Annotated in this window: 50 protein-coding genes (2 of these 50 cut by a window edge); 17 read left to right on the forward strand and 33 right to left on the reverse strand. The window is 61.6% G+C overall.

The window, feature by feature from the left end:
- Positions 1 to 946, reverse strand: the 5' portion of a protein-coding gene (gene rimO, locus EK23_RS06370; protein ID WP_045224663.1) for a 30S ribosomal protein S12 methylthiotransferase RimO. Its footprint begins 365 nt before the window's first position; the window shows 946 of its 1,311 coding nt (coding positions 1-946); it begins with the start codon at positions 944 to 946; the stop codon falls past the left edge of the window.
- A gap of 573 nt (positions 947 to 1,519) precedes the next feature.
- Here rimO and EK23_RS21560 point away from each other — a divergent pair.
- From EK23_RS21560 to EK23_RS06390, 4 genes are all read left to right on the forward strand, one after another.
- Positions 1,520 to 2,758 (forward strand): glycosyltransferase family 2 protein, encoded by a 1,239-nt coding sequence (locus tag EK23_RS21560; RefSeq protein WP_052807980.1) that lies wholly within the window; start codon positions 1,520 to 1,522, stop codon positions 2,756 to 2,758.
- Positions 2,759 to 3,021: 263 nt separating this feature from the next.
- Positions 3,022 to 3,624, forward strand: a complete 603-nt coding sequence (locus EK23_RS06380; RefSeq protein WP_045224508.1) for a cohesin domain-containing protein — start codon at positions 3,022 to 3,024, stop codon at positions 3,622 to 3,624.
- A 123-nt stretch (positions 3,625 to 3,747) separates the two neighbouring features.
- The gene (locus EK23_RS06385; RefSeq protein WP_052807981.1) at positions 3,748 to 5,862 is read left to right on the forward strand and encodes a DUF6531 domain-containing protein; all 2,115 of its coding nucleotides are present in this window, start codon (positions 3,748 to 3,750) and stop codon (positions 5,860 to 5,862) included.
- A gap of 22 nt (positions 5,863 to 5,884) precedes the next feature.
- Entirely contained in the window at positions 5,885 to 8,353 is a 2,469-nt protein-coding gene (locus tag EK23_RS06390; RefSeq protein ID WP_045224509.1) for an RHS repeat-associated core domain-containing protein, read from the forward strand.
- Between the two features lie 303 nt (positions 8,354 to 8,656).
- Here the strand turns inward: EK23_RS06390 and EK23_RS06395 are convergent, their stop codons facing one another.
- The 16 genes from EK23_RS06395 to EK23_RS06470 all read right to left on the reverse strand — a co-directional run bounded on the left by EK23_RS06395 (position 8,657) and on the right by EK23_RS06470 (position 20,006).
- On the reverse strand, positions 8,657 to 9,346 hold the full coding sequence (locus tag EK23_RS06395) for a 4'-phosphopantetheinyl transferase family protein (RefSeq protein WP_052807982.1): 690 nt from the start codon (positions 9,344 to 9,346) through the stop codon (positions 8,657 to 8,659).
- Between the two features lie 3 nt (positions 9,347 to 9,349).
- Positions 9,350 to 9,919: a hypothetical protein gene (locus tag EK23_RS06400; RefSeq protein ID WP_045224510.1), complete on the reverse strand. Its 570-nt coding sequence runs from the start codon at positions 9,917 to 9,919 to the stop codon at positions 9,350 to 9,352.
- Positions 9,920 to 10,011: 92 nt separating this feature from the next.
- Positions 10,012 to 10,449, reverse strand: a complete 438-nt coding sequence (locus tag EK23_RS06405; protein WP_268748166.1) for an acyl-CoA thioesterase — start codon at positions 10,447 to 10,449, stop codon at positions 10,012 to 10,014.
- Positions 10,446 to 11,408: a lysophospholipid acyltransferase family protein gene (locus tag EK23_RS06410; protein WP_045224512.1), complete on the reverse strand. Its 963-nt coding sequence runs from the start codon at positions 11,406 to 11,408 to the stop codon at positions 10,446 to 10,448. The genes EK23_RS06405 and EK23_RS06410 overlap by 4 nt, the downstream gene beginning before the upstream one ends.
- A complete protein-coding gene (locus EK23_RS06415) occupies positions 11,405 to 12,139 on the reverse strand; it encodes a glycosyltransferase family 2 protein (RefSeq protein ID WP_045224513.1) in 735 nt (244 codons plus the stop codon). The genes EK23_RS06410 and EK23_RS06415 overlap by 4 nt, the downstream gene beginning before the upstream one ends.
- A complete protein-coding gene (locus tag EK23_RS06420; RefSeq protein ID WP_045224514.1) occupies positions 12,132 to 12,512 on the reverse strand; it encodes an ApeI family dehydratase in 381 nt (126 codons plus the stop codon). Before EK23_RS06420 ends, EK23_RS06415 begins: the two co-directional genes overlap by 8 nt.
- Positions 12,509 to 13,054 carry a COG4648 family protein gene (locus EK23_RS06425; RefSeq protein WP_045224515.1) on the reverse strand — a complete coding sequence of 182 codons (546 nt, stop codon included), beginning with the start codon at positions 13,052 to 13,054 and terminating at the stop codon, positions 12,509 to 12,511. Before EK23_RS06425 ends, EK23_RS06420 begins: the two co-directional genes overlap by 4 nt.
- A 43-nt stretch (positions 13,055 to 13,097) precedes the next feature.
- Complete coding sequence (locus EK23_RS06430) at positions 13,098 to 13,346, reverse strand: acyl carrier protein (protein WP_045224516.1); 249 nt, start codon at positions 13,344 to 13,346, stop codon at positions 13,098 to 13,100.
- Positions 13,343 to 13,612 (reverse strand): phosphopantetheine-binding protein, encoded by a 270-nt coding sequence (locus tag EK23_RS06435; RefSeq protein WP_045224517.1) that lies wholly within the window; start codon positions 13,610 to 13,612, stop codon positions 13,343 to 13,345. The genes EK23_RS06430 and EK23_RS06435 overlap by 4 nt, the downstream gene beginning before the upstream one ends.
- Complete coding sequence (locus EK23_RS06440) at positions 13,599 to 14,375, reverse strand: lysophospholipid acyltransferase family protein (RefSeq protein ID WP_045224518.1); 777 nt, start codon at positions 14,373 to 14,375, stop codon at positions 13,599 to 13,601. The genes EK23_RS06435 and EK23_RS06440 overlap by 14 nt, the downstream gene beginning before the upstream one ends.
- Positions 14,368 to 15,141 carry a beta-ketoacyl synthase chain length factor gene (locus EK23_RS06445; protein ID WP_052807983.1) on the reverse strand — a complete coding sequence of 258 codons (774 nt, stop codon included), beginning with the start codon at positions 15,139 to 15,141 and terminating at the stop codon, positions 14,368 to 14,370. The genes EK23_RS06440 and EK23_RS06445 overlap by 8 nt, the downstream gene beginning before the upstream one ends.
- 12 nt (positions 15,142 to 15,153) lie before the next feature.
- Positions 15,154 to 16,392, reverse strand: coding sequence for a beta-ketoacyl-ACP synthase (locus EK23_RS06450; protein WP_082053994.1), 1,239 nt, complete (start codon positions 16,390 to 16,392; stop codon positions 15,154 to 15,156).
- Positions 16,386 to 17,114, reverse strand: a complete 729-nt coding sequence (locus EK23_RS06455; RefSeq protein ID WP_045224520.1) for a 3-ketoacyl-ACP reductase FabG2 — start codon at positions 17,112 to 17,114, stop codon at positions 16,386 to 16,388. The genes EK23_RS06450 and EK23_RS06455 overlap by 7 nt, the downstream gene beginning before the upstream one ends.
- Positions 17,111 to 17,608, reverse strand: coding sequence for a hotdog family protein (locus tag EK23_RS06460; protein WP_052807984.1), 498 nt, complete (start codon positions 17,606 to 17,608; stop codon positions 17,111 to 17,113). The genes EK23_RS06455 and EK23_RS06460 overlap by 4 nt, the downstream gene beginning before the upstream one ends.
- Entirely contained in the window at positions 17,580 to 18,743 is a 1,164-nt protein-coding gene (locus EK23_RS06465) for a beta-ketoacyl-ACP synthase (RefSeq protein WP_045224521.1), read from the reverse strand. Before EK23_RS06465 ends, EK23_RS06460 begins: the two co-directional genes overlap by 29 nt.
- Positions 18,744 to 18,773: 30 nt before the next feature.
- The gene (locus EK23_RS06470) at positions 18,774 to 20,006 is read right to left on the reverse strand and encodes an NAD(P)/FAD-dependent oxidoreductase (RefSeq protein ID WP_045224522.1); all 1,233 of its coding nucleotides are present in this window, start codon (positions 20,004 to 20,006) and stop codon (positions 18,774 to 18,776) included.
- A gap of 105 nt (positions 20,007 to 20,111) precedes the next feature.
- On the opposite strand from EK23_RS06470, the gene EK23_RS06475 reads away from it, so the two are divergent.
- Positions 20,112 to 21,428 (forward strand): AMP-binding protein, encoded by a 1,317-nt coding sequence (locus tag EK23_RS06475; RefSeq protein ID WP_235281936.1) that lies wholly within the window; start codon positions 20,112 to 20,114, stop codon positions 21,426 to 21,428.
- Positions 21,429 to 21,565: 137 nt separating this feature from the next.
- On the opposite strand, the gene EK23_RS06480 is transcribed toward EK23_RS06475, so the two are convergent.
- From EK23_RS06480 to EK23_RS06490, 3 genes are all read right to left on the reverse strand, one after another.
- On the reverse strand, positions 21,566 to 22,567 hold the full coding sequence (locus EK23_RS06480) for a VPLPA-CTERM sorting domain-containing protein (RefSeq protein WP_158002458.1): 1,002 nt from the start codon (positions 22,565 to 22,567) through the stop codon (positions 21,566 to 21,568).
- 408 nt (positions 22,568 to 22,975) lie between these two features.
- The gene (locus tag EK23_RS06485) at positions 22,976 to 24,532 is read right to left on the reverse strand and encodes a phytoene desaturase family protein (RefSeq protein ID WP_045224524.1); all 1,557 of its coding nucleotides are present in this window, start codon (positions 24,530 to 24,532) and stop codon (positions 22,976 to 22,978) included.
- 55 nt (positions 24,533 to 24,587) lie between these two features.
- Positions 24,588 to 25,418 (reverse strand): inositol monophosphatase family protein, encoded by an 831-nt coding sequence (locus EK23_RS06490; RefSeq protein ID WP_045224525.1) that lies wholly within the window; start codon positions 25,416 to 25,418, stop codon positions 24,588 to 24,590.
- Between the two features lie 92 nt (positions 25,419 to 25,510).
- On the opposite strand from EK23_RS06490, the gene EK23_RS06495 reads away from it, so the two are divergent.
- Both EK23_RS06495 and cysE read left to right on the forward strand, forming a co-directional pair.
- Positions 25,511 to 26,242: an RNA methyltransferase gene (locus tag EK23_RS06495; RefSeq protein ID WP_045224526.1), complete on the forward strand. Its 732-nt coding sequence runs from the start codon at positions 25,511 to 25,513 to the stop codon at positions 26,240 to 26,242.
- Positions 26,236 to 27,003, forward strand: coding sequence for a serine O-acetyltransferase (gene cysE, locus EK23_RS06500; RefSeq protein WP_045224527.1), 768 nt, complete (start codon positions 26,236 to 26,238; stop codon positions 27,001 to 27,003). Before EK23_RS06495 ends, cysE begins: the two co-directional genes overlap by 7 nt.
- A 16-nt stretch (positions 27,004 to 27,019) precedes the next feature.
- Here the strand turns inward: cysE and EK23_RS21565 are convergent, their stop codons facing one another.
- A complete protein-coding gene (locus EK23_RS21565) occupies positions 27,020 to 28,495 on the reverse strand; it encodes a diguanylate cyclase domain-containing protein (RefSeq protein ID WP_052807986.1) in 1,476 nt (491 codons plus the stop codon).
- A gap of 156 nt (positions 28,496 to 28,651) precedes the next feature.
- Between EK23_RS21565 and EK23_RS06510 the strand changes: the two genes are divergently transcribed.
- Entirely contained in the window at positions 28,652 to 29,386 is a 735-nt protein-coding gene (locus tag EK23_RS06510) for a rhomboid family intramembrane serine protease (RefSeq protein WP_045224528.1), read from the forward strand.
- Positions 29,387 to 29,511: 125 nt separating this feature from the next.
- The gene (locus EK23_RS06515; RefSeq protein WP_045224529.1) at positions 29,512 to 30,336 is read left to right on the forward strand and encodes an undecaprenyl-diphosphate phosphatase; all 825 of its coding nucleotides are present in this window, start codon (positions 29,512 to 29,514) and stop codon (positions 30,334 to 30,336) included.
- Positions 30,337 to 30,528: 192 nt separating this feature from the next.
- Here the strand turns inward: EK23_RS06515 and EK23_RS21570 are convergent, their stop codons facing one another.
- The 9 genes from EK23_RS21570 to EK23_RS21580 all read right to left on the reverse strand — a co-directional run bounded on the left by EK23_RS21570 (position 30,529) and on the right by EK23_RS21580 (position 43,774).
- Complete coding sequence (locus EK23_RS21570; RefSeq protein WP_052807987.1) at positions 30,529 to 31,419, reverse strand: META domain-containing protein; 891 nt, start codon at positions 31,417 to 31,419, stop codon at positions 30,529 to 30,531.
- Between the two features lie 69 nt (positions 31,420 to 31,488).
- The gene (locus tag EK23_RS06525) at positions 31,489 to 32,574 is read right to left on the reverse strand and encodes an AI-2E family transporter (RefSeq protein ID WP_045224530.1); all 1,086 of its coding nucleotides are present in this window, start codon (positions 32,572 to 32,574) and stop codon (positions 31,489 to 31,491) included.
- 67 nt (positions 32,575 to 32,641) lie between these two features.
- The gene (locus EK23_RS06530) at positions 32,642 to 33,130 is read right to left on the reverse strand and encodes an SCO family protein (protein WP_200892104.1); all 489 of its coding nucleotides are present in this window, start codon (positions 33,128 to 33,130) and stop codon (positions 32,642 to 32,644) included.
- 223 nt (positions 33,131 to 33,353) lie between these two features.
- Positions 33,354 to 34,046 (reverse strand): FKBP-type peptidyl-prolyl cis-trans isomerase, encoded by a 693-nt coding sequence (locus EK23_RS06535; RefSeq protein ID WP_052807989.1) that lies wholly within the window; start codon positions 34,044 to 34,046, stop codon positions 33,354 to 33,356.
- A 288-nt stretch (positions 34,047 to 34,334) separates the two neighbouring features.
- Positions 34,335 to 34,994: an FKBP-type peptidyl-prolyl cis-trans isomerase gene (locus tag EK23_RS21575; RefSeq protein ID WP_052807990.1), complete on the reverse strand. Its 660-nt coding sequence runs from the start codon at positions 34,992 to 34,994 to the stop codon at positions 34,335 to 34,337.
- A gap of 60 nt (positions 34,995 to 35,054) precedes the next feature.
- On the reverse strand, positions 35,055 to 36,977 hold the full coding sequence (locus EK23_RS06545; RefSeq protein WP_145998577.1) for a cytochrome c/ABC transporter substrate-binding protein: 1,923 nt from the start codon (positions 36,975 to 36,977) through the stop codon (positions 35,055 to 35,057).
- 10 nt (positions 36,978 to 36,987) lie between these two features.
- On the reverse strand, positions 36,988 to 37,716 hold the full coding sequence (locus EK23_RS06550) for an FKBP-type peptidyl-prolyl cis-trans isomerase (protein WP_052807991.1): 729 nt from the start codon (positions 37,714 to 37,716) through the stop codon (positions 36,988 to 36,990).
- 70 nt (positions 37,717 to 37,786) lie between these two features.
- Positions 37,787 to 37,981 carry a hypothetical protein gene (locus tag EK23_RS06555; RefSeq protein WP_045224532.1) on the reverse strand — a complete coding sequence of 65 codons (195 nt, stop codon included), beginning with the start codon at positions 37,979 to 37,981 and terminating at the stop codon, positions 37,787 to 37,789.
- A gap of 252 nt (positions 37,982 to 38,233) precedes the next feature.
- Positions 38,234 to 43,774, reverse strand: coding sequence for a multicopper oxidase domain-containing protein (locus EK23_RS21580; RefSeq protein WP_052807992.1), 5,541 nt, complete (start codon positions 43,772 to 43,774; stop codon positions 38,234 to 38,236).
- A 640-nt stretch (positions 43,775 to 44,414) separates the two neighbouring features.
- On the opposite strand from EK23_RS21580, the gene aroK reads away from it, so the two are divergent.
- The 6 genes from aroK (at position 44,415) to EK23_RS06590 (ending at position 50,392) form a co-directional block, all read left to right on the forward strand.
- Positions 44,415 to 44,954 (forward strand): shikimate kinase AroK, encoded by a 540-nt coding sequence (gene aroK, locus EK23_RS06565; protein ID WP_045224533.1) that lies wholly within the window; start codon positions 44,415 to 44,417, stop codon positions 44,952 to 44,954.
- Complete coding sequence (gene aroB, locus EK23_RS06570) at positions 44,951 to 46,033, forward strand: 3-dehydroquinate synthase (RefSeq protein WP_045224534.1); 1,083 nt, start codon at positions 44,951 to 44,953, stop codon at positions 46,031 to 46,033. The genes aroK and aroB overlap by 4 nt, the downstream gene beginning before the upstream one ends.
- 28 nt (positions 46,034 to 46,061) lie before the next feature.
- Positions 46,062 to 47,777, forward strand: coding sequence for an AAA family ATPase (locus tag EK23_RS06575; protein ID WP_045224535.1), 1,716 nt, complete (start codon positions 46,062 to 46,064; stop codon positions 47,775 to 47,777).
- A 68-nt stretch (positions 47,778 to 47,845) separates the two neighbouring features.
- A complete protein-coding gene (gene hemE, locus EK23_RS06580; RefSeq protein ID WP_045224536.1) occupies positions 47,846 to 48,913 on the forward strand; it encodes a uroporphyrinogen decarboxylase in 1,068 nt (355 codons plus the stop codon).
- A gap of 4 nt (positions 48,914 to 48,917) precedes the next feature.
- On the forward strand, positions 48,918 to 49,490 hold the full coding sequence (locus tag EK23_RS06585; protein WP_045224537.1) for an NUDIX domain-containing protein: 573 nt from the start codon (positions 48,918 to 48,920) through the stop codon (positions 49,488 to 49,490).
- A gap of 59 nt (positions 49,491 to 49,549) precedes the next feature.
- The gene (locus tag EK23_RS06590) at positions 49,550 to 50,392 is read left to right on the forward strand and encodes an MOSC domain-containing protein (RefSeq protein ID WP_045224538.1); all 843 of its coding nucleotides are present in this window, start codon (positions 49,550 to 49,552) and stop codon (positions 50,390 to 50,392) included.
- Positions 50,393 to 50,467: 75 nt separating this feature from the next.
- Here EK23_RS06590 and EK23_RS06595 read toward each other — a convergent pair whose 3' ends face one another.
- Both EK23_RS06595 and EK23_RS24130 read right to left on the reverse strand, forming a co-directional pair.
- Complete coding sequence (locus tag EK23_RS06595) at positions 50,468 to 51,628, reverse strand: phosphoserine transaminase (RefSeq protein WP_045224539.1); 1,161 nt, start codon at positions 51,626 to 51,628, stop codon at positions 50,468 to 50,470.
- Between the two features lie 29 nt (positions 51,629 to 51,657).
- Positions 51,658 to 53,994, reverse strand: coding sequence for an ATP-grasp domain-containing protein (locus EK23_RS24130; RefSeq protein WP_235281938.1), 2,337 nt, complete (start codon positions 53,992 to 53,994; stop codon positions 51,658 to 51,660).
- A gap of 139 nt (positions 53,995 to 54,133) precedes the next feature.
- Here EK23_RS24130 and EK23_RS06605 point away from each other — a divergent pair, with 139 nt between their 5' ends.
- On the forward strand, positions 54,134 to 55,522 hold the full coding sequence (locus EK23_RS06605; RefSeq protein ID WP_052807993.1) for a hypothetical protein: 1,389 nt from the start codon (positions 54,134 to 54,136) through the stop codon (positions 55,520 to 55,522).
- Between the two features lie 41 nt (positions 55,523 to 55,563).
- On the opposite strand, the gene EK23_RS06610 is transcribed toward EK23_RS06605, so the two are convergent.
- Positions 55,564 to 57,435 (reverse strand): TonB-dependent receptor plug domain-containing protein, encoded by a 1,872-nt coding sequence (locus EK23_RS06610; RefSeq protein WP_045224540.1) that lies wholly within the window; start codon positions 57,433 to 57,435, stop codon positions 55,564 to 55,566.
- Between the two features lie 207 nt (positions 57,436 to 57,642).
- Between EK23_RS06610 and EK23_RS06615 the strand changes: the two genes are divergently transcribed.
- Positions 57,643 to 57,671, forward strand: the 5' end (the start) of a protein-coding gene (locus tag EK23_RS06615) for an ATP-binding protein (protein ID WP_158002459.1). The gene runs 3,166 nt beyond the window's last position; 29 of the gene's 3,195 nt are visible here — the first part of the coding sequence; its start codon is at positions 57,643 to 57,645; its stop codon lies beyond the right edge, outside the window.

Below are 57,671 nucleotides of genomic sequence, written 5' to 3' on the forward strand. Positions count from 1 at the left end.
CGAGCAGATCTTCGAAATCTTCATCGGTTTCGCCTGGAAAGCCCACAATGAACGTACTGCGGATGGTCAGTTCCGGGCAGATGGACCGCCAAGTTTGTATACGCTCCAGGTTGTTCTCAGCGGAGGCGGGACGCTTCATCGACCTGAGGATACGAGGGCTGGCATGCTGGAAAGGAATGTCGAGATATGGCAGGATTTTGCCTTCGGCCATCAGTGGAATCACCTCGTCCACATGCGGGTAAGGGTAAACATAATGGAGACGGACCCAAGCCCCCATCTCACCCAAGGCCTTTGCCAGATCCAGGAATCGGGTCTTGAGCGGACGACCACCCCAAAAACTGGTGCGATATCCCATGTCCACCCCATAGGCACTGGTATCCTGCGATACGACAAGCAATTCCCTCACGCCCGCGCCAACCAGTCTCTCCGCTTCGCCCATGACTTCGCCAATGGGGCGACTGACCAGATCACCCCGCATCGAAGGTATGATGCAAAACGTGCAGCGGTGGTTACAACCTTCCGAGATTTTCAGATACGCATAATGCTTGGGCGTCAGTTTGATCCCCTGTGGGGGCAACAGATCGGTGAATGGATCATGCGCGGGAGGGAGGTGCTCATGCACCGCCGCCATGACATCCTCGAAAGCGTGGGCGCCCGTAACCTTGAGGACGCTGGGATGGCGGGCCCGGATCTCGCCTTCTCTTGCGCCTAGACAGCCGGTCACGATGACTTTGCCGTTTTCAGCCAAGGCCTCGCCAATGGCGTCCAGGGATTCCTCAACTGCCGCATCGATAAAGCCGCAGGTATTCACCACCACCAGATCGGAATCCCGGTAACTCGGCGACACTTCGTAACCTTCCGAGCGCAGGCGCGTCAGGATCACTTCGCTGTCCACCAGCGCCTTGGGACAGCCGAGGCTGATAAATCCAATTCTTGGGTTTGCCACAGTCTGACGCACACTCGGGTTATGTTTGTAAAATTCGCTACCGCACCGCAAAGGCCTCATGGGCGCCCAGTCACGGGTAAAAATTTCCACCATTGAGCCGCTAACATCCTTGCTCGGTATTTTATCGAAAGTGTGGGGCACAAACGACTACGATACATTGTGTGCAAGGATGGTTCCTACCCTGCTCGCGGCGCGAGCCGGTTCATGTTCAGCAAACATCAGGGCCTGACGGATTTCGTCCCTGGTGCTTTTGACAAGGTGATGGGTGTTTTTCAACAGCGATTCTGACTTACCTGCAGTCGAAAGCTTGAAAATCACGGAAAGAACGTCGGTTTGCTTTACAGTCCACCGGGAAAAAACGGGCAAAAGACCATTGAACGTACCTAAATCATTGAATATGTTGCGGCCATATTTCAGGCAAGATTATTGCTTATTTCTACTGGAATTTCCCTTTTGAGCCATGACGCCATATAGTAAAAATATTTAAACATGTGATTGCGCCTGGCAACGAAAGCATCTGGGCATGTGGCCCCGACGCCAGCCATAAGCAACAACACGATCAGGATCAATGACATGCCGCGCATAAGCATTATCATACCGACCTACAATCGGGCCGCGTACCTGGACGAAGCGATACAGAGTGTCCTTGCCCAGACCTGTGAAGACTGGGAGTTAATCGTGGTGGACGACGGATCAACCGACGCCACCGCCGACGTAGTGGCAAAATACACCGGCAGGATCACGTACAAGCGTCAGGCCAATGCGGGCGCCTGCGCCGCGCGCAACCTGGGCCTCGCCTGTGCCAGCGGCGAGTATGTTTCCTTTCTGGACAGTGACGACCGCATGCTGCCCAACAATCTGGCGGACCTGCTCGCCGTGCTGGAACAGCAACCTAGCGTGGACGTTGCCTACGGCTGGTATTACTGGATGGAGGCCGACGGAAGCCCCAGCTACCGGGCAGGACCCCATATCCGGGGTGTAACCAGGCCGTCGCCTTGGCCAGGTGCCAATGTCAGGCCATCCGGAACCACTATGGAGGGCCAGGTCCTGCCGAAGCTGCTGCAGGAGGAAACCATGTTGCTCGGCACGGCCTTGGTCCGGCGTAGCTGCGTCGAGGCGGTTGGCGGATTTGATACCTCCGTCGATTTCAACGAGCATTGGGACTTTTTTCTAAGCCTGGCAAGAGAAGGCTACAGATTCGCTTGCTGCCGCGAGGTGGTTACGCTGTTGCGTTTGCACAAGGGAAATCGCGGACAAATCTTCGACAAAATGTTGGCTGGACGCATCGATATCCTGGACCGATATTTCAATGTACCCAGTTTGAAAGCTGATCTCGCGCGGGTCCGAGGTTCGGCCTACTATCTGGCGTACATGGAATACGCAAGAGTTTACTTCGCATCCGACAACATCGTGGCCGGCACGAAGTGCCTGAATAAAGCAATAGAATACAACGCACTGCGCAACTTCGAATTAAAGCTGTTGCCTTCCTTGATTTGTGAACGTGCGCTGCATTCATCATCTCCTGTTGATTACATTAAGCAGGTAATTGAAAGCTTGGCGCCGGGTGCCGACTCTTACCTGTTACGACGACAACTGCTCGGCAAGCTTCACGCCTGCATTGCAAAGAAAATCCTGACAACGTCAGGTTTGCTTCCCAAGGCCTTGTGGCACTGCGTGCGCGCCCTTTGGCACGACCCCACAAAACACCGAGCAAAAGAGTTAGCACGATTGCTTCTAAATGGCTTGCGACGGCAACTTGGACGGCGAGCCAAGTCCCCCCACGCGATAGCACCATCCCATATGCATCTGTAGGCCTGTTCTGACGAAATTGCACTGAGAGGGATTGATCCGCGTGCAAGCAACTCTGCGGATCAAAAGATACGGGCTAAAATTCAACTCGCTGTCAGGTAGCATCCGCGCGGCACTGTAAGCATCAATTTACAGTTCCCGACTCCCAAGCATTACCCAGCAATTTCCCCATAGAATTCAAGTCAATTTTCAGCATAATTTCCCTCGCATCGATTTAACGCCGTCGAGGTGTCTGAGCCAAGTCAACGGCTCACGGGGGATGGAACATGCTGCATCGATCCATACTTGTCCTCGCTGCACTCGCCAGTCTGTCGCCCTCCGCGTGGGCAGACATCACGCTCTATCTGTCACCGCCGGAGCCCAGTCTCGAGGTCGGCACCACCTTCCAGATCGAGTTCGGAGCTTCAGGACTCGAAGGCCAGGCTGCTTTATCAGGGTACGATGTCACTGTCGGCTACGATTACCGCAGGGTGAGCTTCGACGAAGTTCGCTTTGGCGATGACCAATTTGGCGATCAACTTCACCTTGATTCAGCGGCGCCGGCGCCTCAATCAGCCAGCCACTTGGACACAGGGCTGATTCAACTGCTGGAAGTCTCGCAAGACGCGGCCACCGTACTGGAACTCGCCCAGCCCGATTTCTTCCGCCTGGCAACCCTGCGTTTCCACGCCCAGAATTCAGGTACCGCTGAATTCACCCTAACTCTCAACGAATTGAGCGATGCCTCCGCGCAACCCATGCCTGCATCGGCGATTGGAACGCGCGTCGAAATCGTGCCGCTGCCAGCGACATTTCTTCCAACGGCCAGCGCAATGCTGGTTCTGCTGCTGATCTCGAAAACCGGGCACCGCCAGCGCGAGCGGCTCTAGCAGTTGGCCGTCATAGGGAGCATCTTGGCACGATGCTCCAGGGAGAGTTGCATCATGAACTACTTTCCTCTTCCTTTCAGGTACAGGAAAACTAGAACTGAAGACCGAGTCTGCCGCCGGCTGATGGCTACTCTATTCGGCCTGATTCTGGTGCCCGGACTGGCTCGGCCCTGTTCACTCAGTTTCACCTCGCCAGAACGGGGCAGCACCGTAACCACACAAACCGTCGGCGTCAGCAGAACCGGATCAGGTACCGCCAAGCCCAGTGATGTCGGGCAGGTCACGGCGACGGTCAATGGCCGAGTGTTCTTCCAGCAGTCCGGCGTGTTCACGACCCTGATCAACTTTTTGGGTTCGGGTGCCGCCAGCGTCGGCCTGGATGCCGGCGAAAACGTGCTGTCCGTGGAGGGCAGCGTCAGCGGCTGCAGTGCCAGCGACAGCATGACCATCCACTACCTGCCGCCACCAGGCCAGGATCAGAAAGCCGCCGGTGTTCCCGGCGACTGCAATGGAACTAATCCGATCAACGGTGCGAATGGCAACAAGTTCCAGGAGGAAATCGACTACCTCGGAGGAGGCCCCCACCCACTGGAATTCTCCCGCCACTACAATTCGCGATTTGGCGAACGCCGCATGCTCGGCCCGCGCTGGCGACACAGCTATGACCGACAGCTGGCCTTCTCCGGCACATCCGTGGCCTATGCCATCCGGGGCGACGGGCGCGCCTTCCGCTTCGTGCTGTCCGGAGCCGAGTGGAAGCCCGACGGTGACGTCATCGTGCGACTTGGGCAAATCTTAGGCGGCAACGGTACTCTCCTGGGCTGGCGTCTCACCCTCGAAGATGACAGCACCGAACTTTATGACCGCAATGGACGGCTGACTTCCATCATCAGCCGTTCCAGCTGGGCGCACGCCCTGGAGTACGACTCAGCGGGCCGCACTACCACAGTGATCGATCGGGTTTCTGGGCGACGTCTCACACTGGCTTACCAAGGCGACGGCAGGCTTTCTGCCCTGATTGATCCGGCAGGAAACTCGATCCGATATGCGTATGACACCCTTGGACGCCTCAGCGCTGTCAGCTATCCCGACCCGACACGCGCCGATACGGCTGACGACCCGACCCGGACCTACCAGTACGAGGATTCCAGATTTCCGTTGGCCTTGACCGGAATTACCGACGAAAGCGGCGTGCGCCATGCCCGCTTCGCCTATGATCCGCAAGGGCGTGGCGTATTGTCGGAGCATGCGGGAGGCGTCGACCGCCATGAGTTGATCTACAACCCTAACGGCAGCACAACCGTCTTGGACGCACTAGGCAGTGCCCGCACCTATTCCTACCAAACCGTGCAAGGCGTGCCCGTCAGCAATCGGCAAAGCCAACACGCGGGATCGGGCTGTCCGGCGTCGGCTCGTCAGACAGAGTTCGATGGGAATGGAAACGTAATCAGCCGGACCGATTTCAATGGAAACCTCACCCGCTTCGCGTTTGATCAGGTCCGCAACCTGGAAATACGTCGCACCGAGGCCGATGGCACGCCAGAAACCAGAACCATCTCGACCGGTTGGCACTCTGCCTTTCGCCTGCCTCTGCGGATCGATGAGACGGGCAGGCAGACCCTCTTCAGCTACGACGCCGTCGGCAACATGCTGCGGCAGGAACTGGTCGACACGGTTACAGGAAGCCTCCGAACTTGGCAATTCACCTATGACAGTCACGGCCAAATCCTGACTGCGGACGGCCCGCGCACCGATGTGGCCGACATCACCCGCTACCGGTATTACGATGACATCGACGCGGCTCACGCGCCTGGTGATCTGGCACAGATCACCGATGCCTTGGGGCACAGCACCACGTTTGCCGCCTTCGATGCCCACGGCCGTCCTGTCTCCATCATCGACGCCAACAGGCGGGTCTTGGCGCTTCGATATGACGAGCGCGGTCGCCTGATCGAGAGCAATGACGCGGGCGAGTTCACGGGTTATGGGTACGATAAAGCAGGCTTGCTCGTGCGCATCACCGAGCCAGACGCGAACTTCCTGTCACAAGCCTATGATGCGGCCCATCGCCTGACCGACGTCGCAGACAGCCTGGGAAATCGAATCCACTTCAGCCTGGATGCCGCGGGCTATCGCCTGCGGGAGGACATTACCGATCCGCAGTCGAATCTTGCGCGGACCTGGGCTCGTGTCTTTGATCCTTTAAACCGTCTGCAGCGACTCATCGGCGCGCGCTAGCCGCTGAGGGTGGGAGTGGACCATGAAAACCAAACCTCTTGTCAGACTGACCGGACTGCTGTTTCTGCTGAGCCTGTGCCTTTTGTCACTTGGCGTCCACGCGGCCGGCGAAACGGAAGTCTATGAATACTTCTACGATGCCAACGGCAACCTGACACGGACCCTCGACCCGCTATTGAACGAGACTGTCCAACGCTTTGACGCTCTGGACCGCCCGTTTGAAGCCATCGATGCACTGGGTGCCCAAACCCGATTCGTCCACGACAGCCTCGACCACCTCATCCGAGTCACGGACCCCGTCGGTGCCGCAACAGAATTCGGATTCGACGGCCTGGACAATCCGACGCAGGTAGACAGTGCAGACACCGGCAGCGTGACCCGGGAATTCGATGCGGCCGGCAATCTGGTTGCGGCCACCGACGCCCGCGGCGTAACCCTGCACTACCGTTACGACGCCCTGAACCGCCTGACGGCGATCGAAGGCGCGGCAACGGAAGCCATTCGGTTCAGCTACGACCAGGGCCCGAATGGCCTGGGACGGCTGACCGGCATGATCGATGAAGCCGGCCAGACCACCTGGCAATACGACGCCCGCGGCCGGATTACCAGCCGCACCAGCCTTTGGGCCGAAGCCACCCTTACGCTGCATTACACATACGATGGCAACGGTCGGCGGCGGCAGATCCTCTACCCCTCCGGGCAAGCGGTGGATCTGACATGGGACAACGGGCAGGTGGTGGACATCGGCCTCAATGGAGCGCCCCTGCTTAGCCAGATCCGCCACCAGCCCTTCGGGCCGCCAGCCGCGTGGATCTGGAACAATGGGGTTGAATACCGCAGGACCTACGATCTTGATGGCCGTCTGGTCCAAGTGCCGCTGGCTCAACGGCAGCGGAACATCACCTACGACGCCGCCAGCCGCGTATTCGAATTCACCGACAGCGACCCGCTCTTCAACTGGGCCTACACCTATGACCCGCTGCACCGCCTGCTCAGCGCCGAAAGCCCAAGGCGGCGCCAGACTTTCGAATACGACCCCAACGGTAATCGGCTCAGTCAGGACGGTTTGACCTATGTCTACCCGGCCTCAGGCAACCGCCTGCTGCAGCGCGAAGGGATACGCTATGAGACCGATGCGGCCGGCAATATCACCAGCGATGGCAGGCGCCACTTCGATTACGACCTCCACAATCGGCTGACACGGGCCGAAACCGACGGCGCCAGCTTCACGTACCGCTACGATGGATTCGGAACCCGCGCCGTCAAATGGTCGGGCCACGCCCCCGACATGGCCGGCGATTTGGACCGCGACGGGCGCTTTGGCATCACGGACGCGCGCCGACTGGCGTTGATGGCCCGAGGCGCAATCCTGCCAAGCCATAACGCAGATTGCGATCACGACGGTGCGATCAGTAGTTCCGACGTTTCCTGTGTCCTACTGAAAATCTTCGACCAGCGAAACCATCCAGAAAACTACAGCCAGCGGGGCACACTATTCGTTTACGACGAGGGCGGGCATCTGCTCGGCGAATACCAGCGCGACGGGCAGCCTATCCAGGAAATTGTCTGGCTCGGCGACCAACCAGTGGCGGTTCTCAAGCCCGATCCGAACAGCCTCCTCAACGGCCAGATCCACTTCATCTACGCGGACCACCTCAACACGCCGCGCGCCATAGTCGAGGGTTCAGGGCAATTGGTCTGGCGTTGGGAGAGCGACCCCTTCGGCACCGGTCCCGCTGACGAAGACCCCGACCAGAATGGCGAAGACTTTGAATTCAACCTGCGCTTTCCCGGACAGTACCACGACAAGGAGAGCGGTCTGCACTACAACATGGCGCGCTACTACGACCCGGAGACGGGACGCTATTTGCAGCCGGACCCGGTGGGGCTTGAGAAAACAACAAATCGGTTTACGTATGCAGCGAACGACCCTCAGAATCTGATCGACCCACTCGGATTGGAGGTTGCTTCGCCGGAGTTAATGGCAACCTACCTGAAAACCCCGCAACTGGGACCTCTAGAGTCCGAACTGGTGCTTTCAGTTTACGGCGGAACTATTACAGGGGAACTATTCAACGTCGCGCGAGCATGCTACCTTGCAAAACAAGCGGATGCATATCGGTACTACTTGACTAGGGCTAAGGCCGCGGATGTTTCAACCCCAAGAAACGGGGCTGTGTTTTATTCCGGACCAGGAAATAGAGCCCTTGCCGAAGCATTTGCAAAATCAAACGGTCGCTTTACTCTGGAGATGACAAAAGGCGGAAAACAACTTCTCAAATCTGACTTATTTGGTCCTCAAAGTCCGCTTACACCGGCAGAAGCCAAAGAAGTAGTGTCTATCTTGTCGAGACGAATGGCGGAAGGTGCTTCAGGAACGGCCGTAGGCTTCACCGAGGGCTCGATCGCTTCAGGCTACTTCAATACAATTGAGTATACGAGCCTGCTAAGCAACAAAAATATCGTTAACGTCATCACTTTTGGCCACTAATATGTTTCACACAATTTACCCCCAAAAAGTACAACATAGAGATGGCTACATCGTACAAGTGGCTGATAGAGAGACCGTACAGTATCTATCTGAAAGCCGCAATGCTTCGATATTTGTAGATTTTGGAACTGATACCTGCATATATTGTTATACCCTTAAAGAATTCTCTAATGAACCGCCTATTGAATCACTCGAACGAGAAAAACTTCTTGCGGATATAGTTGCCGGTTTACAATTTATGGGATGCCGGGTGAGAAAAATAGAAGACTCATAAAAGCATGACGAAAGCGATTTCGAAACGGGTCATTTCAGAACTTGTATAGTTTGCTTCGGTCCCGAATGAACCACAGCGCATCGCTGCCCCTCATCCCCCCACTCATGAAGGCTCCAGTTGTCCGCCGGCCCCCAACCCTCCGGAAGACGCAAGAATCCCCTGAAGTCCTCGCGCACTTCCACCTGTTTCAGGCCCAGGGCAATTCCACGGCCGGTGGCTTTGACGAAGGCTTCCTTGCAAACCCAATAGCGGATGAATGCCTCCAGGCGCCCAGCATCCGGAATCATGAGCCATGACTCCAACTCTGCGTCGTTGAGGCAGTGACTTGCGAGATCGTCCAGTCCGCGCCGGGTGCGCAGCCGCTCGGTGTCTACGCCCAGGGCAAGGTCGCGAGCGAATGCCAACAACGCGACAGTTCCCGAATGGGAAACACTGAAGACGAGCCCCTGATTCTCTTCGGTTCCTGACAATCGGGGCTTGCCATGATCGTTGAACTCAAAGCGGATGGAATGCGGATCGGCATCGAGATAGCCCCCCAAGCGCTGGCGCAAGGCGGCCCGTGTCAGGACGAAAGCCACACGGGCATCACGGCTGCCAATGCGTGCAGCACGTTCCTGCTCGTCCTGGGTCAGTAGTCTTTCGGCCTTGGCGGCATCGCCATGAATCAAGTCAAGCCGCCAGACTTCGACACAACCTGCCAGAACGTTCGCGGCGAGCACGCGTCAGTTCACGATTTCCGCAACCCTGTTGCCCTTGAAGCGCACGATGAAGCGGTCGTAGCGGTTGGACCAGTAGGTCCAGTCGTCGCCCTTGAGGTCGGGCGTCATGTGGGCCGGGGGATAGCCGATGGCGGCCAGAACGGCCTCGCGGCTCATGCCCTTGTCCACTTTGCCTCCTAGGATCAACTTTTGCTCCGAGGCGGTGAACTGAGCCAAGTTCACCTTACGCTTACCAAACAGCTTGCGAAACGCGGTGAGTACTTCGTCGTTGGTGTGCTTGGGCACATTCTCGACAATCAAGGTCTCACCGCCGTCATTCATCTTGACCTCGATGCGCTTGCTATCGATGGAAACCAGGGTTACCGGCGTATTGATGGGGACGAGGTATCCGCGTCGGTAGTTGGTGGTGCGGTAGTGGCCCTTCTCCTGGAACAGGCTGAACTGCGTGTAGTAGAGCGTGCCGGTCTGGACATCCGGGCCCAACTGGCCCGGCGCATACTTTTTGGCGCAGGCGCTGAGCCCGAGTACGGCGAAGACGACAAAAACGATGAGAACCCGATTGTTTAGAGGCATGTCTTTCTCCTGATGGTTCCGGCGGCCAGTGCGGCCATTCCCAGCCCCCGAGCAAGCCGCGTCAAATGATACCGCCGCAGGACGCGGTGCGCCTATTGCGTAGGTTCCTCGAAGTTGACACCCAGCTTGTCGAGGAACACCGCCGGCGAGGCATAGCACATCTCGCCCGAGCGGGCGTCGACGGCCACTTGCAGGGTATGCCCTTTGACCAGCACGGCACCGGTTTCAGAATCGCACACCCGGTATTTGATCTTCATCCGATACTCGTACTCGGTCAATTCCGCAAGCACACGGATGCGCTGCCCGAATCGCGCCGGCTTCACGAAGCGCTGGTGCAACTCGATGATCGGCCAGACGTACCCGGTTCGGCGCATGGTCATATAGCCATAGTCGATCTTATCCAACAGCGCGCAGCGGGCGATTTCGAAATAGCGGCTGAAATGGCCGTGCCAGGCAATTTCCAGCATGTCCACGTCATGGAACGGAACGGTCAGTTCCACCTCCGCGGCGACCAGGGGCTTCTCGCTCACTGAGGCTCGCCTCCGCCAGCATGCCGGTCCCAGAACGGAAAGAAATTGAACCATTGCAGCGGCGCACGGCGACAGTGGTATTCCAAGTGTGCGGCAAAGCGCTGCGCCAATTCCTCGAGCATCGCAGTGCGCTGCGGCTGGCGGTGCGGGACCTGAATCAATGCGGCGAAGGGCTCCAGATAGATGTGATACCGCCCTTCCAGGGGATAGCTGAGCAGCGTGTAGACCGGACACTGCAGCAGGGAAGCCAGCAAATAGGGGCCTTGCGGGAAGTCCGCCTCCGCGCCGAGAAACTGCGCGGACACCGTGCGTCCGCCACTCACGGGCGTCCTGTCCCCCACCATCACCAGAAACTCACCGTTCTGGAGCTTGTCCTGCAAGCGGATGGCCACCGCCGGGTTCAAGTCGGTCACCTGAATCAGCTCGATGTTGGCGCCCCGCCGTTCGACGCTGCCGAGCAGGCGGTTGAACTTCTCGGCGTGCTTGGTGTGCACCAGGATGTTGAGATGGATGTAGCCGCGCAGGTCCGCGAGGGCCCGGCACAGCTCCAGATTGCCGATGTGCGCGGCCAGCAGCATCGCGCCCTTGCGCTGCTCCAGCAAGTCCACCAGCAGGTGGCGGTTGTGGAACTGGATGCGCTGCGGATCCAGTTTCCCCAGCCAGACCACGATCTTCTCCAGCAGGTTTTCGCCGAATGCGATGAAGTGGCGATAACTGTCCCACCAACCGCCGCGCAGGCCCAATTCGGGAAAGGCTTCACCTACCCGCCGCAGGTAATCGCGCGAGGCATCCCGCCCCGCCCGGCTCATGAGGAAGTAGTAGCTGACCACCGGATGCAGCACCAGCCGAAATGCCGACCGCCCGAACAAGCGGTAGATCAGCAGCATGGCGCGCATGCCCCAGAGGATTCCGGTTTCCTCCAGATTCGCCCAATGGGTGCGATGCGGCGACGCTTTCATCGGAAACGGCGAGCCAGCAGCGCGGGCAAGCGAATCGGCAGGCTGAGGAAGAAGCGGGCCTGCATCAGGCTCAGGCGCAGGTTGTCCTCCCAAAGCCTGAAGTAGGAAATCCCATCTTTCGGATATCCCACTCGGGTCGGCAAGGGAACGAATTCCAGTCCCTGGCTGTAGAGCCGGATCAGGATCTCCACATCGAAGGCCATGCGCTCGTCCAACTGTCGGCGTTGGATCAGATCGGCGCAGGGCCCAACGGGATAGACGCGGAATCCGCACATGGCATCCGGAATGGCGAAGGACAGGGTATTGATCCAGACCCAGACATGGGTCAGGTAACGGGCATAGTAGCGCCCCTTGGGCACGCTGGCGTCGAACTTCGGGCTGCCGATGACCACCGCCTGCGGGTGAGCCCTGGCTGTTTCGAGGAATTTCGCGACATCGTTCAGATCATGCTGCCCATCCGCATCCAGTTGCAAGGCATGGCTGTAGCCCCTGGCCTGGGCGGCCAGCAGCGCGGTCTTCACGGCCCCGCCTTTGCCGCGGTTGTATTGATGGCGTATCGCCTCAATCCAAGGCCGCCCGGATGCGAGATCGTCTATCGCTTTCGCGCAAGCTGCATCGCTGCCATCGTCCACTAATATGCAAGGAAGCCCATGGTCCGCCAGACGCGCCAGGATCTCGGCGAGCGGCTTTTCGTGGTTGTAGACCGGAATGATGATGCAAGGATTAATCATCGGATGGTAGGAAATACAGTCGGCCGGAACTGAACTCGCGCTCTCCGTCGCGGAAGCTGAACTGCAGTTTGAGGGCTCCGGGCTGGTACTTGATCCGAAGGCTGAGACGCTCCCCGGGCTGCATCAGTTCCTTGAACTTGATGACCTCCATGTGACCGAAAGGCAGGTCCAGCCCAAGGCGCGTCCGGGCGAAATGCATCGCCCACTGGATCTGCACCACACCTGGCACGATGGGGGTATCGGGGAAGTGACCCGGGAAGAAGGCGAGGGTTTCCGGCACCCGCAATTCCACGGTCACACCGCCCTCTTCCAGGCGCTCCTCAAGCACCTCGGGCAGCACCTGAGGCCGTTCGGTACACGCCAGATCGGTCATAAAGATCGCCTGACCCGGCGGCGAACCAGCCATTCGCTTCCCATCAACACAGCCATCAGCACATAGGAGATAAAGCCGTTGTACAAGCTCCAGAGCCAGCGGTCACCGGAGAGGGCCGTTGCCGCGGCCGCCATGCCGTTGGCGAGGAAAAACCCGCACCAGACCTGCGTGACCCTCCGCGTGTAGCGCACCCCTCGAGGCGACAGGTCCGGCTCGCTCAGGCGCGCGATCCTTTCCGCGACGCTGGGCGGATACAGCAGGCTGTGGCAGAAAACCGCGAAGAACAGGGCGCTGACCAGGACCGGATAAGCCAGCAGCAAGCCGCCCTGGTTGCTCAAGACCACCGCCACGAGCAGCAATAGCGCCAAGGGCGCCAGCCAGTATGCACCCAACAGCCTGGCGGTACCGCCCTGTTGCAGCCATCGCAGGGCAAAGACGCCCGCCAGCAGCAGGGCGAGGTAGCGCGGCTGCACGCTGTCCAGGGCCACATAAACCAGGAAGGGATAGACCACAGTCACCAGGCCGACGAGCAACTTGAGCATCGGGGCAATTGGACCTGGGCGGACGTTCCGGTTGCGCCGGCATTCAGCCGTTGTACATCTTGAACAGGGTTTCCACCACGTCCTGGACTGTGCGCGCGCTCTTGAAATCCTCCGGATTGATGCGCCGGCCGGTCAATTCGCGCAACCGCACCATGAGGTCGACGGCATCGATACTATCGATGTCGAGATCCTGGTTCAGGTTCGCGGTCAGGGTTATCTTTTCGGGCGCGACCTCGAACATGTCGGTGATCATCTGCTGCAGGCTTTCGAAAATGTCTTCGCGGCTCTTCATGAGGGTGGAAGTTCCTGTTGCAATGCGATGAACCCGGCCAGGCTTCGCACCGAGGCGAAGTGACGGACCAGGTCCGATGAATCGGTGTCGATCTGGATGTGGAACTGCTTGCGCAAGGCCACCCCCAACTCCAGCGCGTCGATGGAATCCAGGCCGAGGCCGCCGCCGAAAAGCGGCGCTTCCGCATCGATATCCGCCGGCGTCATGCCCTCCAGATCAAAGGTCCGGATCAGCAGCTCCTTCAGATGCAGCTCAAGCGCTTGCATGGACCGCGGCTTGTTCCTGCAGATAGCGATGCAGATGTCGGGTCAGGTTGCGGGACGCGATGGAACGCTCGGCAGTATCTGCATATGCGGCGGCATCGATCTCATCCCCCACGAAGAAGCGGAAATGCACCCTTCGGGCGGGAATCTGGTGCCATTTTTCGTGCTTGGTCAAGGTCGTCGGGTGGCAGTGGATATACACGGGGAGGATCTTGGCCCGCGCTTTGAGCGCTATATTGGCAGCACCGCGCTGAAATGTCATGGGTTGGTCGGGCGTGGTGCGGGTGCCCTCGGGAAACACGACCAGCGAGCAGCCTTCCCGCAACTCCTCGGCGCAGCGCTCCAGCAGCGTTTCACCATCGTCCGCGAAGATGTAATCCATGGCCCGGATCGGTGGCCGCATGAAAGGGTTGCGCGCCAGCGCGGGCTTAACGATGCAGGTGGCATTGCGCACGAAAGAGACCAGGAAAACGATGTCGATGAGCGAGGGATGATTGGCCACGATCAGCCGCCCCGGCCGGTTCAGGCGCTCCGCGCCTTGCACTTCGTAGCTCAGGATACGGAGGCTGCGCATCATCCCCACATAGGCGCGGAACACCCAGTACATGAGATAACGCGCGCGGCGCTTCTTTTCCGGTCCGCGCCCCAGAAAGGGCTCGATCAGCGGAAACAGGACCACCCACAGAACGATCCCCGCCGCCCCGAACACGAAAAAGCTGAAGCCTGTGGCGCACAGACGCCACAGGTAATCGAAGCGCTCAGCCATCGGCAAGCTCCCACTGCCAGGCCGCATCCGCCGCGGAACGGCGCTCGCCCCGCAGTACGGCTTCACACAGGCGCTCGATCTGACAGGCCGGCTCAGGTACCTCGGGCCGCTTCCGCAGCAACCGCAAGCGCGGACCGTCTCCCGGCGTGCCCAGAACCAGGGCCAGGGCCACGACACGGCCCGGTCCCGTCGCGAAAGCCCGGTACACCTCGGGCAGCGGTTGTTCGTAAAACACCAGCAGCACCCGCGCACAACCGGACTCGGCTAGCAGGCCGGCGGCTTCAAGAAATGCAGCGAAAAGGTCGTCCGCGCTGCCCGCCAGGCTGACGCAGGCGGCCTCGCTCCCGCTGCACAGGCTATACAGACCGGCAATGGCGTTATGCACCGACAGGCTGAAACGGCTGGGCGACAGTTCCTGCCGGTCCGCCAGGTCCTGCAGCATCTCGAGATAATTGCCGCTCTCCCCGTGCCGGGAATAGAAAACCGCGGGCATCGCCGGCAGATCCCCTCGGCAGCGCCAGGCCACGGCCATGGCCGCCCGCGCCAGGGGCGAGAGCCTGCGCCGCTGCATCATGGGCAAAAAATCCAAGCCGTCCTTCTCGTTCCCGCCCGGCACGACGGCCCCGCCCGGCCAGGCTGTGGCTGGCGTTACAACGCCCGGCTGCCACAGGCACCAGCGCTCCAGGGTGAAGTTCAAGGCGGCTTCTCCCGCCCCGGCCCATTCGCTCAGGGGCCTCGCGGGGCCGGGACCGCTGCGATCACGCACGGGCCGCTGCCCTCAGAATGCATTCCAGCGGCGGAAGATGAGCGAGGTGTTCACGCCGCCAAAGGCGAAATTGTTGCTCATCACGTATTCCGTGTCGATCCGGCGCATGCCCCCCCGGACGTAGTCTAGCTCGGCACAGCGGGGATCGAGGTTGTCGAGGTTCAGGGTCGGATGAAAGGCGCTCTCCTGCATCATGCGGATCGCCACCATGGCCTCCAGCGAGCCGCAGGCGCCCAGGGTATGCCCGGTGTAGCTCTTCAGGCTGCTGATGGGCACCGTCTGGCCGAAGACCGCCTGGGTCGCGCGGCTTTCGGCGATATCGCCCTGCTCGGTGGCGGTGCCGTGGGCGCTGACATAGCCGATGTCGCCCGGTCCGATGCCGGCATCGCTCAGCGCCAGCTGCATGGCGACCTGCATGGTGTCTGCATTGGGCTGGGTGATGTGGTTGCCGTCGGCGTTGGTGCCGAACCCCACCACCTCGGCGTGAATCCGCGCCCCACGGGCGAGTGCGCGCTCCAAATCCTCCAGCACCAGGGTGCAGGCGCCCTCGCCGATGATCAGGCCGTCGCGGTCGCGGTCGAAGGGCCTGGGCGTCAGTTGCGGCTCCTCATTGCGGGTGCTGGCGGCATACAGCGCATCGAACATGGCCGCCTCGGTGGGACACAGTTCGTCCGCGCCGCCGGCCAGCATCACGTCCTGCTGACCGAACTTGATGGCCTCGTAGGCGAAGCCGACACCCTGGCTGCCCGAGGTGCAGGCGCTGACCGAAGGGATCAGCCGTCCCCGCACCTTGAAGAAAAGTGCCACGTTGACCGTGGTGGTATGCCCCATCATCTTGATGTAGGTGTTGGCGTTCAGATTGCCGATGTCATGGTTCAGCAGCATGAATCCGAAGTCGGCGACCGCTGGCGTGGAGCCGATGGACGAACCGTAGGACACCCCGGTCCGCCCCCCGCTCAGTACCGGATCGCCCAACAGCCCGGCATCTTCCAGAGCCTGCTCGGTGGCCCGGCAGGCCAGCAGCGATACGCGCCCCATGCTGCGAGTGGTCTTGCGGTCGTAATGGGGCGGCAGGACGAATTTCTCCACCGGAGCGCCCAGGCGGGTGATCAGCCCCTCGTACTTGTCCCAATCCGCCATGTAGCGGATGGCCGAGCGGCGCTCCTGAAGGCTGGCGCGAATCTCCTCCCACGAGCTGCCGATCGGGGAAATGGCCGCCATCCCTGTAACCACCACACGCCGATTCAACACAGGCCTCCATTGACGGAAATGACCTGACGGGTGATGTAGCCGGCATCCTCCGACATGAGAAAGGCCACCAGGGCGGCCACTTCCTCCGCGGTGCCCAGGCGCCGGGCCGGTATGGTTTCGATGACTTGCTCCAGGGGCAGGTTTTCCAGCATGTCGGTTTCGATCAGGCCCGGGGCCACACAGTTGACGGTAATCTTGCGCTTGGCCAATTCCAGCGCCAGGGCTTTGCTGGCGCCGATGATGCCAGCCTTGGCGGCGCTGTAGTTGACCTGTCCGCGATTGCCCATGAGGCCGGCGACGGATGACAGGGTCACGATGCGGCCCGGCTTGCGGCGCTGGATCATGGGCATGACCAGGGGATAAAGGACATTGTAGAAACCGTCCAGGTTGCTGTGAACAACCTGGTCCCAATCATCCTCGGACAGCGCGGGAAATGCGTTGTCGCGCGCCAGGCCGGCGTTACACACCACGCCATAGTAGGCGCCGTGGTCGCGAATATCGGCCTCCAGCGCATCCCGGCAGGCCTGCCGGTCGGCCAGGTCGAACTGCAACACCCGCGCATCAGCACCCAGGGCCGCGGCTTCGGCGCCCACCTGCTCGGCTTCGTCCCGCCGCGCGCGGCAATGCACCACCACGTCGTAGCCGTCACGCGCCAGGCGCAGCGCGATAGCCTTGCCGATGCCCCGGCTCGATCCGGTCACCAGAACCGTCTGCCGACTCACGCGCTCCTGCCCGCCAGAAATGCCCTGGAATCACTGGGCAGATAGACATTCAGCGTGCATTCCGCATGCAGGCTCCCGCCCTGAACCCGGCAGTTGAAAACCGACATGTCGTTCACGCCGTCCATCACCTTGTCGGCGCGGACCCGTAGGCGCGTCCCACAAGGAAAACTGCCGGCGTTGCAGGTGAAATGCCGGGTGCCCAGCAGGAAGCCCAGGTCCACGCCCAGGCCGCGCTGCCGGCGCCAGTAGCCGGAAAACGCCGCCACGGTCTGGGCCATGTACTCCAGCCCGACCCAGGCCGGCACGCTGCCGTCCGGCTGCGAGAACAGCCCATCGTCGCGCACGGTCAGTTCCGCCACCGCATGACTTGGGCCGACATCCAGCAACGCGTCGAGCAGGACCACATTGCCCGCATGGGGCAGCAGATCGCCGACGGGGATGGGAATGGGCGGGCTTGCGGGAGATTCAGGTTCGGCCGATGGCCAAGCAGACATTGTTGCCACCGAAGGCGAAGGAATTACTCGCACAATATTGTAGTGGTTTTGCGGGCCGGTTTTCCAGACCAGCCAGGTTCAGGGCCGGCAGGGCCGGATCAGGCACGCCGTCCCAACGCTGGGGCGGCAGGCGGCCATCGCGGTTCAGATCCGAAAGCAGCAGCCAGCAGATGCCGGCTTCGATGGCGCCCGCCGCGCCCAGACAATGCCCGGTCACCGCCTTGGTGGAACTGGCCGCGGGAGGCTTTGGAAACAGCCCCGCCACCGCCCGCGCCTCCATCTGGTCATTCTGCGGCGTGCCGGTGCCATGCAGGTTGAGGTAATCGATCTGACCGGGTTCAAGGCCCGCATCGGCCAGCGCTGCGGCCATGGCGGCCCGGGCGCCAAGGCCATCGGGACGCGGGGCGGAAATGTGATAGGCCTCCGAAGCGGCACCGACGCCAAGCATGGCAAGCAGCGCGGGCTCGCGGCTCATGACGAAGAGTGCCGCCCCCTCCCCGAGGGTGATGCCGTCCCGGTTGCGGCTGAAGGGGTTGCAGCGGCCCCGGCTGATCAGTCCCAGCGCGGAAAACCCCTGCAGCGTGGTGCGGCACAGCGCGTCGGCGCCACCGGCAACCACCAGATCGCAGACTCCCAGGCGCAAGAGGCGGCGGGCGCTGGCCAGGGCATTGGCCGATGAAGAGCAACTGGTGGAGACGGTCAACACCGGCCCGGCCGCGCCCAGGCAGCCGGCGAGAAAATCCGCCGCACCGCCCAATTCCTGCTGCCGGTAGTGGTAGCGCTCCGGCAGGCCCGCGCCGCGCTGCAGCGAATCGATGGCCTGTTCACCCTCGTCGATGCCCGAGGTGCTGGTTCCCACCACCACGCCCACGCGACCTGGCTCCACCCGCGCCAGCAGCGGCTCCAGAGTCGGCTGAAGCTGCTGCAGGGCCGCCAGCAGCAGTCGGTTGTTGCGGCAGTCAAATCGCTGCAGGCCCTCTGGCACCACCGGCAATTCGGCGTCCACCGCGAAAGCCGGAATGCCCAGGTCCCGCCAGGGACTTGGCTGCGGCCAGGCGTCCTGCAGCAGCCCGGCCAGCACGCTGGGCTTGCCTGCCCCCAGGGAACAGACGATGCCGAGGTCATGCAGGAACACGGGCGCTCCGGAGCTGTCCCGCCATGGCTGTCAAAGGCCGGGACACAGTTGCGCCAATGCCTCCAGGCGCTTGTCGCAGCGCTGGGTGAACGGGTTGCTTTCATCCCAGGCGAAACCAGCCAGGATGGAGCAGATCATGGACTTGACGCTGGCCAACTGGTGCTCCTCGAAGATGATGCGCTGGAAGCCCCCCTCGTACCAGGCGGTCACATAGGACTTAAACACGTCGATACCCTGCCTCAGGGGCCGCTCATAGTCCTCCAGCCAGTCCACCGGCTCGCCGCTCAGCGTGCGCGCCACCAGCGGAACCGCCAAAGATGCCGACTTCATGGCGATAGTCACTCCGGATGAAAACACCGGGTCCAGGAACTCCCCGGCGTTGCCCAGCAATGCGTAGCCCTGGCCAAAGAGTTGGCGGCAATTGGCGGAATAACCGCCCAGGGTGCCCGCCGGCGTGTCGAAGCGCGCTTCGGGCAGCAATTCGCGCAGACGCGGCTCCTCCATGGCAAGCTCCCGCAGCACGGCCAGCGGCTCCCCGGGCCGCCCGTCCAGAAAGCCCTGCGGCACCACCACGCCAAGGGAGCTGCGGCCGTTGCTGAAAGGAATCAACCAGTACCAGATTTCATGGTGGTGGGGATGGATGGCGATGAGGATCTTGTTGCGGTCATAATCGCCGCAGGTTATGCGATCCTCGATGTGGGTGAACAGCGCCTGCCGCGGCGGCAGGCTGGACGGCGTCTCCAGATCCAGAAGACGCGGCAGCACCCGCCCGAAGCCGCTGGCGTCCAGCACGAAAGGCGCGCGCCAGTCGCGCTGGCTTCCGCTGGCATCGCCCGTGGTCAGCCGCGCCGCGCCCGGAATGGAAAAATCCGCAGCAAGAATCGTGTGCCGGTAATGGATGGGAACGCCGCGCGCCTCGGCGGCGTCGGCCAGTACCTTGTCGAAATGCGCGCGCGGCACCTGGTAGGTCGTGCCCCAGCCGGGCGTGAACTTCTGCGAGAAATCGAATTCCGTCAGGCGGCCGTCCAGTGAAAAGGCCGCGCCGTCCTTGGGCTGGAATCCCTCGGCAGCCACCACATCCAGCACCCCGGCCTGCTCCATGAAAGCCATGCACTGGGGCAGCAGGCTCTCGCCTATGGAAAACCTCGGAAACTGCTCCCGCTCCAGCATGACCGCACGGCAGCCCAGATCCGCCAGCATGCAGGCGGCCAGGCTGCCGGAAGGGCCCGCGCCGATGATCAAAACGTCCGCATCCATTACCATGTGCGCTCCGCGAGCGATTCAGAAATTCAACCCGATGGGCCATTCTAAAGACTCCGCCGGCGCCGCAACAACTGCAAACACGCTTTCGGCAAGGACAGATTCCACGTGACAGAACGACCGGAGAGCACGGTTCTGGCGAATCCTGCGGCGCCCATAGCCCAGCTAGGCGAGGTGATCAGTCGTGGGCAGATGTGGGCCGAGGCACGCGCACTGGCGGCTCAGTTGCCGCCAAAGCCGCATGTATTCAACCTGTGCGAAGACCGCTATGCGTTCCTGCTCACGCTTCTGGCAGCGTTGATGCGCCGGCAGGTTTGCCTGTTGCCGCCCTCCGGACAGGCGGGCGTGCTCACGGAAATCCTTGCGGCGTACCCAGACGCCTACGCGGCCAGCGACAGCCCAATGTCCGAGGCTGGCTGCACCCTCTTCAGGGTGGAACGGCCTGAACCGGCGGCTCATGCCCCGGAACCCGCCCTCGAACCTTCGCAAACCGCGGCCATCGCCTTCACTTCGGGCTCGACCGGGGGTCCCAGCCCCTGCCCGCATACCCTGGACACGTTCATCACGTCCGCGGCCATGGCACTGACCAGCCTGGAACTGATCGAGCGAAACGTGATGGTGATCGCCACGACGCCAGCCCAGCACATGTACGGACTGGAGACCTCCATCTTCTGGCCTTTGTGCTCGCGCCTGATCATGCACCGGGGCCGTCCCTTCTTCCCGGAGGACATCCGCCGCGCCGTGGCGGAGGCGCCGCTGCCGGCGCTGTTGGTGTCCACACCGGTTCACCTGCGAGCCCTGGCGGCAGCCGCCGGTCCCTGGCACAACCTGGCCGGCATCGTCTCCTCCACCGCGCCCCTCTCCGTGGAACTGGCGCGGGAACTGGAGCGCGTGACCGGCGTCGAGGTGAGGGAAATCTTCGGCAGTACCGAAACCCTGTCCTTCGCCAGCCGGCGCCCGGCGCGCGAATCGCTGTGGCGCCCATACAGGGGCGCAAACCTGGTACTGGATGAAGCGGGCGCGGCCTGGCTGCGCGCGGAGCATCTGCCCTCGCGCGTGGCGCTTAGCGACCGGCTGGCCATTCAGGCAGATGGACGCTTCCAGGTGCTGGGCCGCAGCGCCGACATGGTGAAGATCGCCGGCAAGCGCCTGTCCCTGTCGGAGCTGAACCGGCGTCTGGCCGAGATACCGGGCGTGGAAGACGGACTTTGCTACATCCGTGAAAGTGGCGGCTGTGAGCCGAGAGTCCATGCCGTGGTGGTGAGCCCGCTCGACCCCGGCGAAATCAGGAATGCCCTGCGGCCCGTGCTCGATCCGGTCTTTCTGCCCAAGCGCATTCACTATGTGGAGACACTGCCGCGCCAGCACACCGGAAAGATTCTGAAGGCGGAACTGGATGCCTTGCTGGAGCGACTCGAAGGCTGAGCGAACCCAGCGCTAATGGCTTTGGGGGCGCGAACTCCCGGGTGGCCGACGCCGGAAAATCGCGGCGCCGATGTCTGACTGAATCAAGGAAAGGATGGCGGGACGGCCATGTTCAACCCGTCCCGCCAGGTTGCGCCTTAGGCGGCTTTCGCAACCCTGCTCTTGCCGAAAACACCCATGCCGGCAAGCCCGGTTCCGAACAGCCATACCGCTGCAGGCACTGGTACAGGCGCGGTGGCCACGTTCAGCTTGTAGCCGGCCAGCTTATCGTTCCAGTCACCGAAATCCACGCCACCCAGGTAAATGGAATACACCTTGCCGGCTTCGGCCGTGAACGAAAAGGCATGTGCCAGGGTGGAATCTACGTTGTCGCTGTAGGCCAGGTGGGTCAGCCCGACCGTGCCAAACGGGTTGTCCATGTCGTAGTTGTGGATGGATTGCTGAGGGGGCGTGCCGCCGGGGCCGGCCGGAATGATCACCGTGTTGTTCCAGGAGCCGTGGTGCACGTAGGCCGTGGTCTTGGTATCCATGCCCTCGAACACGGTGATGCCGAAGCGCGGATTATAGATGGCGGGATCTTCGGACAGATTGGTCAGGTTCAGGATGACCCTCTGGGTCACGTCCGACTTGATGAGGCCAATGTCAGTCTGGTGCTTCCAACCGGTCTGAAGCCCCCCGGTCGAAGAGCCGTCGTCACGCCAGGCACCGCCGCCGGTATCGATTTCCGCAGCATAGCCATAGCGGGCCTGAGCGTCGGCTGTCGAAATCTCGACGCTGTCGCCGACACTGGTCAGATGTGCGGCCCAATTCAAGTGCGAAGTGCCCTTATAGCCGAAGGGCAGGATGGAAGCGTATGCGGTGGGATTGCTGGGATCCGTTCCGTAGAAGCCGCCGCCGGACTGGCCTCCCGCCGTGTACGCCTGGGGATTGGCAGCATTGTACGCAATTGCCCGGTTGTTGTTGGCGCAGGTGGTACAGAACCCGTAAACCCAACCGTCGGTGGCCGTCTGGACCGCTGTCTTGTAGGTGTTGTACATGGTGGTGGCCGCCGAAGCTGCGGGGATGGCGCCCAGAAAAAGCGCGCCGCCGCCCAGGGCGACGGCGATGCTTCTGGCCAACACGTGTGTTCCTTTATGCATATCAAATTCCTCATGGCTGTGCGTGAATGTTGGAGTTATGCCGGGCGCTCCCAAGCCACACCGTGGATTGGCAACACCCAATTCGCGCCACCCGACTTCGGCCCGAGCATCCTGCCCGGGCGGCACACTCATCGGCACCTCAGGCCTTCCTGCACACCTGGATTCGGACTACGCAATTCTGCCTATGCCAAGCCCATGCCAGAATGTAACTAATTGAAAATAATCAACGTATTTACTGTCCACGAAAGCATTCATGTTATTTGCCGCGAACCCCCACGTTATTTGCCTGAAACCCACCCATGCGTCTCTCGTCAATAGCGGCCTGTGTCAGGCCGCCAGAAGTCGATACGCATGAAACCAGAATTGTCTTCGCCCGCCCGAAGCCAGTTTGGCCGTGACGAGGAAATTTCAGGCTGGAGTGACGCCGAGGTGGCTCCAAAGATCCACCTGACGGGAGACACCCAACACCGCCTGCGCAGCCAGGATGGCGGACACGCTGACGGCGGACACGCCACCGCCGGGACGGGTCCAGTGCCCCACCTGGAACAAGCCCGGCAACGGGCCCGAGACCGCCGGGCGTCCGGCTCCCACCTGGCTTGGCGTGCTGGCCCAGCCATAGGCGGCGCCCCGGTGATTGAGGGTGTAGCGCTCCAGGGTGCGCGGTGTACCTGACTCGACATGCAGCAGTCGCGCGTTCAGGCCCGGGTAATGTTGCTCCGCCATCGCCAGCACGCCCTGTTGGCAGAGGGGCTTGAGCCTCCGCCAGGAATCCGCCTGATCGAAGGAACACAAGGTGGTCAGGAGCATGACATGGGAGCCCTCGGGGGCCAGAGCGGGGTCGCAAAGGCTGGGGACGGTGGCGGAAAACCAGTTGAAACGCCCTTCGCCTGGCATCGCGCTGTTTGACTCATGGTCGATGCCATGGAAATGGAAGGACTCGTGGCCGCGAACATAGGGCATCAGATCCAGGTCCGTAGCCAGATACACCACGAACAGGGATGAGGAGGGAACCAGGCGCTCCATCTGCGCCCCGTAGGCTTCGGGCAGATGGCGCTCGCCGATCAGCAGTTCGGCGGTCTGGCGGGCATCCGCATTGGACACGACCCGTCGTGAGCGGATGATCTGGCCATTTTCCAGCACCACGCCGCTTACCCTGCCCTGCTGCACGCCGATCTGGCGCACGCTGCTGCCCAGCAGCACCTCGCCGCCCAGGGCCTCGATGCGTTCGACCAGTCGATCGGCGTAACGCTGAAAGCTGCCAAGGCAGTAATAACCACCCTCGTAGGTGTAACCCGCCATCATGGTGGCCCAGGCTACGAAGGACAGACGGGAGGGCGGCAGGCCGAGATAGGGCCAGAGGCTGGCGATGGCGCTCTTGAGGCAGGGGTCGGTTAGGTGTTCGTCCAGCACCGCCATGAGGGTCGCTCGGCGGTAGCGAAACAGCTGCGCCAGCGCTTCGCTGGGCGCGAGGCCCGCCGCCTGCGCCTGGGGCAAGGTTTCGTCAGCCCGCATCACCTCTTCGCTGACATCCCGGCACAGACGCAGCAGATTCCTGATGCCGTCGGCCTCAGCCGGGAAATGCTCCGCCAGGCCGGCCACGCAGCCGTCTTCGCCCGAACTCAGAGGAAAGGCCCCGTGCGGGAAGCAGGCGCTGGCATAGGTCTGAACGGGCCGGAACAGCTCACCCGCATCAATGCCCGCCGCCGAAGCGATCTTCCAGATGGCGCTGCCACCCCGATAACCGGATTCGGAGCAGCCGCTGACCAGATGGACGCCGGAATCGAAGTGGAAGCGGCGGCGGCTGAAGCCATGGGCATAGCCACCCGCGCGGGTGTGCCGCTCGACGACCAGCACCGACAGCCCCGCCTTGGCCAGCAGCACGGCGGTGCTGAGGCCGCCGATGCCGGCCCCGACGATGATGACGTCGTAGGCTTCCTGGCGCGATTCCTTGTGGATGCCACCCATGCAATTCCCTCTGCGCCTCTAGCCGCTGATTACGCCACGGGTTACCCCGCCGCGGCTACTCCGGTTCAGCCGCCACCGGCAGCTTGAAACGCAAGGCGTCCGTCACATGAGGCGCGATGGTCTCGTACATCAGGGCGTGCAGGCGGGGATTGGCGGTGAGCACATTACCGGTTTCCATGAATTTGTCGCCCTTCTCGAAGTCGGTCACGATGCCGCCCGCCTCCTGGATCAGCAGGATGCCCGCCGCCATGTCCCAGGGCATGAGGCCGATCTCCCAGAAGCCGTCGAGCCGACCGCACGCCACGTAGGCGAGGTCCAGGGCGGCGGAACCCGCGCGGCGGATGCCGGCGGTGTCCTTGGCCAAGTCGCGGAACATGGCGAGGTAGGCATCCATCTGGCGCTGGTCCTTGAAGGGGAAACCGGTACCCAGCAATGCGCCCTTGAAGCCGTTCTGGCGCGTCACGCGCAGACGGCGGCTTTCCAGGGTGGCGCCGCCGCCGCGCTTGGCGGTGAACAGTTCCTGGCGCATGGGATCGTAGATGACGCCGCACTCAATGCGCCCCTTGTGCAGCAGGGCGATGGACACGGCGAACTGGGGAAAACCATGGAGGAAGTTGGTGGTGCCATCCAGGGGATCGATGACCCAGACATAGTCGCCGCGGGCCAGACCCTGACGTCCGCCCTCCTCGCCCAGGAAGGCGTGATCGGGATAGGCCTTGTGCAGGATGGCGACGATCTCGCGCTCCGCCTGCCGGTCCACTTCGCTGACAAAGTCATTGCGCCCCTTGGGCGTGACCTTGAGTGAGTCGACGCGGTCGACGTAGCGCATGATGAGGTCGCCGGCGGCACGCGCCGCGCGGACCGCCATGTTCAGCATTGGGTCCATGATTGCACCGGGAAGTTAAAAAGCCGTGTAGGTTAGCAAAATCTGATACCATTTTACGCCCTTTTCTTAGGTTCCGGAGCATCAGGTTCAGCGTGCTTGCCAATATCCGCATCGTGATGGTGGCCACCACCCATCCGGGCAACATCGGCGCCGCGGCCCGTGCCATGAAGAACATGGGCCTGAGCGACCTGGCCCTGGTGAATCCCAAGCTGTTTCCCAGCGAGGAAGCCAGCTCGCGCGCCTCCGGAGCGGATGACATACTCGCCTCGGCCAAGGTCTACGAGAGCCTGGACGAAGCCATCGCCGGCAGTCACCGCATCATCGGCGCCAGCGCGCGCCTGCGCACCATCGCCTGGCCGGAACTCACCCCGCGCCAGTGCGCCGAGATGACGGCGGCGGAAGGAGGTCAACACCAGACCGCGATCCTCTTCGGGCGCGAACACGCCGGGCTCACCAACGAGGAACTGGAGCGCTGCCATTACCTGCTGCATATCCCCTGCAACCCGGCCTTCAGTTCCCTCAACGTGGCGGCAGCGGTTCAGGTGGTGGCCTACGAACTGTTCCAGGCGGCGCAGGGCGCTGCCGGGGCAAAGCCCGAGACGATGCCGGATCTGGCCACCGGCGCCGAAATGGAGTCCTTCCACGACCATCTGATCAGGACCCTGTTCGACATCGGCTTCCTGCACGAGCGCAAGTCATCCCCCGCGCTGTTGCGCCGACTGCGGCGGATCTTCAACCGCGCCGCCCTGGAGAAAACGGACATCCATATCCTGCGCGGGATACTGACCACCATCCAGCACCGTCTGGGAATACGCACATGCTGAAACGACTCAAAGACGAATTCGGCTCCATCTTCGAGCGCGACCCGGCGGCCCAGTCCTATTTCGAAATCCTCACCACCTATCCGGGCGTGCACGCGGTGCTGATGCACCGTTTGAATCACCGCTTGTGGCGCTTCGGCCTGCGCTGGCCGGCGCGGCTGTTGTCCTATCTGGTGCGCTGGCTCACCGGCATCGAGATCCACCCCGGCGCCACCATCGGCAGGCGGCTGTTCATCGACCACGGCATGGGCGTGGTGATCGGCGAGACCGCCGTCATCGGCGACGACTGCACCCTCTACCACAGCGTCACCCTGGGCGGCACCACCTGGAAGAAGGGCAAGCGCCATCCCACCCTGGGCAAGGGCGTGGTCATCGGGGCGGGCGCCAAGGTGCTGGGGCCCATCGAGGTGGGGGACGGCGCGCGCATCGGTTCCAACTCGGTGGTACTCAAGAATGTACCGGCCGGCGCCACCGTGGTGGGCATACCCGGCCACCTGGTGAACCCGGACCGCGAGGCCCTGCAGGCGCAGCGGCAGGCCATCGCCAGCAAGGTGGGATTCGACGCCTACGGCATGACCTCGGACATGCCCGACCCGGTGGCCCACGCCATCAACCACATGCTCGACCACATCCAGAAGCTGGACGAGCAGGTGGAAGCCATGAAAGCGGCGCTGCTGGCCCACGGCGTGGAACTGCAGGACGCTCCCCTGCCGGAACTGGAACACTGCCAACTGGCCCAGTGCAAGGACGACACCTCGGACTGAACGCCCACCGCCCGCCTCAAAGCGCCGCGCTTCCGTCCGCTTCAGCGTCTTCGCTGAAAAACCGCCTCTGGTTCTTGCCCTGCCGTTTGACCTCGTACATGGCCGAGTCGGCGCGATTCAACAGCAATTCCGCCTCCTCGCCATCGTCCGGGTAGATGGCGATGCCGATGGAGGCCCCCACCTGACTGGGCCCTTCAGGTAACAGAAATGGCTTGGCGAGACTGGCAATGACCTTGTCGGCGACGATGGCAGCACTGCGCCGGAAGCTGATGTCATTGACGATGACCGTGAACTCGTCGCCGCCCATGCGCGCGATGGTGTCGTACTCGCGCACGCAACCGCGCAGGCGCTCACCCAACTGGCGCAGCAGGAAGTCGCCGGCCTCGTGCCCCCAGGTATCGTTGATCAGCTTGAAACCGTCCAGGTCGATGAAGAACAGCGCGAAGCGCGTGCCGCGCCGACGCGCCTGGATGATGGACTGCTCGAGGCGATCGAAAAACATGGCGCGGTTGGGAAGTCCGGTGAGTTCATCGCAGTGAGCCCGATGCATCACCTGCTGATGCAGCCACTCGCGTTCGGCCACGGTCTTTTCCAGCATGGCATTGTGATCCCGCAAGCTGCTGCGCAATTCCAGATTCTCGCTCAACAAGCGCGACTGCGTGGCGGCTATCCCCATGGCCGCCAGGCCCAGGGACAGCATGAAGGTCAGAAAATCGACGTAGGCGCGAAGGGGGTCGGGATGGATGAATGGCCCTTGCCCCTGCGCCATGGCGACGACAAGCCCGAGAAACAGCAGTCCCTGGCCCAGCAACTCACCTCGCAGCCCGAGTTGCATGGCGAGGCTGAACAGGATGGGAATGGCGAGAAACACAGCGGCCGCGTAGCCGTGCTGGGCGTAGTACAGCAAAACGAGGATGGGCACGAAGTACAGGCTGATCCAGCCGAATTCGTAGCGCGCCACGGCGCGCGTTTCACGCCAGGCCACATAGCCGGGGACGACCGTCAGTATCCCAAGACAATCGGCGAAGCCGCCGGTCATGGTCACCAGAGGCAGACGCCGCCAGATCATTTCGTCGCCAGCCAGAAGCTTCAAGGCCGCTTCGAGCGCGCCCACCACCACGGGCACGAAACAGGCCAGTATGATCAGGCGCAGAACGTCGCCCGACGTGGTCAGCCCATGGGGCAAATCGCTCCGCCACAATCGCCAGATGAAGGCCGCCTGCGCCGTCTCGCCGACGGTGTCGATCAGGACGTGCGTCAGCGGAGCCTCCAGGCCGCCAGCTTCAGTCAAAGGCCAGGCGTTGCACAAGGCGGCGAGCCACACCAGAAACAGGGCCCACCATTCGAAGGCCATGAAAGCCGCCACCGCGACCCCTGCCGGCAGCCAGATCAGGCGTATGCCTAAAGCGTCGAATTCCGCCCAGCGCTCGCAAAAGCTGGCCGCCAGAATATACCCGGCGAAGAATCCTGTCGCACCAATGGCATATCGCATGTCGTGGGTTCCTTGAGGGCTGCCTTTCCATTGTAGGTAAAGCGCGCGGAAAAGGCATCCGGAGCAAGGCGCATGAAGGGCAACGGGTTCGGGTTTAGACTATGCGGACGCTTGCCCCGCCCCTCCCGCGAACAGTCCCTGCCCTGGAGACCCCGCATGTTCCCGATCCGCGATGAGAACCCCACCGTGCGCTTCGCGCTGGCTACTTTTGCCATCATCGCCCTCAATCTGCTGTCCTGGGCTTTCGTGCAAGGGCTGGGCAGTAACCTCGACCTGGCCCAATCCTTGTGCTCCTGGGGCCTGATTCCTGGCGACCTGCTCAATCTGGCCCCGGCCGGCACCGTCATTCCCCTGGGCAATGGGCTGGGCTGCCAACTGGAGCAGGGCTCGATGTCCACACTCATCACCCACCAGTTCCTGCACGGTGGGTGGTTTCACCTGATCTCCAATATGTGGTTCCTGTGGATATTCGGCGACAATGTGGAGGACGCCATGGGGCCGGTGCGTTTCGCCGTTTTCTACCTGCTCTGCGGCCTCGCCGCGGCGGCGGCCCAGATCATGACCGAACCCGGCGCTCTGGTGCCCATGGTGGGTGCATCGGGAGCCATTGGCGGGGTGCTGGGCGCCTATGCCCGGCTGTATCCCCATGCACGGGTCGTCACCCTGATCTTTCTGGGCATCTTCTTCACCACGGTGACCCTGCCCGCCATCGCCATGCTGGGCTACTGGTTCTTCCTGCAGCTGGCAGGCGCCGTGCCCGCCCTGCACGGGGCGGGAGGCGGCGTAGCCTTCTGGGCGCATATCGGGGGATTTCTTGCTGGCATCCTACTCGCCGGGCCGATGCGGCGGGAAGACTACTACGCCGAGCACATGGCGCGTGGCCTGCGCTGAGGAAATGCCGCCAGCCACGGGCAATTCATCCCATTGTAATCCGATCATGCCAGCATGGAAGCGCAACGACTTGTTAGAATAGCCGGGGCGGGCCTGATGCCTGCTTCAGCCTAACCGAGAGAATAATGGACATCCACGCATTGATTCAGAGCGTCATCCTGGGCCTGGTCGAAGGCCTCACCGAATTCCTTCCCATCTCCAGCACCGGCCACCTGATCCTGGTGGGCGACCTGCTCCATTTCAACGATGAAAAGGGCAAGCTGTTCGAGGTCTTCATCCAGTCCGGCGCCATCCTCGCCGTGTGCTGGGAGTACCGCGCCAAGATGATGGGCGTGCTGCGCGGCCTACTCAGCGACCCGGATGCCCAGCGCTTCGCCTTCAACCTGGGGATCGCCTTCCTGCCCACGGCGGTGCTGGGTCTTCTGTTCGGCAAGGCGGTGAAGGCCCATCTGTTCAACCCCATCGCGGTTGCGACGGCTTTCATCGTCGGCGCCTTCATCATCATCTGGGCGGAGCGGCGCACCCACACCGTGCGCATTCACGAAGTGGACGATCTCACCTGGAAGGATGCCCTGAAATTGGGCTTCGCCCAGACCTTGGCGCTGATTCCCGGCACCTCGCGTTCCGGTGCCACCATCGTCGGCGGCCTGTTCTTTGGGCTGTCGCGCAAGGCGGCCACCGAGTTCTCGTTCTTCCTCGCCATTCCCACCCTGTTCGCCGCCACCGGGTATGACCTCTACAAGACCCGGGGCCTGCTCTCCCTGGATGATCTGGACATGTTCGCCGTGGGCTTCGTGACCGCCTTCATCAGCGCCTTTCTGGCGGTGCGAGGGTTGCTTAAGTACATTACCCGGCACGACTTCACGGCCTTTGCCTGGTATCGCATCGTGTTCGGGCTCGCGGTGCTGATCACCGCGCATTTCGGGTTGGTGGAGTGGTCGCAGAACTGAACTGAACTGAACTGAACTGAACTGAACTGAACTGAACTGAACTGAACTGAACTGAACTGAACTGAACTGACCCGGCCCTGAAATGGCCGGGTCAGTGGTGGGAGGAAGGTCTCGGCGCGGCGCCAGGCCGCGTCAGGCGAGGCGGAAACGGCTTGGCGCGGACACGATTGACAGGCGGGCTTGTGGGCCTGTTCAGAGCGGCTCCGCCACGAACACCAGGGCATCGGTGCCACTCGCCTCCGGATAGGTGAGCGCCAGTTTGCCCATGTGATAGCCGAAGGCCTTGACCTTTTCCAGCTTCTGAAAATAGGCCTGCTCCAGCTTCATCAGGGCTTCCGGGCAGGCCATCTTGGTAGCGCCCACCGGCCCGAAACTGATCTGTCCGGGCCCGTTGTCCTTTAGCCGGGAGAAGTAGCGGTTGCAGCCGCCGCTGCCCGCAACCTTCTCGCCCTTCACCATCAGGGTGGCGCTGCGCCCGCTCAACGGAGCCTCCTTCAGTCCAAGGCGCTGCAGTGTCCAGGTCTTTCCCTCCAGATCCTGCAAGGAAAGGCTGCCTTGAGCCTGCACCGGCCCTTCGCGCAACTCGGTTCCCATCCATTGAAAGGTCTTGAGCACCTTGTTGGTCGGGCAGCACGCCGGTTCCTTGCGACCAGCCACCACCGCCGCGACTTCGACGGCACCCGGCTTCAGTTCCAGGCCACGAATCTGCACACGGTCCCCCAGCAGCACGGTGGCGGTGTTCTTCAACTGACCATCCGGCTGCGGCGACACGATGGCCAGATAAACCAGCTCGCTGCTGCCACCCGCACTCTTGGTCAGCAACAACGCTGTCTCCGGCATGCCATCGGCGTTCAGGTCGCCGGATGCGGCCAGTTCCTCCGAAAGTTTCACGCTGAGGCGGGGACCGCCGCTGTAGCTGCCCTCGCTCAGCTTGATGGGCTCCTTCTCGATGCCCACAAATTCCAGGTTCTTGAAACCCTCCAGTGGCAGCGCGGTCACCCCCTGCGCCTGTCCATCAGCGAAAATCGAAAGGCAGTACGCGGCCATCAGGCCGGTCCGCACCCAGCGTCTTGCTTGCATCATCGGTGAATCCTCCTACCGGAAAACCAAAAGCGTTCGGCCCGCCGCGTGCCGGACTCCGCGCGAACCGTTTCACAACTCGTTTGCCACGGCCCGCGCGGGGCTCGCGGCGCTCTTCTGCTCCAGCCACGACTTCAGCAGGGTGTAACCGGTGGCGAGTAGGGTCGGCCCCAGGAAAATGCCGATGAAACCCCAGGTCAGCAAACCGCCGAGCACGCCCATGAAAATCAGCGCCAGAGGCAAGCCGCTGCCCTGGCTGATCAGATAAGGTTTGATGAAATTGTCGATGGTGTTGATGACGATGCCCCAGACCACGGTGAAAACCGCCCAGCCATGCGCATCCTGATAGAACAGCCAGGCGGCGACGGGTAACCACACCAGGCCGGTGCCGATCTGCAGCAGGGCGCTGACGAAGCAGATGCAGGACAAAAGCACCCAGCCGGGCACGCTGGCGAGCCAGAAGCCGATGGCGCTCAAGCCCGCCTGGATGGCGGCGGTGCCGATAACGCCCAGGGAAACGCCGCGGATGGTCTGCGTGGCGATGGTGAGGGAATGCAGGCTGCGGCTGCCGCCCAAGCGCTCGGCGAAGTTGCGCAGGTAATCGGCAAGGGTCTCGCCGCTGCCGTAGAGCAGCGCCGAAATCAAAAGTACCAAAAGGAGTTCCAGCACGGCAAGGCCCAGGCCCGCCCCCTTGGCCAGGAGCCAGCGCGCCGCGCCGCCGATCTGCGGCCGCAGGCTGGCGGCCAAGCCTTCCATGTCGGTGGTGGCGCGGTGCCACAGCGCGGTGAGCTTGTCACTGATCACGGGCACATCCGCCACCCAGGCCGGAGGCTCAGACGCGAGCTTGACCTGAGTGAGATCCCCCAACAGCTTCGAGGCGGACTCGATATGCTCCGAGAGTGAAAGCGTCAGCAACAGCACGGGACCCAGCAGGACGACGGCCAATCCGGCGGTCATCAGGCCGGTGGGCAGCTTTGGGTGTGCCGGGAAGCGTCGCTGCAGGCGCTCATACAGAGGCCAGGTAGCTACCACGATGATGGCCGACCAGATGATGGCACCGAGAAAGGGCCAGATGATCCGAATGCAGGCGGCAAACACCAGGGCCAGAACCAGCAACCCGGTCGTCCGCTCGAGAAACTTATCTTGCGTCTCTGCCATCGAGCCCCCCCAATTGAGCGGTTCAGCCTACAGGTTCAGGATATTTCGTCAAGCAGAGGCCGGCCGCTCAGCGTGCCGGTGCCCTGCCCTGCACTTCAGCGATCAGCTCATCCGGCTTGGCGAATCCGTCCAGGCGCACCCATGGTTTTCCCGGCGCAACACGGATAATCGTCAGGGGCGTATGGTTCATCTTGTCGCCCCGATAGGCGTTGAAAGACTTCTGGATGGCGACGCTGCTTTCCAGGGTACCGGTGTAGTGGTTCCATTGCGGCCCGGCCTTGAACTTGGCGGCGTATTCGCGCAGTTTCTCCGGCGTATCGTGTTCCGGGTCGATGGACACGGAAACCATGTGGACTTTCTTGGCGTTGTCCCCCAGCTTGCTCTGCACCTTGGCAAATACGTGGCTGAGCGCCGGGCAGATGGCCGAGCAGGTGGCAAAGATGAAATTGACCATCACCGGCCGGCCGTCATCCAGTTCCTTGCGGAAGGACACCTTTTTCCCGTCCTCCCGCACCACCATCACGTCCGGAATCGTGTAATCAACCTCCGTCCTCACAGCCCCAGACGCTGCAGGTGCGGGAGATGGAGCCGCTATCGCGGTTCCGTGCAAGACCATCAATGCAAATGCCAGACACCCGCTTCTAAACCATTGAGCCATTTTCTTCACCCTGTCGAATCGTAAAATTTGGCCGCCAGTCGGCGGTGGATGCCTCGCCTCGTTATTGATTCTGAACCGTGCGCCGCCGGTCACGAACACACCGCCTTGGTGTGACAAACGATCATTGAATACTCACCAGTTCGACTTCGAAAACAAGTGTCTCGTTCGGACCGATGACGTCGCCAACACCGCGCTCCCCGTAGGCGATGAGGTAAGGAATGACGATCTTCCAGCGCGACCCCACGGGCATCTGTTTGAGCGCGTCGCGCCAGCCCACGATAGCCTGGTTCATGCTCATGATAGTGGTCTTGCCGGGAGGGGTGGCGTCGAATTGTTTGCCATCCAGGGTCGTGCCGCGGTACAGGACTTCCACGCTATCCGACTCGGCCGGCCTTTTTCCATTGCCGGCCTTCAGCACCTGATAGAGCACCCCATTAGGTAAGGACTTGACCCCTTCCTGCCTTTTGAATTCGGCCAGGAACGCATTCCCGCGATTTCGATTTTTTGCCGCGAGTTCACGATGCTGTGCGGCCTTGCCTCGCCGCATATCTGCCTGAAGATGACTCAGAACGGCGTTCAACTCTCCGTCATTCAGCGCCGGCTTTCTGTCCGCAGCCGCATCCCGGAGACCTCTAATCAGGCTATCCAGATCCAGTGGGATATTGTGCTTCTTGAGCGTACGAATTGTATCGAAACCCGCAGCATAGCTGGCGCGCTCCTTTTCGGATTTGAGCTCAATCTGCGACCCCGGCAGGGATCCCGAGAATGAGAGTGTGGCGGCCACGAGAACAGAAACGAACGATTTGCGGGACATAATAACTCTGATGGAAAAATAGCTTTGATGTAAGCCTAAATCTTATCTTTTGCATTTTAACAATACCCCCTATTGCGGTGTCACCAATAAGAGTTACACCCTGCATAAATCACAAAGATTGTTGAAAACCTTAAAATCTGCAAAAGGCCTTTTACTTGCTAGCAATAAGTGAGGCTCCCCGTATTTTAGGAATTCACCGAATGCTTACTATGCTGGCCCGCTAGCCGTATTCGGATTTGCAGTGTTTGCCCCGCGAATGACCACTCCGACCCCAGAACAAGGCGAAGCTTATTGGCCCTCTGGTTGCGCCGGGGTATCGGCAGCCTGGGGAGCAGGCTCAGTACCGAGTAACTCAACCTCGTAAACCAGAACCGCGCCAGGACCCACGACCGGTAGGAATCCAGAATCACCAAAACCTTGATCCGGCGGAACGACAATCTGCGCCTTGGAGCCTATCTTCATGGTTTTAATGCCTATCCGAAATCCCGGCGTCATGGACTTCAGTTGCAGCAGGCTTGCATCCTGGCCATTGCCGGCGGAACTCGCAAACTTGGTACCATCGATCAGCTTTCCTGTGTATTTCAAGGTTACAGCTTTTGTGCCTTTCGCCGGCTTTGGACCGTCGCTTGGCTCAAGAGTCCGGACCTGAACACCACTCTTAAGGGTTCGAACCCCGGGCAATGCCTTGTTCTGCTCCAGGAACATCATGCTGGCTCGCATGTTGGTCACGAGGGCCTGCTTCCATACACGGGACTGCTGTTTGCTCAAATCCATCGCGGCCGTTGGCTTCATATCCACCACCTCCTCTTCGACTCGCTCCTGCGCTCCCTTCACGGTGCGGGGAACGGGGAGGATTTCGTCGGCACATGCAATGCCGGCAAGCAAAGGGTTAGCAACGATCATTACCCAAGTCACAAGAAAACCCGTTCGAATGAAATTGTTCGACATTGAAGCCTCCGTCGGCTACGCAAAAATTTTGATAGAAGAAAGTAAGTGGCCACACGCCCGTCAGGGCACGATCCAATCGGAGTCGACCACCAAGGTGGCATCAGGCACGTCAGCGATGCGCACCACATAGGCACCCTTGGATGCAAAGCGCTGCCCCGGCGCGAGCCCTAAGCGCGGATATGCCGTCGTACTCTCCTTTTTTCCTGACTCGCTCAGTTTGGCACCCGGAATATGGCGCGGAATTCGCTTGATCTGCCCAGCCGCAAAGCGGGAGTTGGCATCCGGAATCGTGCCGCCGGGCTGGAGTCGAATGAAATTGACATCCCGGGATTCTTCTTCTGCTTTGGAACCCTCACGCTGGCTCAGCATGTTCTCGGCCTTCTCCATGAGGTAGTCGCGATGCACGTTGTCGAGCATCTCCATCAGGCTGTCTGCCAAAAAACTCATGGCGAAGAAAACTTCCGATTGCATGGCTTCATCGACCAGCGGCAATTTGCGCATACTTAGCCAGGCGTTAAAGTAAGCCAGGCTCGCCTTCCGCTGCTCAGGCAACTGAAACGGATACAGCATCCGAACGTTTTTCAGCCACTTGCCATCAAGTGGCACCTTGTCGCTGTCGATCATGTAACGCGAAACATAGATCGGCGCAGCGGGCGGGTTGAGTCCCGACGCCGCGGCCAAATCGTCCGGATGCAGCCAGAGCATGACGGCATCTTGGCTGCCGATCCCTTTAAGAACACGATCAAACTCCTTTTTGTCTTTCGACTTGAGAACCCGATTTTCCACTCTGACTTTCAATTTGGCTTCGGCCAGCGCCTTTTGAAGTGCCTCCGCCCCTGCAGTGCTGGCCGCCGTCTCTGTTTCAACTTGAATCAAGCGCTTGGGTAGCTTCTTGGCCTGCTTCAAGTACTTGGCCAACACGCGCGCCTCCAGCGCGACGCCTTGGGAGAAATAAGCCGAATAGAAATCCTTGTCCGCCGTTTGCGGCGGAACATCGACGCTCGGGAACCAGCAGGCCACTTGCCGGCTTTCGCAGAATTGATGCACCGGCGCCCAGGTTCCTTCACCCAGACCCGAAACCAGCGCAAACACCGGCTGCGCCTGCATATGCTCGTCCAGCTGCTTGCCCCATATGTCGGGCGGCCCCTGAAGTTCCCAGACGTCCAGATCCCAGGCTCGATCCGTGTGCAGCATGAATTCAGCGGCGTTCATGGTTCGTTGGCCTTTGCCCACGACATTGCCGTTGCGCTGAGAGACCGTGGCGCGGATGGTATCCAGAAAAGCGCTGCGGCGTTGCGGGCTAACCTCCGGCGTAACAACCGTCGCAAACCGGATTCGAGCCCGAGTGACTCCGGGCGACCAATCTTTCGACAGATTTCGAAGATAAGCGGCCAGGCCTTTCATATCGGAGTCTGAAAGCTGATAACGGGGCATGATGGGCCCGAGTTCAGTCCCGCTGATCGATTTGCCTGTCCGCATCACCTCGGCGAACGAGTCGAGCGTGTAGCCGTCGTGACTGACATTGAACCCCTTGAGGTTTCTCGCATTCATGTTCACAACCACACGACCGTCGGTGCCGAAGAGGAACCGCCCGGCGATAGGAAGCACCCTCTCCTGCCCCTCCACCGACCCAAGTCCGCTGCGTCGGTGGCAGGACTCGCAAGCAATATCAGCGCCTTCAGCCTCGATACCACCAAAGCGCACTCCCATGATGGGCTTTCCGTTTGCACCGATACCTTTGCGGTAGATTCGTTCCCCTATCGCCACATCCTCCTGACTTCCAGCAGGGATCAGCATGCTATCGCCGCCGGGCGGGGCCTCGCCAAAAGTCGATTCTGCCAAAGCGTTAGAGGGGATCTGCGCCGCTGGATTTACTGTAGGAGCAACAGGTTGTGCCATGGATCGCGCTTCCTCCGGGCCGGCGACTGCCTCCTGGCAGAGCAAAATGAGGCAGGTCCAGATCCTTGCGGCTAGCGTACCCATGGCGGCTTCCTCACTTGATTCCTACAAGTTCCACGTCGAAGATCAGAGTCTCGTTCGGTTCAATGACGTTCCCAACGCCGCGGTCGCCGTAGGCCTGAGTAGCCGGAATCACGATCTGCCACTTGGAACCCACGGGCATCAGCTTTAACGCCTCGCGCCACCCGGGGATGGTCTGCTTCATCTTCAAGGCAGCCGGCTTGCCCTCCGGGGTGGCGTCGAACACCGTTCCGTCCAGCTTGCTACCCTTATAAATGACCTCGACAGTGTCGTCCTCGGTGGGTTTCTTGCCGGTACCGGTTTTTTCAGCCTTGTACAGCACGCCGTTTGGCAGCGCCTGCACGCCCTCCTTCTTCTTGTAGTCGAGCAGGTAGGCGTCGCCCTTCTTGAGGTTGTCAAAGCGCTTTTCTTCCCGGCTACGCACCTCGTTGCGGCGGATATCCGACTGCAATCCACTCAAGACGCGGTTCAATTCCCGATCATCCATGGCCAACTTCTTGCCTTCCGCCGTATCGCGGATAGCACGGATCAGCACCTCGACATCAAAGGGAATCTTGTAATTCTTGAAATTGCGGACCGTCATCACGCCTGAGGCGTAGCTCGCCTGCTCAGTAGGCGTTTTCAGTTGCAGCGGCGCTTCCGTCGCAAGCTTGCTCTGCGATTCGGGTTTCTTTACATCTTTCGCGAAGCCGGTGCCAGCCACGCTCGCCATTACGACAAAAGCCAAAAAATTCTTGCGCATGCTATTTCTCCGTGAGAAAGGGGTTCACAAAACTATAGGTCAGAAAATTGCCTGGATCCGGCGCATTAAGTCAGACATCAATCGGGCAGTTATTGACGGCATCACGCAGACCGCCGACCAGCAGGTTGAAATCAACAGCGTCCCGGTTCAAGCCGCGCGCCAAGCGCACGCCCAGGAGATAACTCATCCGCTGTTGCTCGGTCACAAGTTCGATCACCTCGATTCCAGGCGCAGTCACAGAATCCAAAAGCAGGTCAGTAATCATGTCGGTCTGTTTCAAATTAATATTGAGCCAGGGCCTTTCGCCCTGTGATCCATCGCAAGACTCTTCCCGTGGCGCTCCGGAACCCGGAACGCGACGGCAAACACCTTGGTTTTTGGAAAACCGCCCCGGCTTTGCACCGGGGCGGTCGATGTCATGGACTCCCTGTTCCCGCCGGTTCAAGTCGGACGATGGAAGTCCTTCCTGTCCCGAGGGTGTTGGGTTGCGATGACTCTGCAACCCAACCTACATCACTTACCTAGTCGTCACATTAACCTGGGTGCTGGCCTGGCCAGTCCCCGTAGCGTTGACCGCAGCCACCCAGTATCCGTAGCGAGTACGGGTAAATCCACCCCGGCTCACCGTGTCGGAATAGTTGGTGGTGTTCACACCAGTGGCTACCGTTACCGTCGTTCCGTTGGCGCATGTGTTACCGAAAACCGGCAACGTGCAACGGTTGATGGTGTAACTCGCTACCGCACCACCAGTAATCGGCGTAGTCCAGGTCAGCGCCACGGAATCGTTCGCAGTGAGACCGATCCGAGTCGCCGTCGCACTAAGACCCGTTACCTGAGCCGGCAGAGCCAGCGGAGGCGTACCAACTGTAAGCACCTCGCTCAAGGCTGAACCCGCTTGACCCGTCGCAACGACCTGGTACTCGAAGTAAGGAGCAGTCCCAGACACTTGCTGCGCGGCACTCAAGCTAACCTCGGTGCTGTTGGCCGGCAGCGGCTCCGTCGTTACAGCAGTCCATGCCCCCGTCGTGCTGGTACGGTACTGAACCGTGTATTGGAACTCGGTATTAGCGTTATCGACCCAGGTCAGTTTGCCGCCGTTGAACGCCAATCCCGTAGCCGCCGCAGGAACCACTTCGCGAGCATCGAACACCACCGGACGCATGAAGTCGTTCTCTTCGTGGCCCAGGATGTGGCAGTGCCACACGTACTCCCAACCGTAGTCGACCCTCTGGTTGTACATTGCCGCCGGCAAGCCCGTGTTCGGATCGATCTGGGTGAAGCCCGTCATCGCACCTTCCGGCTGCGAGGGATCCATCAGGCGGGAGCTGTTGGGGAGACCGAAGCCAGATCCAGCCGCGAAGGATCCACCAGCACTCGATTGACGAAGAGCAGGCTTCTTGGCGCGGACCGCGACGATCACGTCTTCCAGCGGGCTCATCTTGATGGTTTCCTTCCAGCCCAGTTCGTTCGGCTCCGGCGGGGTGATGAAGTTGTCCCAACCCACGCGGTTGATCAGCTGAACGTTGAGCATATGGAAGTGCACCGGATGGGTATCCACACCGTTGTGCGTGATCTTCCAGATCTGCACCTCGCCGTCACCGAACTTCTCGGTAGGCGCATCCACATAGCCCAGCGGGATCGTCGTCTGCGTCAGGGCGCTGGTGAACGGCACTTCCACACCCAGGGTAGCGTTCAAGCGGCCATAGGTCGGCTCGAACAATTCCTGGATCGCCTTGGTTTTCACCAGGATGCTGCCCGTATTGTCGGTGTAGACCGGGGTATAACCGGCCGGCACCGTAGAACCGACGGGCAGGTACTGGAGATTGCCATTGCTATCGGTGTACACCAGGTTGCCATTGGCATCCGTCGCTTGAGCTTGCCCAGCCGTACCATTCGCAGTTGCCGCGCTACGCGTCATCGTCGGAACGGTGGTCGCCGCCGCCAGGATCGAGTTGCTGGCCGGTATGCTGCCCAGGTTTGCCGTGACACTGCCCGTGTAACCCTTGCCCGAATTGGTCAAGGTGACGTCGAACACCTTGCCGGTCGCGCCGCCAGTGGCCTGCACGCCGCCCGCCGGAGGAGCCGTCATCGTGATGGTGAGGCCGGCGCGCGAGGCAATCGGGTTGCCTGCCGCGATGGCTGCCTGGAACACAGGATCGGCTGCGTCGGTCAACAGGTTGTCGTAGCCGCCGCCACCGCCGCTTTCAGGGTTGGTCGGATCCGGGATATCCAGGATCAGGTTGCCCACGCTCGCAGTCGAGGTGAATTTGGCTGTACCCGTCGTGGTGGGGGTCGGCGCGATGGTGTAGCCCGAGCCGGGGTTGGTAATGGTCACACCCGTGATCACGCCTGAGGCATTGACTACGGCCTTGCCGGTGGCGGTGGTGCCCGTTACGCGATTGCCGGTGGCGTCAAGTGCGATGCCCAGCGGACGCGGGAAGGTGATCACAGGCAATGCGGCAATCTGAGTCGTCGCCGCAGCGGGGTTGGCACCGGAAGCCGCCAGAGAACCACCCACGAAGGTGGGAACTGGTGCTGAGTCGTAGCCGGTACCACCGCTCGTGAGGTTAATGCCAGTGACAGCCCCAGTGTTGCTGTCAAACACCACGGTACCCGTAGCAGGGGTGCCACCGGTGGGAGTCGCGAATGTTACAGTCGGCGCTTTGCGAACGAGCCCCGTCACCGTGCCGGTTGCCCGGGTGGTACCGTTGGAGAACGTCACCGTCGGCACGCTGGTATAGCCGCTGCCGGGGTTGGTGATATTGACTCCGGAGACACGCCGGTTAGTACCGGTACCGGTCATGATGACCGTGCCGATTGCCTGCACGCCGCCGGCAGGCGGCGCTGAGAAGGTCACCGTGACGTTGTTGGTGTTGTAGCGACCACCGTTGGTGATGCTAACAGCACCCACCGCCGATGCCGTGTAAGTACCAGGGTTCGTGAGGCTCACCGACGCAACATTGCCTCGGTTATATCCCGAACCACCGTTGGCGACCTGCACCGCACTGACCTTGAGTGAGGTAGTGGCGCCAGCGCCGTTGCCCTTGCCCAGCGAAGTGACGGTGACCGTCGGAGCAACCTTGTAGCCGGAACCGCCGTCGATCACGTGCAGATGGTTGATCTTGAGCGAAGCAACCGCCGTGGCCTGGACCTTCTCAGTCGCAGCAACATCATTCGGCGCCGGGAGGGTCACCGCGGGCGGTGTGATGTAACCATCGCCCTGGGCCGTCACCTGGATCGCGTTGATCGCACCCGTCGTGTTTGCCGTGCCCTGGATGAAGTTGAAGGTCGGCTGCTTGAGTGAACCGGTGAAGATGGTTCCGAAAGCCTGGGTGTCGTTCCAGTTGGTGCCCAGTGCGCCGTTATACGCAGATTGAGCGACAACCGGGGTCTCCTGGCTCGCCTTGTATGCGCTTTTAATGGCCCTATCCAGACTAGCTTCGGCGGCCGCGTTACCTTGTAGGACGCCGCTGCCGCTGTTGGCGCAAGACGCAGGCGCAGTACCGGTGACCTTCACTTGCATCAGAGTGCGAGTGTTGGGGCCGTAACCAGGACGCGTGTCTTCAGCACCGCCTGTCGCCGAGTTATCGCCATAACCGGTGAAATACTCGTTGCGCGGGTCGGCTGCCGGTACCGGAGCGCCGCCGTCGTTGTAGACCAGCAGGGTTTTGCCGGCATAGCAAGAGAAGTCGACGACGAAGTCGGCACGTTCGGCGTTACCCAATTGCAGGCCGGAGGTCGAATAGTCAACGTTCAGCACCGCGGCGCGGCCCTTGTCCAGCAGGTAACTGATAGGCGTTGGGTCCTTCTTGGCGACACCCGGCAGGAAGCCGCCTTCACTGGCAATCTGGTAGATGGTCGGACCCTGGGTTGCCGGATCGGGCACGCCGCCGTTGTGACCATAAATGTCCGTGGTCCAGATGTCGGGCACGCAGGTGGCGTTGCCCTGGGCATCCACACTGGCGCGGGTGACACCGGCATCGCAGAGCTTGGGCCAGTTCTGCACTGGCACCATCTTCACTTCGGAGAGGTTGGCGAGCGCAACAGCTCCCGAACCTCCCGTGGAGTAAATCAAGACATCTGGCGTGCGGGCAAAGCCGCCGGCTGGGATCGTGTTGGCATTGATCGTGGCGCCAGTGATGGTGCCATTGACGTCAATGGTCGGCGTCGCAGTCGCCGGTGCGTTTTTGCCGTCGTTCAGAAGCAGCAAGGTTGAGTCAGCATCGTAGCCCGAACCGCCCTTGACCACATTGATGATGACCTGCTTGTTGTCCGCTTGGAAGAAATTGAAGGTGAAGAAGCGATCGTTGGACGCGTTGAGTACGCGGAAACGATAGGGCTTGGCTTCGACGGTGAGCGTCGGGTAGGCCACGCCGTTGACGACGGGAGTGTCGCCCCAAGCCTCGGGAACCGTGGTCACGTCGCCATAGGCGCCAGACGGTAGGTTATAGAGGGCGGGGAAGACCGGCCAGAACCAGGGCCCCCAGTGCCAGCGGCCCACCGCATTGAAGTTGGTGGCCTGCTTGGGATCCTGCACGGTTTCATAAACGTGCGGATACCAGATGTCGCCAGGCTTACCCCATCCGGTTTCGCTCCAGCGGGCGTCCTGCAGCTTGATGTCGGCCGGAACGAAGGACTTGTCCTGAAGAACCAGGGGAATGGTGTGAGTGGCATCCGGAATCGCGCCGCTGCTGATCAAACTTGCCTCGGTGGCATCGGTCAGAACGTAGGGCGCAGCCATGCCGGCCATCACGTTGAGACGCGTGAGACCCACGGCATGGTCGTGGAACCACTCCAGGCGGGCCGACTGGCCGTTGGGAAAGTACAGGGTCTGCGCGCCGGGGCCCGGATCGTTCATGTCGGGGATATTCTTGGCGCTGGGACCGCGCAGGAACTCGGGCAACAGGGCTGGATCCACGTTGGTGTTACTTGCCAGCGAACCAGGTAGGCTAGGGTCGGCCTCGCCAGCCGGAGTGAACCACTGGTGCGGAGTACCGTCGCTCATCCACGGGTTGTCGCCGCCGTGCAGGTGAACGCTGATGCGGTTCTGGGTGTACTCGGTCATACCGTCGGGGCCTAGGCCGGCACCCACGATGGAAGGATCCACCGGCAGGAACAGATCGCCGTGACGGAGAGGGCTGCCGTTGGCGTCGAGCTTCACGCCCAAGGTGGGAACCTCGCTCCAACCGTTGGTGGCCTTGTCCCACTCTTTGCGGTTAACCGTCTCGGTTTCAGCACGGCCGACCGGCAGCAGGTTGTAGAATTTGTAACGGGTGGGCGTGTGCTGTCTCGCCACCACAGCCGGGCCGAGGTAATGGGGTTCATCGACGACAATAGCCGGGACTTGAGTACCCGTCAGCTTGCCGTTGGCGTCGGTGCCATTGATCATGATCGGCTTAGCGTCGGCAGGGGCATCGCCACTAGCAAAGGCAACCTTGCCACTGCTATTGGGGTAGTACAGAGCTAACTGCTTGCTGCCTGGAACGGCACCCAAACCATTGCTGGCCAGGTGGTCGATTTGGACGTAGCCGCGCAGCGTGGTGGCCTTAGGCAGATCGCTGTGCATTTTCTCGCTGTATTCCACCACCGCCAGTTCGTAATAGTCGTCGCCGGTCGTTACACCCTGCGGGTTGACCCATTTGGTCGGGACGGCCACCGGAATATATTTGCTGGTGCTGCCATCCGCCAGCGTCTGCGGCTGGCCCAGCAGCGGCGTCGGATCGACGAACTTGCGCAAGGCCTTGCCGGTGCCAGGGTAGGGATCTGCCCCGTAGAGCGCATCGACTGCGGCTTTAAATACAGTTTGGTTAGCGGGGTCATACCCGGCTGGAGCGCCCGTTGCGGGATCCCACTGACGATCGCCCGCTGGGCTGCTGGCAAAATAGGACTGTATGATGAAAGGCTGGTTATTCACATCGTAGGCGTCACCAAAGCCAGGGCCTGCCAGGGACACCGTGGTGATTCCCATCGTAGCGGTGGCCGTCATTACAGCCAGGGCCGTCCGCTTAAGCTGGAAACGGGCACTCACATTGAAATAAGGTTTGGATTGAGCTTGCATGGGTTTATCCGGTTTCAGGGTTAATGTTTCGGGAGGGTTTCGCCGACTCCCGCCAGCAGGATCCGGGGCGCCACCGGATCCGGGTCGGGTTGAGTGGAATCCCCTACCCGCGCTGCGACATTTCCCTTAATTCAAAGCCCATGCCAGTTTCAAAAAAAATTTACCTGTCTTTGAACCTTTTTTTCAACTCATTGTTTTTTATGTTATAAATAACAAACAATCAAGAACCATTAGCAACAAAAATACTGTCCCGCAAGCATTCCAAAGAATAAGTCTTTGGCTTATTACTATCCGATTTCTATTTTGTAAAAAAAACGCGAGTAATCTGTAAAACAGTTCTGACACTTGCAGTGCCCTCAAACCCCGTTTCGCCAGTCCCCACGCGCGTAAGCGCATCATCAAATGCTAATTCTCATAGGCTCGGCGTGTCCAAGCCCTCGGTTTTTAACCATGTTTAATTTGCTGACAGTGATTTCAAGAAGGCCGGTGCGCGCGACCGAAATGCGCTTGCCAGCGGTGTGCGTGGAAGGCGGGGCGCCGCGGGCGCCGAATCAATTAGGCCTGGTAACCGCGCAGGCTGCATTTAGTGCCTTGCCGGTTCCGATGGTATGATGCGCGCGGGCGAAGCTACTCGTGGCGCATGAAACTCAACGGAAACATTTTTCTGATCGGTCCGATGGGGGCGGGGAAAACCACCATCGGGCGATTGCTCGCGAAAGCCCTGGGCGTCGCCTTCGTGGACAGCGACAAGGAAATCGAGCAGCGAACCGGCGTTTCAATCCCCATGATTTTCGAGTACGAGGGCGAGACCGGTTTCCGCAAGCGGGAAAGCGACGTACTGGCCAGCCTGACCCAGACCTGCCCCATCGTGCTGGCCACCGGCGGCGGCTCCGTATTACTGCCCGCCAATCGGGATTACCTGGGCGAGCGTGGCTTTGTGGTCTACCTGCAGTGCACCGTGGACAAACAAATGGAAAGGACGCACAAGGATACCAACCGCCCGCTGCTCAAGACCGAGAACCCTAGGGCACGCCTGGAGGAACTTTTGGCCGTGCGCGACCCCCTGTACCGATCCCTGGCCGACTTCATTGTCGATACCGGCCACTTTTCCAGTCGAAGCGCGGTAAGGCAAATCCTCCGTGCCTTCAACCGTAGCCGCAGAATCCTTAAAGAAGCATGAAGACCCTGACCGTCAACCTCGGCGAACGGAGCTATCCGATTCATATCGGCGCCGGCCTGATCGACCGCGCGGAGCTGCTCCAGCCCCACATCCCCACGGCCCAGGTTATGGTGGTCACCAACGAGACGGTGGCGCCGCTCTACCTGCAACGTGTGCTGGATGCCCTGCCTGGCCGCGATACGGCGACACTGGTGCTGCCCGACGGGGAAACCTACAAGAGCATGGATTCGGCCATGCGCGTGTTCGATGAACTTCTGACCCTGCGCTACAGCCGCGACGCCACCCTCATCGCCCTCGGCGGCGGGGTGATCGGCGATCTGGTGGGCTTTGCAGCAGCCTGCTACCAGCGTGGTGTGCCCTTCATCCAGATTCCAACCACCCTGCTGGCCCAGGTGGACTCCTCCGTGGGTGGCAAGACCGCGGTGAACCACCCCCGCGGCAAGAACATGATCGGCGCCTTCTACCAGCCGCAGTGCGTACTGGCGGACACGGCCGTGTTGAGCACCCTCCCCGACCGTGAACTCAGCGCGGGCCTCGCGGAAGTCATCAAATACGGGCTGATCCGCGACCTGGACTTTTTCATCTGGCTGGAAGCGAACCTGGACTCCCTGCTCGCTCGCGACGCCCAGGCCCTGGCCTATGCCATCGAGCGTTCCTGCATCAACAAGGCGGAGGTCGTCGCCGCCGACGAAAAAGAAGCCGGCGAGCGCGCCACCCTCAACCTGGGTCACACGTTCGGTCACGCGATCGAAACCGGTGCCGGTTACGGGGCCGTCCTGCATGGAGAGGCCGTAGCCATCGGCATGTGTCAGGCGGCGGACCTGTCGCGGCGGCTGGGCCACCTTTCGGAGGACGACGTGAACCGCATCGTGAGCCTGCTGCGCCGCGCGCGGCTGCCGATCACGCCGCCGGCGGCCTTGAGCACGCAGACCTTGCTTGACCTGATGGCGGTGGACAAGAAAAACCTGGGCGGCAAGCTGCGGCTGATACTGCTGGAGTCCATAGGCCGCGCCACGCTGCCGACCAGCGTGGACCTCGAACTGTTGAGGGCAACCCTGGATGAATACGGACGGAACTGATCATCGGGGGCGGGCTGAGGCCGCCGGCATGGAACGCTTCACCGCCCTCATGGCGGAAGGGGGACGCACGGGGAAGCTCGATCTGCTGTTGCACCTTCTTGCCAACCTGCCACGCCCCATCCTCGTGCTCGGCCCCAGCGGAAGCGGCAAGACTTCGTTATTCCGCCAGGTGCAGTCGCGCGCCCTGGAAAACTGGACGACCTGCTACCTCGCTGCCTCCCAGAACTTCAGTCTGGACTGGATCTGCACGCAAATGCTGGAGATGCTACGCCCGGGGCCGCGCAGCGGGCCCGAAGCCACGCCGGAGGCCCAGATCGAGGCGGAACTGGCCCGTCTCGCGAAGCAGAATGGCAGACTGATCCTGCTCCTGGACGATGCCGGGCACTTGCTGCCCGGCCTGTTGGGGGCGATCTGCCAGTTCGTCCGGCTGCATCCCGAAATCCAACTGGCCTTTGCGCTGCGCCCCGAGGACCTACCACAGAAGGCGACCAGTGACCCACTGGCGCTGGCCGATGCCCACGTGATTGAGGTCAGCCCGTGGCGACCGGAGCAGACACAAGCCGCACCACCTCCGCACAGCCCAACGCCACCCCGGGGGCCCGGCTTTGCGCAGGCCTTTCTCACGGTGTTCAGGCCCTGGAGCGGCGGCAGCGCAAGACTGGCCGGGCCGGTGGTAGTGACCCTGCTGGGAGCGGCAACCGTGGCCGGCTTTGTGGTTCAGGCCTTGTGGCAGCCACAATCATCGCAGCCGCCCGAACTGCGCGAAGCCGCCCCGCCAGCGCCCGTCACACTGTCAGAGCAACCAGCCTCCGCACGAGAGGGAGCCCCGCTTCCAACGCCCAGCCCGGTGCCCTCACCCAGCGCCACCCCGCTAGCCGAGCCGGCCGCCGCCGATATGCATCCCGCAGCCAGCGACGCGCCCGCGGCACAGGCTCCTGCAGGGGCCAGCCCGCCGCCGCTGCCTGAGGTCTCCGCAAGCCCGGCCCCAACCCCGGTGCCGCCAGAGCCCTCCGCAAGCCCGGCCCCAACCCCGGCACCGCCAGAGCCCTCCGCGAGCCCGGTCCCAACGCCGGCACCCAGCCCGGTCGCGGCGCCAGCCCAGAGCGTCGAGGAGCAGCCGTTTGCCACGCTTATCGCCACGCTGCCCACAAACCGAACCACGGCTTTCGGCGGCCTGCTGGATCTATGGGGCATTACGCCACCAAACGCGTCCGGCGACCCCTGCGCGACTGCCAAAACCAAGGCGCTGCGCTGCCAGGGCCTTCGGGCCGACTGGCAGACCTTGCAGACCTATAACCGGCCAGCCGTGCTGGAAATAGCCCAAGGCAATGTCCGCCGGTATCTGCTGCTGACTGGCATGGAGGGCGACCAGGCGGTTATCGACCTGAACGGCCGGCCGGTAAAGACGCCGATGGCGGAGATAAAACCCTATCTGCGGGGTGAGGCCATCATTTTGTGGAAACCACCATTTGACAAGGCGTCCATCGGAACCCGCGAACGCCACGAAGCCGCCCGCTGGATTCGGGAACGCCTGCAGATTCCCGCCGCACCCGGACAGGAACTGGTCTATGACGAACACGTGAAAGCCAAAGTTCTCGCTTTCCAGAAGCAGAGGGGCCTGCTGCCCGACGGCCGGGCCGGGTCGCTCACGCTGCTGCAACTGCAATCATTGGAAAGCGATGAGCAGAGCCCAAAACTGACGACCTCTCCTCCAGCGGCGGCACCGGCAGCCACCGCACCCTGATCAAAACACACCTGGCCGACACAAGGTCGGCGGGAACCGCATCTCAACCTTCCCGAGCTCGATCCACCATGTCCCAACTCCAAAACGACTGTTTCATCCGCGCCCTGCTGCGCCAACCCGTGGACCGCACCCCCGTCTGGATGATGCGCCAGGCCGGCCGCTACCTGCCCGAGTACCGACAAGTGCGCGAGCAGGCCGGCAGCTTCATGAACCTGTGCACCGCGCCGGAACTGGCCTGCGAGGTGACGCTGCAGCCCTTGCGGCGCTACCGCCTGGATGCCGCCATCCTGTTTTCCGACATACTCACCGTGCCGGACGCCATGGGCCTGGGACTGCACTTCATCGAAGGCGAAGGCCCCAAGTTCGAGCGACCGGTGCGCAACGCCGAGGATATCCATCGCCTGCCCATTCCCGATCCGGAAACCGACCTGCGTTACGTCCCGGATACCGTCCGCCTGATCCAGAGCCATCTGCGAGGTTCGGTGCCCCTCATCGGGTTCTCCGGCAGCCCCTGGACCCTGGCCACCTATATGATCGAAGGCGGCAGCAGCCGCGAGTTTCGTAAGGCCAAGGGCCTGATGTACGACCAGCCGGAACTGATGCATGCCTTGCTGGGCAAGCTGGCCGACGCCGTGGCGGTTTATCTGAACGCGCAGATCGCCGCCGGCGTGAACGCGGTCATGGTGTTCGACACCTGGGGCGGCGTGCTGACCACCGAGCAGTACCAGGCCTTCTCCCTGGACTACGCCAAGCGCATCCTGGCGCAGCTCACCCGCAGCCGCGACGGCCAGACCATCCCCGCCATTCTTTTCACCAAGGGCGGCGGACTCTGGCTGGAATCCATGGCGGACAGCGGCTACGACGCCCTGGGTCTGGACTGGACCATCAACATCGGCGCGGCAAGGAAACGGGTCGGCCATCGCGTGGCGCTGCAGGGCAACATGGACCCCGTGGCGCTATACGCATCCCCCGAGAGCATCCGCGCCCAGGTCAAGGCCATTCTGGAAGCCTTCGGCCAGGGTTCGGGCCACGTGTTCAATCTGGGCCACGGTGTGCATCCCGACATCAAGCCGGAACATGTGGGCGCCATGATCGATGCCGTGCACGAATACAGCCCAGCGCTTCACCTGGCCTGAACCCATGTCCGAGCACAATCCCTGGAAACGCTTGTCGCGGCGCGAGGTGTACGACAACCCGTGGATACACGTGGATGAGGACCGGGTCATCAATCCCGGCGGTGGACTCAATCTTTACGGCTGCATCCATTTCAAGAACCTGGCCATCGGCATCATCCCCCTGGACGAGGATGGCAACACCTGGCTGGTGGGCCAGTACCGCTATGTGCCGGACGCTTATTTCTGGGAGATCCCCATGGGTGGCTCGCCCTGTGGCCAGGAACCGCTGGAAGGCGCCAAGCGCGAGCTGAAGGAAGAAACCGGCCTCAGCGCCGAGCGCTGGAGCTGCCTCATGCGGTTGCACACCTCCAACTCCGTCACCGACGAGGAGGGCTTCGTGTTCCTGGCGGAAGGTCTGACCCAGGGCGAAACCGAGTTCGAGGAAACCGAGGACCTCGCCATCCGCAAGCTGCCCCTGGAAGAAGCGGTGCGCATGGTGATGGACGGCGAGATCACCGACGCCATCAGCGTGGCGGGGCTTTTGAAGCTGGCGCTGCTGCGCGGCATCGCACCGTCACTAGAGACGAGCCGAAGCTGAACCCGGGACGATCCGCCGATGGCAGGAACACCACAAGAACAAACAAGAAGGAGCACCCCATGACACACTCCGCGACTCTCGCGACGGCCTGGCGCTATCCGGTCAAATCCATGCTGGGAGAGGAACTCAACGCCGCGGCCATCGGCCCGACCGGCCTCATCGGCGACCGCGCCTATGCCCTGGTGGACCGGGAAACCGGCGCCGTGGTCAGCGCCAAGAATCCCAAGAAGTGGCCGGACATCTTCGCCTGCCGGGCCAGCTATCTGGACAACGTGGGCAGCGGCGCGCTCCCCGCCATCCACATTACCCTGCCCGATGGCAGCTCGGTGCGCTCGGACCTTCCCGACAGCGAGGAGCGGATTTCCAAGGCGCTCGGGCGAGCCGTCAATCTGCGCAGCGCCGCCCCGGCGCAGGCCAAGCTGGAACAGTTCTGGCCTGAATACGAAGGACAGAACAACGAGATCAGTCAGGAACCAGTAGCCGGCGATGCCCCGGCGGGCACCTTCTTCGATTACGCCATGGTGCACCTCATCACCACCAGCAGCCTGCAGCAGCTCGCAAGCCTGCACCCGGCGGGCCGCATCGAAGTGCGCCGGTTCCGGCCCAATCTGGTCGTGGACACTGCCGGACAGGAAGGCTTTGTGGAAAACGCCTGGGTCGGACGCACGCTGCGCATCGGCGACTCGGTGCGCCTGCAGATCACCGACCCCTGCCCCCGTTGCGTCATGCCCACCCTGGCTCAGGGCGATCTGCCCAAGGATCCGCTGATCTTCCGCGAGGCCATCGCCAAGAACAACGTCACCGTGCCCTTCGCAGGCAAGGCCTTGCCCAGCGTCGGCGTCTACGCGCGCGTGCTGTCGGGCGGCACCGTCAGGCGCGGCGATGCGGCCGTGCTGGAGTAACCGATCACCTGGGTTGTTGCCGGCCGCAGAAGGCCGGCTTGGCTGAGTCGTGCCAGCATCAGTATCAGTCGATCCTCAGAGTTCCACTTCCTGCCCAACTTTGGGGGCCGCCGCGCTTCCCTTCCCTTGCCCGGAGGTATTCATCGCTCTTTGCCGGAAGGCGTCCATGAAGTCCACCAGGCTTTCCACCGCCGGCAGTTCCAGTCCGTTGTAGATGGAGGCCCTGATTCCCCCAATGCTGCGATGCCCCTTGAGCCCCGAGAAACCGGCAGCCTCGGCCGCTTCGAGAAATTGCGCTTCCAGCTGCGGCGTCCGCAGGTTGAACACCACGTTCATCCTGGAACGGTCGGGCACGGCGGCGCGCCCGATGTAGAAGCCGTCGCTGTCGTCCAGCGCCTGATACAACCGGTTCGCCTTGCGGGTGTTAATCGCATCCATGTTGGCCAGGCCGCCAATTTCCTCCAGCAGCCAACGCGTGACCAGCAGCACGACATACATGGCGAAGACCGGAGGCGTGTTGTAGATGGAGTGAGCAGCTTTCTGGGTGTGGTAATTGAGGAAACTGGGCAGATGATCCGGCATGCCCTTGAGCACTTCGTCCTTGACGATGACGACGGTCACGCCGGCGGGCCCGATGTTCTTTTGCGCATGAGCGTAGATCATCGCGAAACGCTGGTAATCGGCGGGAAACGACAGGAAGTCCGACGACATGTCACACACCCGGGGCACCTCATCTCGGCCGAGAATGCGGCGGAATTGCAGGCCTTCCACGGTTTCGTTGGAGACATAGTGCAGATAGGGCGCCTCCGGCGAAAACACCATCTCCTCGTCCCTTGGCAGGCGGCGGAAACCGTCGGCCGCGCCATCCCATACGACGCGCACCGGCCCCTCGCGCCGCGCTTCCGGCAAGGCCTTGCCGCTCCAGTAGCCGGTCAGCACATAGTCCGCAGGCGAGGTCTTGCCGGCCAGCAGATTCATGGCCAGCATCGAGAACTGCTGCGTTGCGCCCCCTTGCAGGAACAGCACATGGTAGTCGTCGGACAACCCCATCAGGCGGCGCACATTGCCCTCGAGTTCGGCCACCACGCCGGCGAACCAATCGGATCGATGACTGATGCCGAGGATCGACAAGCCCACGCCGGGCACCGCCAGCATGGCTTCCTGCAACTGCTGCAGCACGGTCTCCGGCAACGCGCCCGGCCCGCCGGAGAAGTTCGTTTGATTCGGAGTGAGCATGGGTCTTTTACGGTTTGCGAAGGTGACCATCAGCCTGCGGCGCGCTCGCCGGCGGGCAGTTGGTAGAGAAAGTCCTCGAAGGCGTTCTGGAACTTGCGCATGTGGACCTGCTTGAAGGGGAACAGGGTTTCCGAGTCCATGGCGTGCACCACCATGATGTGGTCGATTTCGAAGATCAGCAGATCGCCGCCACGAGTCTCCGCACAATCGATGCATACATAGTCCAGCCCGAAGCGCTCGTAAACCGTCTGCAAGGCGGCGCCATGCCGTTGCACGAAGGTATCGAAGCCTTCCATGAAGCGCAATTCTTCCGAGCGCTTGGCCGCATCCTCATACATGCCGGCATTGACGTAATGAATCATCCAATGGCTGGAGATGCCCATGTGACAGGCGAACGGGCGGCCGCGCAACAATGCGACGCGGAATTTGCGAAATAGGCCATCGGTCCCGCTGTAGTCAATGAAGCGCGCGATGAAGAACTCCGGCTCTGCCACCACCTCGTCCAGATAAGAGGCGATCTCTCCAGGCCTCGCGATCCTCGCAAGGTCGCGTCCCGCCTGGGAACCCACGGGCCTTAGGATGACAGGAAAGCGACAGTCGGGAAACAAGCTCTCCAGGCGGACCTCTCCCTGCATGATGGAATGCAGGGCTTCTCGGGTCAGCCTATGCGTCAAGGGCAGCGTCAGTCCGTCGATGCCCTGCAGCAACTCGCTGGCGCGCCCGCGGTCGGTATTGGGTATGAACTGGGGACGATTGATTACTGGCTTCGGCCAGCAATCCAGCAGCGGTTGCAAAGCCTTGAGAATCCGCCCGTTGTCGCGCTTGTCGGAAATGGCGACGATAACCGCATCATGCTCCGGCATGGGCTCTGGCAGAGGATCCTGCGCGGAGGCGTAATAGCAGATCAGTTCCACGTCGCTGTTTTCCAGCAGGCAGTCCAGCGGCGTATTTTCCGCCAGATCGCCCGGCGCCATGAGCATCAGCAGCCGGAACCGAACGGGCTGCCGCGCCGCCTCGATGGTGTAGAGCCGCTGCATCGCCAGCGCCTGCTCCTGGATGGACAAGGCCAGGTCGCGCAGCCCTAGCGCAAAAAAGGCGGTCGCCAGATTCATCCAGCAATGGGCGTTACCGCGTTGCTGGTTGGCCTGTATCAGCAGGCGCTGGGCGGCCGCGCGCAGATCGTCCCCGGCGATGCTCATGCGCAGGAAAGGCGCAAGACCCAGGAAGGGCGCTATTTCCGGCTCGGCGAGTTCGCGGAGGAAAGCATCCATGAAGGCCCGTTTCTCCCGCGCGCGCGGCGCATCCCAGAAGCTCTCGGACCTGAATGCCACGACCCCGTTCTGAATGATGTCCACCTGCAATGGTTTCCCCATCAGCACCGCATGAACATAGCTGGCGAAACACTCGGCGAAGTCGTCATAGACATTGGTGGCCGCGTACAGGGTCGGAAACGCGGTTTCTTCCAAGGCCTGATAGATCTTCAGCATCGCGCTTCCGGGCAGCCGCGGCGTACCGTAAAAGGAAGCCTGCGCACGCCCGGGGAAGTCCTTCCCATCCTTTGGCACCAGGCTTCCCTCCGGCCCCTTCGTCCAGCTTAGGGGCAGGAAGCGGTAGGCGTCCGGCTCCGCGAATTCGCTGGCCGGCAGCCACCAGTCCGGCATCAGGTTCCGTCCGGTCGCCAGCACATGGCCAAACTCGTGCAGAAGCAGGAATTGCAGGGCCGCCGCACGGCTGTCCCATTCTGGCGCAGCCAGGCGCGCCTTCAACCCGAACCCCGGTTCGTCGCGAAACGGCGAGTTCTCCTTCCAGGTGCACCAGTCGTTGGCGCGGCGATCCTTGAGGGCCTCTACATCGATGGCCACCACACACCCAATCAGCGTGCCGTCGCCCAGCGTCACGGCATCGGTGATGGCCGAGGAACCTATCCCGGAAACGAAGAACACGCCCAGCAGGCAGGACTCCAGCGCGGCTTTGACCTGATCCGGCATGCCCGCGATGGCGCCGTGCACGTCATCCATGAAGTCGTCCGGGGCTACCATGGCAACAGGTACCGCTTCAGCCCCCTGGGCCGCCTGATACTCCGCCAGAAACTCGACCAGGGCGTCCGGTGCCGGAGCCAGGCGATGCTCCACGGGCCGGTCGAAGAATCGCATCCAGGGATTTGGATCACTCGTAGAAATCACAGCGGGAACCTTGAGATAGATGGAAGGCGCCAGACGCGGCGCAGTTCCCGAAAAGCTTAGCAGTTCAGAGGGAGAGCCTGGGAAAACCGGGGCCAGGAACAGCGCGAGCTTGCCAGGCGGAATGTCCCCGAGGCAAACAATGGCATTGTGCCGCAGCTGCTCCTTGTAACTGATCTGTAACACCGGCTGCCGCATCCTTTAATCCGCCTCGCGAACCATCGGCGCGGCGCATGAGTGAGTTCCAAGGCTTTCAGACTGCCATCCGGCAAACCCCACTTGTTACACACCCGGTGTTTTAGTTTTCGATCATAAGGAGTAGAGCATGATCCCCAAGAGCAGCAATCCTGTGAACCTTACGTGGGCGGCGATCATAGCCGTCCTGCTGTCATCCATTTTCACCTGCGCCCAGGCCCAGAGGGCCTTCAACGACGCGGGCGAAGCCGAATCTTTGTTCGTCCCGCCGGGAGCCGAGGATCCAAGCAGCGGCATTGCGCCCACGACCGACGTCCCCCACATCAACGAGTTCTTTCAAAACATCGCCACCAACGGCAACGGACGCACCTGCGAGACCTGCCACCTGGAGAATCAGGGCTGGTCGATCCTGACCGACCGGCTTCAAGCCCTGTTCGACGCCAAGGGCGGCGACACACCTGGTTCAGTCGGCGAGGAGGCGATCTTCCGGCCCATCGACGCCGCCACGAAACCGACAGCTCAGGTCGCCACACGGGAGCAGCGGTTGCAGGCTTATGGGCTGCTTCTTGAGCGAGGAGTCATTCGCATCGCTCTACAGGTGCCCTCCAACTCCGAATTTGCAGTGGAGATGGTCGATAGCCCGGCAGGATTTGACAAATTCGATCCTACGGCCGCATTACCAGTTCTGTCGTTATTCCGCCGCCCGTTGCCCACAACCAACCTGAAATTCGTGACGGTGGTCAACTGGGACGGCCGCAACGCGCCCCGGCAATTGTCTGCCCCGGTTCGCGCGATTCCTGACGGACTGAAAAATCAGGCCAATGGCGCCACCCGTAACCACGCGCAGTCGGATCAGAACTTCCCGCTCACAGATCCAGTGCGGACAAGCATCGCGGATTTCGAGGCCCGGCTGTTCACCGCCCAAACGGTCCATTGGCAGGCAGGCCCACTGGATGCGAATGGAGCATTGGGCGGGCCGTTTAACCTCGCGGCAGGAACCCTGGAGAATCGTGATGGCTTCCATCTCTTTGATGCCTGGACGGGCTTGCCCGGCGCGCAAGGCGATATCGCCGACGGGCAACGGATCTTCAACAGCAAGCGCTTCACCGTCAACCTGCCGGACGGGCGCGGGCGGGTGCGCGGCAGCTGCGCCACCTGCCACAACAATCCCAACGTGGGCAACTCGCGCAGCACGGATCCCAGCTTCTTTTACGATGTGGGCATCAGCGCCGCGAACCGGCGCAGTTCTGATGTGCCTTTGATTACCCTGCGGCGCATCGGCTCGGAAGAGACCCTGCGTACCACCGACCCGGGCCGCGGTCTCATCAGCGGACGCTGGGCAGACCTCAATCGCTTCAAGGTGCCCAGCCTGCGGGGCCTCGCCTCCCATCCGCCCTACTTCCACGACGGCTCGGCGGAAACCATCGCCGGCGTGGTCGATCACTACAAGAACTTCTTCGGGATCGATCTGAGCGGGGGCGAAAGAGAAAACTTGATCAAGTTCCTGGAATCCCTCTGAGCATATTCAGAGCCCTATCTGCAAAGCGCATCGGGGCGGGATCAGAAGCCGCCCCGAAATCCCGCCAGCACCGTCGCGCCGCGGTAGGTGAAACTGTACAACTCCTCCGTGCGGTCGTCGGCCAGATTCTCGCCTCGCACGTAAAGCTGCCATTGGGGTGAATAGTGGTACGCCAGTTGGGCGTTGATGCGAACCGCCTCGTCGATGTGAATCTGGTGCGCCTGGTCCTGGTAATTGCCGCTACGGTAAACCGTCTCCACCCACAGACTCAGCGGCGTCTCCGGAATGCGCCACTGCCCGTAGACCCGCCCCTGATGTTGTGGCTGGCGTACCAGTTCTTCCCCGGTGTCCAGGTCTTCGCTGTGGGTATAGGTGTAGTTGATCCCTGTCATCAGGCCATAGCCCCAGGTGGTTTCGCCTTCCACTTCGAATCCCCATAGCTGGGCACGCGGAACGTTGATATTGGTCAGCAGCAGCGGCGAGGTCGGCGCGAAGGCCACCCGGATCAGGTCGCGATAGTCGGCATAATAGCCCGTCACCGAAAGGCGTTGTGTCGATGTCGGCAGCCAGTCCACCCCGGTCTCGGCGCTCCACCCCTGTTCAGGCCGCAGGTTGCGGTTGCCGAAAACGGGCTCGAAGTACCATTCCTTAAGCGTCGGCGGACGGTAGCCATGACCGCCGGAAGCCCTCACCTGCAGGGTATCCAACACCCAACCGTTAAGCCCCGCATAGAAGGTCGGATTGGTTTCGAAATCGCTGTAATGATCGAGCGTCGTGCCCAGCAAGCCGCTCCATCTTCCCCACTGCCCCCTGAGTTCGGTCAAACCCGAAAGCGTGTTGCGCTCCCCGCCCAACTGGAACGCGGGAGTCAGTGAGGCATTGTCGCCTTCCTCATAGCGGGCTTCTCCACCCCACACGAAATGCAAGGCGGGCATTGAGCCATCACCGTCGCCGCCAAATAGGGGGTGGGTATTGGTCCAGCGGGACATCAGGAGGTGCTGATCGAACCCAAAGGGCGTACCTCGGGAATGCCCGTTCTGACGGTTGCGGGTAAAGCCCAATTGCAGGCTGGAGGTCCAGGCTTGGCTGATATCGGCGGAGGCCGTCGTCTGGGCCACCCAGTTTTCCGTGTAGGAATCGGAGTTTGGGTCGTCCATCAGCCCCACCTGCAAAGCCGGTGTCAAACCCGAGGCGTCTCCGTCGGCGCGCGAGGCACCGTAGAGCAAGGTGCCGTTCAGTTTGAATTCGCCCGATGGCTGTGCATGAAATCGGCCCAAGACCTGGTGTTGCCAGAAATTATCCCGTTCGCGGTTTCCATTGGCCGGATCAGCGGTGCTGGGGCCATCCCACATATCATCGCGGCTGGCTGTCAGCGTCCCTCGCATTCCCTCGCCCGCCCAACTGCCACCCAAGGTTTCCGACAACGTGCCATAACTGCCGCCTTCCAGATGCCCGAACACGCCCGTTTCCTTGCGGTCCCGGCTGTTCAGGCGAATCACGCCGCCCAGCGCTCGGCTGCCGTAGCGCGGCGCCATGGCTCCCCGTACGACGTCGACTTGCTCTATTGAGTCCGCCGGGAACCCCGTGAGATTGAAGGCGCCGGGAGTTGAGCTGTAGAGGGGTACACCATCCAGGGATATCTGCCCCAGACCTGCGCTCGCACCGCGCAGCGACAAGCCGCTGAGAGCAGTGCGTGTATTGGATGACTGCAAAGTCACCCCGGGCAAGCCCTGAAACACGCCGTTCAAATCCCGCTCCTCGGAGCGTTCAATGGCCTCCCTATCCTGAATCGTGCGGGTGACAGCGCCTTCCGCCGGCCCGCCTTCCGAGGCTTCTCCCACAATCCGAACAACGGGCAGCGTCGCCTCCGCCGCCAATACAACTGCCGTCGCTTGCACCGCGAGCAGCGCCACCCATATCGCCCGACATCCCAAGATTTTCCCCCTTGCTCGACGGGCTACGTTGGCCGCGAGCTTTGTAATTTGTTACGCCGAATAGGGTTAATTCCGTGAAAGGCGCGCAAAGTTCAATCGACAAAGGCTCATGGAGAATAAATTTCCTATCCGGTGCATGGGCCAAATTCATGTGGTAATTTCACCTATAGCGAAAAGAAATGGCTGGTGCCCAAGCACCAAAAGGAATTTCAGGT

Origin of the sequence: Methyloterricola oryzae (assembly GCF_000934725.1) — a bacterium.
Taxonomy (GTDB): domain Bacteria; phylum Pseudomonadota; class Gammaproteobacteria; order Methylococcales; family Methylococcaceae; genus Methyloterricola; species Methyloterricola oryzae.

What these genes read in the sequence shown, in the direction of transcription:
- EK23_RS21560 (WP_052807980.1), top strand. Translation starts at nt 1,520, where the DNA reads ATGCCGCGCATAAGCATTATCATACCGACCTACAATCGGGCCGCGTAC.
- EK23_RS06380 (WP_045224508.1), top strand. Translation starts at nt 3,022, where the DNA reads ATGCTGCATCGATCCATACTTGTCCTCGCTGCACTCGCCAGTCTGTCG.
- EK23_RS06385 (WP_052807981.1), top strand. Translation starts at nt 3,748, where the DNA reads ATGGCTACTCTATTCGGCCTGATTCTGGTGCCCGGACTGGCTCGGCCC.
- EK23_RS06390 (WP_045224509.1), top strand. Translation starts at nt 5,885, where the DNA reads ATGAAAACCAAACCTCTTGTCAGACTGACCGGACTGCTGTTTCTGCTG.
- EK23_RS06400 (WP_045224510.1), bottom strand. Translation starts at nt 9,919, where the DNA reads ATGCCTCTAAACAATCGGGTTCTCATCGTTTTTGTCGTCTTCGCCGTA.
- EK23_RS06410 (WP_045224512.1), bottom strand. Translation starts at nt 11,408, where the DNA reads ATGAAAGCGTCGCCGCATCGCACCCATTGGGCGAATCTGGAGGAAACC.
- EK23_RS06415 (WP_045224513.1), bottom strand. Translation starts at nt 12,139, where the DNA reads ATGATTAATCCTTGCATCATCATTCCGGTCTACAACCACGAAAAGCCG.
- EK23_RS06420 (WP_045224514.1), bottom strand. Translation starts at nt 12,512, where the DNA reads ATGACCGATCTGGCGTGTACCGAACGGCCTCAGGTGCTGCCCGAGGTG.
- EK23_RS06425 (WP_045224515.1), bottom strand. Translation starts at nt 13,054, where the DNA reads ATGCTCAAGTTGCTCGTCGGCCTGGTGACTGTGGTCTATCCCTTCCTG.
- EK23_RS06430 (WP_045224516.1), bottom strand. Translation starts at nt 13,346, where the DNA reads ATGAAGAGCCGCGAAGACATTTTCGAAAGCCTGCAGCAGATGATCACC.
- EK23_RS06435 (WP_045224517.1), bottom strand. Translation starts at nt 13,612, where the DNA reads ATGCAAGCGCTTGAGCTGCATCTGAAGGAGCTGCTGATCCGGACCTTT.
- EK23_RS06440 (WP_045224518.1), bottom strand. Translation starts at nt 14,375, where the DNA reads ATGGCTGAGCGCTTCGATTACCTGTGGCGTCTGTGCGCCACAGGCTTC.
- EK23_RS06460 (WP_052807984.1), bottom strand. Translation starts at nt 17,608, where the DNA reads ATGTCTGCTTGGCCATCGGCCGAACCTGAATCTCCCGCAAGCCCGCCC.
- EK23_RS06470 (WP_045224522.1), bottom strand. Translation starts at nt 20,006, where the DNA reads ATGGTAATGGATGCGGACGTTTTGATCATCGGCGCGGGCCCTTCCGGC.
- EK23_RS06480 (WP_158002458.1), bottom strand. Translation starts at nt 22,567, where the DNA reads ATGCATAAAGGAACACACGTGTTGGCCAGAAGCATCGCCGTCGCCCTG.
- EK23_RS06485 (WP_045224524.1), bottom strand. Translation starts at nt 24,532, where the DNA reads ATGGGTGGCATCCACAAGGAATCGCGCCAGGAAGCCTACGACGTCATC.
- EK23_RS06490 (WP_045224525.1), bottom strand. Translation starts at nt 25,418, where the DNA reads ATGGACCCAATGCTGAACATGGCGGTCCGCGCGGCGCGTGCCGCCGGC.
- cysE (WP_045224527.1), top strand. Translation starts at nt 26,236, where the DNA reads ATGCTGAAACGACTCAAAGACGAATTCGGCTCCATCTTCGAGCGCGAC.
- EK23_RS21565 (WP_052807986.1), bottom strand. Translation starts at nt 28,495, where the DNA reads ATGCGATATGCCATTGGTGCGACAGGATTCTTCGCCGGGTATATTCTG.
- EK23_RS06510 (WP_045224528.1), top strand. Translation starts at nt 28,652, where the DNA reads ATGTTCCCGATCCGCGATGAGAACCCCACCGTGCGCTTCGCGCTGGCT.
- EK23_RS06515 (WP_045224529.1), top strand. Translation starts at nt 29,512, where the DNA reads ATGGACATCCACGCATTGATTCAGAGCGTCATCCTGGGCCTGGTCGAA.
- EK23_RS21570 (WP_052807987.1), bottom strand. Translation starts at nt 31,419, where the DNA reads ATGATGCAAGCAAGACGCTGGGTGCGGACCGGCCTGATGGCCGCGTAC.
- EK23_RS06525 (WP_045224530.1), bottom strand. Translation starts at nt 32,574, where the DNA reads ATGGCAGAGACGCAAGATAAGTTTCTCGAGCGGACGACCGGGTTGCTG.
- EK23_RS06535 (WP_052807989.1), bottom strand. Translation starts at nt 34,046, where the DNA reads ATGTCCCGCAAATCGTTCGTTTCTGTTCTCGTGGCCGCCACACTCTCA.
- EK23_RS21575 (WP_052807990.1), bottom strand. Translation starts at nt 34,994, where the DNA reads ATGTCGAACAATTTCATTCGAACGGGTTTTCTTGTGACTTGGGTAATG.
- EK23_RS06545 (WP_145998577.1), bottom strand. Translation starts at nt 36,977, where the DNA reads ATGGGTACGCTAGCCGCAAGGATCTGGACCTGCCTCATTTTGCTCTGC.
- EK23_RS06550 (WP_052807991.1), bottom strand. Translation starts at nt 37,716, where the DNA reads ATGCGCAAGAATTTTTTGGCTTTTGTCGTAATGGCGAGCGTGGCTGGC.
- EK23_RS06555 (WP_045224532.1), bottom strand. Translation starts at nt 37,981, where the DNA reads ATGATTACTGACCTGCTTTTGGATTCTGTGACTGCGCCTGGAATCGAG.
- EK23_RS21580 (WP_052807992.1), bottom strand. Translation starts at nt 43,774, where the DNA reads ATGCAAGCTCAATCCAAACCTTATTTCAATGTGAGTGCCCGTTTCCAG.
- aroK (WP_045224533.1), top strand. Translation starts at nt 44,415, where the DNA reads ATGAAACTCAACGGAAACATTTTTCTGATCGGTCCGATGGGGGCGGGG.
- aroB (WP_045224534.1), top strand. Translation starts at nt 44,951, where the DNA reads ATGAAGACCCTGACCGTCAACCTCGGCGAACGGAGCTATCCGATTCAT.
- EK23_RS06575 (WP_045224535.1), top strand. Translation starts at nt 46,062, where the DNA reads ATGGAACGCTTCACCGCCCTCATGGCGGAAGGGGGACGCACGGGGAAG.
- hemE (WP_045224536.1), top strand. Translation starts at nt 47,846, where the DNA reads ATGTCCCAACTCCAAAACGACTGTTTCATCCGCGCCCTGCTGCGCCAA.
- EK23_RS06585 (WP_045224537.1), top strand. Translation starts at nt 48,918, where the DNA reads ATGTCCGAGCACAATCCCTGGAAACGCTTGTCGCGGCGCGAGGTGTAC.
- EK23_RS06590 (WP_045224538.1), top strand. Translation starts at nt 49,550, where the DNA reads ATGACACACTCCGCGACTCTCGCGACGGCCTGGCGCTATCCGGTCAAA.
- EK23_RS06595 (WP_045224539.1), bottom strand. Translation starts at nt 51,628, where the DNA reads ATGCTCACTCCGAATCAAACGAACTTCTCCGGCGGGCCGGGCGCGTTG.
- EK23_RS06605 (WP_052807993.1), top strand. Translation starts at nt 54,134, where the DNA reads ATGATCCCCAAGAGCAGCAATCCTGTGAACCTTACGTGGGCGGCGATC.